The sequence below is a fragment of the Empedobacter stercoris genome (genome assembly GCF_025244765.1).
In the GTDB taxonomy this organism is placed as follows: Bacteria; Bacteroidota; Bacteroidia; order Flavobacteriales; family Weeksellaceae; genus Empedobacter; species Empedobacter stercoris.
The window spans coordinates 2,838,256-2,895,926 of record NZ_CP104209.1 but is presented as its reverse complement, the minus strand read 5'-3'; the positions used below and the strand labels follow the sequence as shown (position 1 = coordinate 2,895,926).

The window sequence follows — 57,671 nt, the reverse complement described above, 5'->3', positions numbered from 1 at the left end:
ACAGAAATCTCGCTAACAAAAGCTTTTCCATGAACTACAACATTGGCTTTCTCACCATCTAAAGGCATAAAAAAACCGTAATCTTTGAAACGAACAAATGATTGTTCTTCTCCTTTTCCAAGATCAACTTTCATCCAACAACCTTTCTTTTTACAAACAGATTCTATTGTTGATACGAACTGAACATTTTCTAAAGCATCTCCGTTTTTCATGTTATCGAATAACTTTGCAAATTCGTTTTTAGTCAATGTGTTCTTAATTTCGAATGATTCTCCATATACTTGATACGCATATAAATCATCTATTTTAGCTGTTCCATTTTCTAAAATTTTCGCTTGTGACTTTGAAGCTTTTTCTGTTTTAGCTTTACTTTCTTTTTTCGTTTGAGCATTTGTTGCTAATGCAAAACATGTTAAAGCACAAAAAGTTAAAATATATTTTCTCATTCTATCCTAATTTAATTCAAATTTAAATAATTATCCATTAACAACTTTATATTAGGATAAGAATTTTCTAATAACTGAGGAATTTCACTTTCTTTTCTCCATTCTACCGACTCTATTCCTTCTTCAGTTTGTGGCAAAGGTAATTCTACTCCATCGTAAAAAACTTCGAACCAAAATGTTTCTTTTATAATGTATTCTCTCAAAAAATAAATATGAAAAGTTGGCATCAAAAATCGTTTCAATTCCAGATTTGTAAGAATACATTCTTCCTCAATTTCACGAATTGCAGATTCTTCTCTCGACTCTCCTTCTTCCATTTTCCCTTTTGGTAGATCCCATTTTCCGAGTCTGAAAATAAACAAATAATCATCTTTTGGGTTGCGAACAATTCCGCCTGCAGCCTGTATATGTTTGTAGTATTTTAAGAATTTCGTCCAAACAGTTTCAATATCATCACTAAAAATATTCACTAAATTAGAAGCTTTTGAAGATAATAAATGAACCGATTCATCGAATTGAGCTTCATTTTGAAACAATATATTTTTTGCTTCTGGATTGGATTGGTTGCTGAAAGTTAACAAACTTTCATTAAAAAAAACTTTGTACATTTGAACGATTTGTTACAAATTTATAAAAAACTCACAAGGATATGAAGGTAAATACGAATAAAGTCCGTTTAGCAAAAAATCAGCAAGATGCGTACATTTTTTTGTTGGACATGAAAAATTATGAGCAATTGATGCCAAATGATACAAAATCTTTCGAAATTCACGAATCTGGAAAAGGTTTTACAGTTGGTGTTGGTGCTTTACCAAAGGTTGGTATGCGTTTGAAAGAAACAGTTGAGCCGTCAAAAATTATTTTTGAATCTCCTGCACCTGCTTTTGAATATACATTGATAATTTCGATTGAAGCGGTTGATGATCATTCATCTGATGTTACATTAGACTTTGACGGAAACTTCAATATGATGATCGAAATGATGGCAAAAAAACCATTGACTTCTTTTATTGAAACGATTGCAGAAAATTTAGGTAAAATAGGTTAATCTATTCCTATCAAAATTCTGTGGATAATTGGATAAATTTTCCGAAAAAGGAATTGATGCTCGAAATTTATTTAAGCGAGCAAAATATGGATGATGAAATTCTATTATTTTGGAATCAAATTAAAACATCTCCTGAGATTTGGTTATGCAAAGATGTTATAGAAGATAATTTTTGGGCAGTTGCGCATCATCAAAATTATGTGATTTGGTACAATGATATCGAAGAAGGTTTTAATCTTTCGAGGTTTAAAACGAAAGGTCAAATCTTAGAATATCGTGCTTTTAAAAACGAATTAAATGCTGCAATAATTGCACTCAAAAACAAAATCGAAATTATTTAAACAAAAAAACCAGAAGTAAACTTCTGGTTTTTTTTGTTTTATATTTCAAATGATTAAATCATTGATTTTTCGTAACGTTTACGATCATTTTCTTTTAAGTGAATTTTACGTAAACGGATAAAGTTTGGAGTAACCTCAATACATTCATCAGCTTGGATATATTCCATACATTCTTCTAAAGTCATTTCGATTTTAGGAGCGATAGAAGATGAATCATCTTTACCAGCTGCACGAATATTATTCAATTTTTTAGCTTCAACAACGTTTACAACTAAGTCATTGTTACGAGAATGCTCACCGATAATCATCCCTTCGTAAACCTCTTCACTTGGCTCGATAAAGAATTTTCCACGGTCTTGTAATTTATCGATAGAATAAGGAGTAGAAACACCTTGATCTTTAGAAATGATTACACCTGCAGAACGTCCGGCAATAGCTCCTTTGAAAGGTTTGTATGCTAAGAAATTGTGCGCCATTACAGCTTCACCAGCAGTAGAAGTTAACATCAACGAACGTAAACCGATTAATCCACGAGATGGAATTTCGAATTCTAAATGTTGCATTCCTTCTTTCGCTTCCATTACTAATAAATCTCCTTTACGTTGTGTAACTAAATCGATAGCTTTAGATGAAAAATCGTCTGGAACATCAATTACTAATGTTTCGTAAGGCTCACATTTAACACCATCAATTTCCTTGAAGATAACTTGTGGTTGACCAACTGTTAACTCATACCCTTCGCGGCGCATAGTTTCGATTAATACAGATAAGTGCATGATACCACGTCCATATACTAATTGTGTATTCGAATCGTCTGTTGGCTCTACACGTAAAGCTAAGTTACGCTCTAATTCGTCTGTTAAACGGTCTACTAAGTGACGAGAAGTAACAAATTTACCATCTTTACCAAAGAATGGAGAGTTGTTAATACCGAATGACATATTCATTGTAGGTTCGTCGATATGCATTACTGGTAATGGCTCTGGATTCTCTGGGTCTGCAATAGTATCTCCAATTTGGAAACCATCGATACCAACCACAGCACAAATATCTCCCGCTTTTACTTCAGTCGCTTTTACTTTACCTAAACCAGAGAAAGTGTACAATTCTTTGATTTTATGTTTTTTGAATGATCCGTCAGGTTTTGTTAATGCAATCCAATCACCTTCTTTTATCTCACCACGAGTTACTTTACCTACTGCAATACGTCCTAAGAATTTAGAATAATCTAACGATGTAATTTGCATTTGTAAATCTCCTTCGTGAGCTTCTGGAGCTGGAACGTGCTCTAAAATACCATCCATTAAAGGTGTAATATCTTCTACACGTACATTCTCAGTGTTGAACCATCCTTGTTTAGAAGAACCATAAAATGCAGGGAAGTCTAATTGCTCTTCTGTTGCATCAAGGTTAAAGAATAATTCGAATACTTTATCATAAACTTCGTCAGGACGACAGTTTTCTTTATCTACTTTGTTTATAACAACCAATGGTTTTAAACCTAACTCTAAAGCCTTACTCAAAACGAAACGTGTCTGAGGCATAGGGCCTTCAAAAGCATCGACTAATAAAATTACACCATCAGCCATTTTCAATACACGCTCTACTTCTCCACCGAAATCCGCGTGACCAGGAGTATCAATTACATTAATCTTAACACCTTTATAATCTACCGAAGCATTTTTTGAAAAGATCGTAATCCCTCTCTCGCGCTCGATATCATTGTTATCCATGATTAACTCACCTGACTCTTGGTTTTCTCTGAAAACGTGTCCACTGTGAAGAATTTTGTCAACCAATGTAGTTTTACCGTGGTCAACGTGTGCGATAATCGCAATATTTCTAATGTTTTGCATCCTTGAAAATTATGGGTGCAAATTTACGACAAATTTATTTTTTATTACTATACTTTTTATTTTATTTAATTTTAACTATAATATATTTAGAAAAATTTAATTTTAATAAATACTTTTTACTAAAACATTGATTTATTTGCAAATTGATTAATAAAAAATGGATTTAAAAAAGTTAATAATAAATCATTTTATTGGATATTTCTACTAAAATAGCTTTTTCTCCTAAAAATATAGCTTCTTATAAAAACAAAAAGTCAAGTTATATATAACTTGACTTTTGTGACTCGTCTGAGGTTCGAACTCAGGACCCCGAAATTAAGAGTTTCGTGCTCTACCAACTAAGCTAACGAGCCAAAATTAATAAACACAACAAACAAAATCATCTTGATTTGCTTTACAAATTTCATTCAGAAAGATGTTTTAATAAATATAAAACTATCTTTTTCATCAATTTAACCTATAAAAGAAAATAATAATCGCTGTATCCTATTTTTAGATTGCACTTTATCTAATTCCAGTATAACAAATCATTTCAATTTTAACATAAAAAAAACCTTCAGTAATGCTGAAGGTCTTAAAATTATTTTGTTTGTGTTATTGCTTGAGCAGCTTCTTGTTTTGCTTTTTCTTCTTCTAATACTTTTTGATAATCATCAAATTCATCATCCGACTCATCCAAATCTTCTTTGTGGTATTTTCCAACCTCAACCTCAAATGTATCAGCAGGACCAGTAATCTTGATTGGAATTCCGATAATTCCAAAAGGCGGCAAGCCAAGACGCATCCCAAGGTTCATATAACCATCTAAGGTTACTTGACCTTCTATTCGAGGACGGAAACCTGCAATTTTAAATTTTGTACGATTTATAGTGATGACATTATTTTCGATCTTTGTTTTTAAATTAACTTTTTTCAAATTCGCATCATGCAAAGCATCTGTGGAAGTCTTTTCTGCAACCGTATTAAATACTTTAAAACCTAAGAATTTAATATCCTCAAGCATAAAACTACCTTCGCCTTTAATCGTTTTCATTTTCGGAAACATATCTGCTCCCAAATCTCCTTGTAGCTGATAATCCATCGACACTTTTCCATGTGCATTTTCTGCCGCACTTGCCAATTCTCTAAATAACGTAATCTCATGATAAGCACGTTGAATATCAAAATTATTGGCTTTTATATTGAAATCAAATTTGGCTTTTCTTGCATTTGTTGGCACGTAATTACCGTTCATCGTAAATTCTGAACCAATCAAATTAAATTTCGTATTTTGAAGTGATAAATTCCCTTGTTTCAATCCTAAATCTCCACTAAAATCTTGGAGTATTATATCCTTAAACAATACTTCTTTCGCTTTTCCTTTTATCGATAATTCAACATTTTTTGGTAACAACACCACTCCTTCTTCTGCTGTTGCTGAATTAGAAGAAGTTTCACCAGAATTAAACGCCATAAAATCATCAATATTTACTCGATTAGTTTTAAAATTTATCGTTCCTTTTAACGTTTCATTCTCTTTTAATGCGTAATTAATATAATTAGAAACCTCTCCATCAAACACAAAAGAATTGCGTTTGTAGCGCGCTTTTACATCTTTAAAAGTTAACTGACTACCTTCGAATCGGAAATCTCCTTGCTTAACAATAAATTTACTTGGAAAGAACTTTGTATTGATTTTGATGTTCTCTATTTTCACATATCCTTTGTTCTGAAAACTTTCTAAAGGCGCTCCATTGTTTCCTTTTATTCCAAAATTTGTTTCAATCAAACCATCTACATCTATGCCTTCTACAGGAAATAATTTATATATATTCGCTAAATTCAATTCACCTTTCGAGTGAATACTATAATCCAAATTATTTAAGTTTTTCAGATTTGCATTGACCTTAAAAGGTTTCCCTGCCAATGTAAAAGAAATCGGTAAAACATCTATTGATAAATCGTTAAACGAACCTCTACCCGATTTTATATGCGTTTCTACTGTAAAATTTTCTAATGGTAAATTTGGATATTCGTTCAGTTTAATAAACCCATTTTTCAATTTTACTACTGTATTGGTAACGGGTACTTTTTTTCGTTTTGGTTCGTATGTTCCATTCGCTTTCATTTTCATATACAAATCACCACGCATCTCAATATTTTTCAACGGATAGATTTTATAGATATCTTCTAAATGAACTTTAGCCGCAAAATCAGCATTAATCGGAAAATTGGTTAGATTCTTTAATTCTAATCGTCCAATCATAAAATTATCCATTGCTTTAGCATCTATTTGATGAATTAAAACAGCCGTATTTTTATAATTTCCGTCCTTATTTTGCATGGACATTTTCATATTAATATGATCCAAAGCAGCAGGCATTTCATTCATTTTGAAATACCCATTTTCTAAGTTTGCTTTTAGATTAAATGTTGGTATTTTCTGTTTTGATTTTTTTACATTCTGAATAATTGAACCTTTCCAGTTTCCTTCTAAATTCAGCACACCTTTTGCATCAAATTGATTAAAACCTGTCGCATTTTTCAACGCTTCTAAATCTACATTTGCCTGAATAACACCTTCTGAAAACATTGTTTTTCCAGACGAATACGTAAAATTTGTTTTCGTTATACCATCCAATAATTTGAAATCAAGATTCTCTACTTTTACACGCATTTTTTCTGGATCTAACGCATATAAATCAATCGTAGAAATAAGATTAATATGTTGAATTGGCGAAGATGATTGTTTATAGTTTAATGAACCTTTATCAATTTTGGCTTCAATATGTATATCTGGATTTTCTTTAGTTTCGTTATTCATCGTTCCTTTCATGGTAAAAAGAATCGATGATTCTCCATCCATTTGGATATCTTTCGCCCATTCTTGGTACATCTCCGGAACAATTGCTGGAATATGTTTCATTTCATTTTTATCCGAAGAAATCGTCAAATCAAAAATAATTTTTTCAGCTGGCATCAACAAAGAACCTTTTAACGAAAACGGAAATTGACCTAATTGAAGTTTATTATCAATAAAATAAAAAGATAAATTATTCAGATCTATTTTCGAATTAATTGTTCCTTTCAAAGGCAAGTTTTTTACATACTTTTGCTCATCAAAACTAAAATTGACCTTATCAATTGCTGCATCAGCATTTAATCTTAATTCGTTTTGAGTTAGGTCAATTAAACCATCGTAATTCAATTGATCTAATTTTAGGTATGTTTTCGATGATTGATCATCAAACAAAAAGTTTGAATCAGAAATTTTGAAATTATTTAATGCTAAGCCAACACTTGTTTCATCTTCTTTTTCAACCTCATCCGAAGGAACAGTTATAGCATAATTATGACGCCCTAAACTATCTATTTTCAAATTAATTGTTGCTTGATGAATAAACAATTCATTGAAAATAATTTTATCCTCGAACAATGTTTTGATATCAACACCAAGCGCAATTTCTTTTGCTGAAATTAAATTTTCTGTCTGATATGGCGCCGAACCTTTGATTGAAGAATCGGTAAGTGTTACGGTAAGTTTTGGAAAATGACGAAAAAAAGACACATCTAAATCCTTAAAATCAACCGCTGTGTTGATGTAATTTTTAGCAACCTCTTTTATTCCATTATTAATTTGTTCCTTAAAAAAATAAGGCGACACATATAAAACCAATGCAATTCCTCCCAAAGAAATTCCTGTAATTTTCATTACTTTCATGACTTTTGAAAGAATCGTTTTTTTCTTCTTTATACTTCTAAAAATCGGTGGAACAAAGTAACTGAGAATCGAGTTGATTAGAAAATAATAAGAAACTTAATTACAGCGACTTTTATCATATAAATCTTAGAGTATTTTACTCTTCAATTCATATTTTAAAACGAACAAAAGTAAATAGAATCTATTCAAATTATGTCTTTTATTATATAAAGAAATTAATAAGGTATCTTTGGTTTTGGTTTTGCATATTGTTAAAACTAAATTTTATACAATGAATATTAAATATGTTTTAATGCCATTAATTGGAAGTGCTCTATTACTTCTTTCTTGTCAAAATGCGAAAACTGATTCTAATCAAGAAACAACAGATCTTGAAACTGTAAATAAAGATAGTGTCCAACATTATGATTTACTTATTGGTTCTTGGGAAGATTTATCAAGTAGTGCTTTACATTTTTCTATGTTTGAAGATAGTAGTGCACAATCTGATAATATGGCAACTTTGCTTTATAAATCTTGGCATGTAGAGAATAATGTACTCTCTTTAGTTGCTGAAAGTATTGGAAACAAACAGTCGTCTATAGATACAATATCCTATTCAATAGTTGAATTGAATAAAGATGCCATGAAATTAAAACAAGGAAATACGGTTTTAACTTTTAAGAAAGTTGCTGATAAAACACGTATTGACACTTCTAAATGAACTACACAAACTGTAGAAGGTGCTTTAACTTTTGGACATGAAACAAGAACTTTTAAACCTTGTGGTAGCCGTAACGTATATTGGGTTTCTGACGCTACAGGAAAATTAAAAGATATATACGCTCAACTTACAAAAGGAAAAGAGCCATATACGGCTGTATCAGCTCAACTTATTATCAAAGACAAAGGAAAGAGTACCGAAGGTTTTGCAGCTTCTTATCAAAGCGTATATGAAGTCATCGATATTGTAAGTATAACAGAAACCTCTTCTAAAGATTGTCGTAATTAATCTCACAATTAAGAAAATAAAAAAAACTGCATTGGGTAATATAAAAATATCACTAAATGCAGTTTTTATCTATTAGAATTCCATTAATTGTAGAAACTTCTAACAGTTAAATTATAGAATAAAAAAAGGGACAATTCTTAAAAGAAAGATTGTCCCTGTTTGTGACCTGGCTGGGGCTCGAACCCAGGACCCCAACATTAAAAGTGTTGTGCTCTACCAACTGAGCTACCAGGTCTCCGTTTTGGAGTGTTACTGTTTTTAGACTTCTCAATAACGCGAAGTTTGTGACCTGGCTGGGGCTCGAACCCAGGACCCCAACATTAAAAGTGTTGTGCTCTACCAACTGAGCTACCAGGTCTCCGTTTTGGAGTGTTATTGTTTTTAGACTTCTCAATAACGCGAAGTTTGTGACCTGGCTGGGGCTCGAACCCAGGACCCCAACATTAAAAGTGTTGTGCTCTACCAACTGAGCTACCAGGTCTCCGTTTTGGAGTGTTACTGTTTTTAGACTTCTCAATAACGCGAAGTTTGTGACCTGGCTGGGGCTCGAACCCAGGACCCCAACATTAAAAGTGTTGTGCTCTACCAACTGAGCTACCAGGTCTCCGTTTTTTCGGACTGCAAATATACGACTATATCTGAGTTTACAAAACGAAATGTATTTTTTATTTATTTCAGTAAAAAAAAAGAACATTTTGACTAAGTGACCTGGCTGGGGCTCGAACCCAGGACCCCAACATTAAAAGTGTTGTGCTCTACCAACTGAGCTACCAGGTCGGTCTCTTAAATCGAGTGCAAATATAGGACGATTAATACTAATTTAACAAACGTTTTATAAAGTTTTTTACAATTTATTAATTAAACATTTCGATTTTAAGAACTTAAAATTTAATATTATTTTAGATTTTTTAAAAAAATGAAATTTCCATCATAGAAAAAGTAAAAAATATGAGATAGAAACATCATTTTTCATCTTGATAAATGATTTAATATTATATTTGTCCACCAACAAATCAAGATCTATGTTAACTGAATTGTATTCGGAAAAGCAATTAAAGATTGAAATTTTAGAATGAAAAAAAATATTATCTACATTATTTTTGCTTTGTTTTCAGTAATCTCGTGCAAAAAATCTGATAATCCAGAAGCAGATGTACCCGATTCTGAATATGCAAACAATTGTAATCAAGAAACAAAAGATGCACATTTAAGTAATTTTTCTTTAAAAGACTTAAAAAATTTAATAAAAGAACAACCACAAATCATCCATCAAAAATTAAACGATCGTTGTTTTAAGGTTTCTAAACTTGGAAAAAATTTATACATCCAAAATGTAGAACGATTGGATTCTTTGAAAATTAAAAATAATCCACAAGGAACAATGTTTTTGAATAAAATCACGGCTATTCAAATTTCGCAAGAAATAGTTTATAAATTAACCTATTCTTTTCCGATCAAATTTTTGAATCAATATCGTGCAGAAATCAAAAAGGATGCTCCAAAATCAAAATATCATCATTCTAATTCGATTGTTACAAATGAAGATTACGAGGTTACGTTTAACGTAGAGCGCTATGATGCAAGAAAATTAAAGAACACCTATTCTTATCAAATTGATACTTTTGATGGTTTTGCAAGATTAACCATCTATTATTCGGAAGATTTACCTGTAGATTAAAAAATATAACAAATGATTATTTCATTAATTGGCTATATGGGGAGCGGAAAATCGACTACCGGAAAAGATTTAGCCAAAGCACTTGGTTTCGAATTCATCGATTTGGATGATTTTATCGAACAAAAATATCAAACAAAAATAAGTGATATTTTTAAAAAAGAAGGCGAATTAGGTTTTCGTAAAAAAGAACGAGAAGCTTTGAAGGAAATTTTAACAACCACTAACATTGTACTTTCTTTAGGCGGTGGAACTCCTGTTTATTATAATAATATGGAGGAGATTGTTAAAAATTCGATTTCGATATTTATGCGCGTTCAGTTGCCTCAATTGGTGAAACGACTTGAAAACAGAAAAGAAACTCGTCCATTAATTGCTCATCTTTCAAATGAAGAAATGACAGAATTTATTGCCAAACATTTATTTGAACGCAATCAATATTACGAAAAAGCAAAATATACGATTAGCATTACGACCCAAAGTACATTAGAAATTTTGGACGAAATTATGAGTCAACTTAAAAAAGGAGAAGATTTAGAATTAATCTAAATCTTCTCCTTTTATGATGAATTCCTCTGCTCCTTCTTCTAAATAATCGTCCAAATCGCGGCGATCTTTTTTCGTTGGTCTACCTTCTCCTTTTTCGCGATAATAATCTTGCGAAAGTTTACGAAGTTCTAACACTTCATACTCTTCTTTTGGTGTTGTATCAACAATATGTAACGTCAGCAATTTTGCTCCAATTCTATTTTTTGGGACTTGTAAAACTTTAAATGACAAATTTATTTGGTCTTTTCTAACCTCTATTGCATCTCCTGCGACAATCTCTCTTGACGCTTTTGCTACAACTCCATTTACTTTCACACGATTCTTTTTTACTGCATCAGCGGCTAAAGATCTTGTTTTATAATACCTAACACTCCAAAGAAATTTATCTAATCTCATTTAAAACTTAATATTTAATAGGATAAACTAATATTTTTTCTAAATTCGCAATATAAATCGAAATAACATGATAAAGAAATTCTTCGTTACTTTAATTGCTTGTTCTGCTGTTTTAGTAGGATGTAATAATGATGATGATAGTGGTGTAGATAAAGAAACAAAAATTCCTGTTGAAGAACGTAATGCTTTAGATGATGAAGCTATTCAACAATATTTAGAAGATTTTTACTTCAGCCCTAAGACTGGTAAACTTACAAAATTTGATACAATAAAAGGTAATGATGACGATGCATATCCAGCTTTAAAAACACTTGCAAAACAAGATAACTTAGGTATTTGGTATGCCGAAAACCCAAATCATAAAGGAACTGGAGAAACTATAATTTCTAATGACAGTACTTCTATTTATATTTCCTACGAAATAGGTACTTTTTTAGCAACTAACAGCACTGATTATAAAAGAAAATATGGTTCTGTTTCTACCTCTGGAACGCCTAATTCAGGAGACGGTTCTGCAATACAAGACCCTACTTTTTATTATTTCACACCAACTGAAATAGAAACTGAAAACGGAGTGAAAAGAGAACATTTAGAATTGAAAAATTTTGTAGAAGGTTTAAAACATTTCAAAACAACAGAACGTTCTGTGAACGATTTATATAACTTTCAAGGTGTAATTATTTTACCTTCAAGATTAGCGTATGCTCGAAACAAGTATTACATTTCAGGAACAGGATTATCTGAGTATTCTGGGAACAGAGATCGCTCTTTTATCTTCAATTTTGAATTACCAAAAATCGAAAAAAGAACAAAAAAATAATCTTCTATTAATAAGATATTCTTTCAAAAACCATCCTCATTGATGGTTTTTTTTTATCTTTAATTTTAAAAAAATTGTTAGAATTTAAACCTAAGAAATGAGTATAATAAAATCCATTATAGACAATGACTTCTATAAATTCACCATGCAATTTGGGGTTACAAAATTGTATCCAGATGTAATGGCTCGTTATAAATTTATCAACCGAGGTGAACATGAATTTCCAAATGGTTTTGCAGAAGAATTACAAAATGAAATCAATGCAATGGCTTCGTTAGCACTTACAAAAGATGAAAAAGAATTCTTTTCTACAAATTGTCCCTATCTAAGCCCTGCTTATTTAGACTTTTTACAAGGATATCGTTATGATCCTGCAGAAGTTAAAATCTCTCAAAACGGATCAGATGTTGAAGTTCTTGTTGAAGGATATTGGTACCGAACAATTTTATGGGAAGTTCCTATTCTTTGTCTAATTAGTGAAATTTTTTACAAATTAACCAACGCTCAACGCATCTCAAACGAAGAAATAACAAAACGAACAAGCGATAAAGTCGATTTATACAATCGTCTTGGTGTGACAGTTGCAGAGTTCGGAACACGTCGTCGTCACAGTTACGAAGTACACGATATTGTCATGAAAGAGCTTACTAATCACAAAGGAAAAAGTTTTGTTGGAACATCTAACGTTCACTTTGCACACAAATATGGCGTAAAACCAATTGGAACACATGCGCACGAATGGTTTATGTTTCATGGTGCTCGATACGGGTTCAAAATTGCCAATTCGATTAGTTTAGACCGCTGGGTGAAAGTATATTATGGTGATTTAGGAATTGCTTTAACTGACACCTATACTTCAGATATTTTCTTTGGACAATTTGACAAAAAATTATCGAAATTATTTGATGGTGTTCGTCACGACTCTGGAGATCCAATAGAATTTGGCGAAAAAACAATTGCTCACTATGAAAAAATGGGAATTAATCCATTATTCAAAACTATAATTTTCTCAGATGGATTAAATTCTGAAAAAGTAGAAGTAATTACAAAAGCATTTAAAGATCGTATTGGGTTATCGTTTGGTATTGGTACAAATTTAACAAATGACACCAATCTTCGTCCAATGAATATCGTAATGAAATTAACAGAAATTTCTTCGATTGATATTAAATGGACTGGTGTTGTTAAACTTTCTGACGAAAAAAATAAACATACAGGAACACCTCGAATGATCGCTTTGGCCAAAGAAATGTTGGATTTAGATGACATCCCCTCACATGAGGCACCAGAAAATGATTAAAAATTAATATTACAATAAAAAAAGGAACTCAATTGAGTTCCTTTTTTTTATCTATTGAATCAAATATTATTTATTCATTAAATCTTCGATTTCTTCTGCTTCTAATGGAATATTCTGCATCAAATTGAACGGATTTCCTTCTTTTTGAATAACGTAATCATCTTCTAAACGAATTCCAAAACCTTCGGCAGGAATATAGAATCCTGGTTCGTTTGTAAATACCATTCCAGCAACAAAATCATCAGTCAATAAACCATAATCATGCGTATCCAATCCCATGTGATGAGATGTACCGTGCATCATATATTTTTTGTAAGCTGGCCAATTTGGATCTTCGTTCTGAACATCAGCTTTATCTAATAAACCTAATCCTAACAATTCAGATGTATAAACTTTACCTAACTCTTCGTGATATTTGTACCAATTATTTCCTGCAACCAATAAGTTTTCTGCTTCTTTTTTACAACGTAAAACGGCATCATATACTTCTCTTTGGCGTTTTGTATATTTTCCATTAACTGGGATTGTACGCGACATATCAGATGAGTAATTTGCATATTCTGCTGCAACGTCAAACAAAATCAAATCACCATCTTTACATTCATGATTATTTTGAATATAATGCAAAACATTCGCATTATTACCAGACGCAATAATTGGTGTGTAAGCAAAACCTTTTGAACGATTACGAATAAATTCATGTACAAACTCTGCTTCTATTTCATATTCCCAAACACCTGGTTTTACAAAATTTAATACTCGACGAAATCCTTTTTCTGTAATATCACATGCATGTTGAATCAATTGAATTTCTTCTTGTTCTTTAACCGAACGCAAACGTTGCAAAATAGGATTAGAGCGCAAATAAGTGTGCCCAGGATAGTCTGCTTGTAATTGCTTCACAAAACGATCTTCACGAGTTTCTACTTGCGGAGCTTCTGTCACACGGTAATGTTCATTTTTATTAACATAAACATTCTCTGCTTCAACCATTAATTTGCGTAAAACATTTGGTAAATCTTGTAGCCAAAGTACTGTTTTCACACCAGATACTTCTGTAGCTTGAGCTTTTGATAATTTTTCTCCTTCCCAAACAGCAATATGGTCATTTGTTTCACGAACAAATAATACTTCTCTATATTTTGGATCATAAGCATCAGGAAAAATCAATAAAACAGATTCTTCTTGATCTACGCCCGACAAATAAAATATATCACGGTGCTGTGCAAATGGTAAAGTAGAATCGGATGAGATGGGATAAATATCATTTGAATTGAAAATAGCAAGAGAATGAGGTTTCATTGCTTTTACAAATTTCGCTCTATTCTTTATGAATAATTCATTTGGAATGGGATTGTATTTTGTTGTCATAAAATTTTACATTAAATATTATGACCAAATTTAAGAAGATGTTTTCAGAAAAAAAAGGAAAACCCTCGTAGAAACGAGGGTTTTAACCTTAACCAACCTAAACCTATGAAAAAGCCATTAGCCTTTTATGTTGACAAATGTAAGTCACTTTTTTTAATCTGCAAATTTTTTTTATTAAAAGTCAACATTTTTTTAACGCAAACATGATAATTGAATAATAATCAACAAATAAGAGGTTAATAAAAATTCGATAAATATTCATTAGTGATAATTAGAATATTATTTATATATTTGCACCTCGAATTTTAGTATAATAATAACTTAAAAGAAGTTAAAAATGACACATTACGAAACTGTTTTCATTTTGACTCCCGTTCTATCTGATTCTCAGGTAGAGGAAGCAGTTAATAAATTCAATGACTTTGTTACTGCTAACGGAGGAGAAATCGTAGCAAAAGAGAACTGGGGATTGAAAAAATTAGCATACCCAATTCAGAACAAAAGAAATGGATTCTACCACTTAGTAGAGTTTAAAACAGACAACAACGAATTAGTTTCTCAATTAGAAGTAGCTTACAAACGTGACGAACGTGTAATCCGTTTCTTAACTGTGAAATTAGACAAACACGGTGTTGAATGGGCTGAAAAACGTAGAACAAAATTAAAGTCTAACTCTAACAAGTAATTAAGCCATGGCAATTGACGATTTAGCAAAAAAAGCTGCAGGAGGTAACGAATCAGAAATCCGTTATTTATCTCCTTTAGATATCGAAACACAATCAAACAAGAAATATTGTCGTTTCAAAAAATTTGGAATCAAATACGTTGACTATAAAGACGCTGATTTCTTAATTCAATTCGTGAATGAGCAAGGTAAAATTTTACCTCGTCGTTACACAGGAACATCTTTAAAATACCAAAGAAAAGTTTCTAAAGCGATCAAAAGAGCTCGTCACTTAGCATTAATGCCATTCATTGGTGATCAATTAAAATAATAACCTAAATATTAAAATATCATGAACGTAATTTTAAGACAAGATGTAGAAGGTTTAGGTTTTGAATTTGAAGTTGTTTCAGTAAAACCTGGATACGCACGTAACTTCTTAATCCCTCGTGGATTAGCATCAGTTGCAACTCCAAAAAATGTACAAGCATTAAACGAAACTTTAGAAGCGCGTAAAGCAGAAGAAGCTTCATTAATTGCTTCAGCTAAAGAAAAAGCAGCTAAATTAGAAGGTTTAGTTGTTAAAATCGACGCTAAAGTTGGTTCTGGAGATAAATTATTTGGATCTATCAACAATGCTGACTTAGCAGAAGCTTTAGTAAAAGCTGGTGTTGAAATTGAAAAGAAAAATATCAAAATCCCAGGAAATACTATCAAACGTTTAGGAAAATACGAAGCAAAAGTTCGTTTCCATAGAGAGGTTGAAGTAGACTTTGGATTTGAAATTGTACCAGATGCTGCATCTATCAAAGCTGCTGAAGAAGCTGCTAAAACTAGAGCAGAATTAGCTAAATTAGATGCTCAAAAAGCAGCTAACGCTAATAAAGAAGAAGGTTCTTTCTTTAACTTCGATAACCCAATTTACGCTAACGATAAGAAAGCGAAAAAAGAGGAAGTGTCTGAAGAAGTTACTACAGAAGAAGCTCCATCTACAGAAGAATAATTATTATTCAACTATACAAATAAGAAACCTCGCAAATTGCGAGGTTTTTTTATTTTTAAAATCATCAATTATAGACTTTCTTTTTGATTGGAATAAAAAAAATCCGTTCTTCTTAGAACGGATTTTATAGTATTCTATATATTTCTTGTTCGTTGAAGCAACGTCATATCAGCCAAAACCATTGCTGTTAAACTTTCTACAATTGGTACAGCTCTTGGTACTACACATGGATCGTGACGACCTTTCCCGTGCATTTCGACCATTTCTCCATCTACATTTAGCGTAGTTTGTTCTTGCATTAATGTGGCAACAGGTTTGAAAGCAACTTTAAAATAAATATCCATTCCATTCGAAACTCCACCTTGTATTCCTCCAGAATAGTTCGTTTTAGTTGTACCGTCTTGGTTAAATTGATCATTCATATCAGAACCTTTCATTGAAGTTGAAGAAAAACCTTCTCCGTATTCAAAACCTTTTACAGCATTAATTGACATCATTGCTTGTCCTAATCGAGCATGTAATTTATCAAAAATTGGTTCTCCTAAACCAACTGGTACATTTTGAATCACACAAGTTACTTCTCCTCCAATAGTATCTCCTTCTTTGCGAATTTCTTTAATACGATCAATCATTTTTTCAGCCATTTCTAAATCAGGACAACGAACAGCTGTTTTCTCAATATTCGAAAAATCTAAAACGGAATAATCATTATCTAATTTCAATTCACCAACTCCACTTACATACGCCGTAATATTAATTGCAGGAATAATGTGTTTTGCAACAGCACCACCTACAACCCAATTTGCCGTTTCACGTGCAGAGGTTCTTCCTCCTCCTCTATGATCACGAACACCATATTTGGTTTCGTAGGTATAATCGGCATGAGATGGTCTAAAAACTCCTTTGATATGATCGTAATCGTGAGATTTCTGGTTATCATTCGGAATAATAAAACCAATTGAAGCTCCGGTTGTTTTTCCTTCAAATATTCCTGAAAGAAATTGAACTGTATCAGGTTCTTTTCGTTGCGTTACAATAGCAGATTGTCCTGGTTTACGACGATCTAATTGCGCTTGAATCCAATCAAAATCTAATTCGATTCCACTCGGTACGCCATCAATAACACCTCCAATTGCTACACCATGACTTTCGCCAAAAGTTGATATTTTAAATAATCTTCCGAATGTATTCACGATAGTTACAGTATTTTTATATTAATTTTCGAATTGATAAATCAATGCATTAATATTCATCGTAGCACCAACTGAGGCTAAAATAATTTTATCATTTGCATGAAATTGATGTGGAGCTAAATCACCTTTTTTGATTAAATCAAACATTGTTGGAACTGTTGCTACAGATGTGTTTCCTAAAAACTGAACCGTCATAGGATCTATATTTTCAGGAGCTGTTTTTCCAAAACTTTTATATAAACGTTCAATCATCGCATGATCCATTTTTGCATTTGCTTGGTGCAATAATATTTTATTGATATCATCAATATCAAGATTGGTATCAGCTAATAATTCTTTGATTGCTGGTGGAACATTTTTCAACACAAACTCATAAACTTTACGACCTTTCATGTTTATATTTTTTACAGAACCTTTAAAGTTTGGATTTACCGAAACACTATTAGTAAGAAAAGCTAATTCGTCACCTGTATAACTTAATGTTTCGTGATTAAGAATTCCATATTTATGATCAGCTTCTTTTGCTTCTAAAACCACTGCTCCTGCACCATCTGCAAAAATCATTGCCGAACGATCATGTGGATCCACCGCACGAGATAAAGTATCAGAACCAATCACCAATACTTTTTTCGCAATATTTGCTTGTATAAATTGATGACCTAAAATCAATGATTCTATCCAACCTGGGCAACCAAATGTCATGTCATAAGGCTTACACTTTAAATTATTAATCCCTAAGTTATGTTTTACTTTTGCCGAAATAGATGGCATTATATCGATTTGATGTCCTACAGGATCTATATCTCCAAAATTATGTCCAACGATAATATAGTCTAATTCTTCTGGATTAATCCCAGCATCTTCTATTGCTTGTTTAGCAGCAAATGTTGCGATATCAGAATTTAACAAATCGTCTTCAACATATCTTCTTTCTCTAATTTCTGTAATTTCCTCAAATTTACGTGTAATTTCTTCTCCCGTTTTATCTAAACGATTACCATTATCATCAAAAAATTCGTAATTAATAAAATGTTCGTTTGTAACAATTCTGTTTGGTAGGTAATGTCCAGAACCTGTAATTACAGAGTTTATCATATTAATATTGTTCAATTAAAATAAAAAAATAATACCGGCAAAGTTACACATTTCATTAAAATAGTAGATAAAAATATGTAATAACTCATAGCTAATTTAATAAAGTATAATTAATTTAGCAGCATGAAAAAAAATCCATCATTAGTTGGTCTATTAATAGTCTGTGCATTAGCAGGTTTGATTGTGATTGTCTACAATCTCTTTTTGAATAAAAAAGATGGTTATGTAATTGATAATCCATCGAACAAAACATTGACAATTAAAATTAACGATAAAGATTTCACTATTGCTCCACAACAAAATGCGCGTGTAGAACTAAAAAAAGGAAAAGCCCATATCGTTTATACTTTTGACAATAAGAACGTAGACACAGTTGTTGATATTACACGTGCAAATGGATTTATAAATCCAGCGCGTCAAGATTATTATACATTTACACGCCCTTATGGTGTTCGAAAAAATAAAGATTCAATCTTTTTATCAAACAATATTGCGATAGACGATAAAGTTTATCACGGAATTATCGAAAAATCTTCTCAATTATACATCGAAAACTTTTATTACAACATTGATCAAGATTATCCTAAAATGTTCATTAAAAGTGCGAGTAGCGAAAAAGCAACCGATTTATCGAAAATATTTAACAAAGAAGATTTTAAACAATTTTATTTCGAGAATTACGAATAAAATTTAGATTTTATAACTTTACACAATGGCAAATCATCAACACGATAGCGTAACTCCTTACGATTCATCAGATTTAAATAAAAAGAAACAAGTCGAACAAATGTTCGATAACATTTCTCCTAAATATGACTTATTAAACCGCGTTTTATCAATGGGAATTGATATTCAGTGGAGAAAAGATGTCATCAAAATGATAAAAGCTTCTCAACCACAAACGATTTTAGATATCGCAACAGGAACTGGAGATTTAGCGATAATGATGGGTAAAAATACCAACGCTAAAATTACGGGGTTAGACCTATCTAACGGAATGTTGGAAGTTGGTCGCAAAAAAGTAAAAGAAGCAGGTTTGGAAGAACGTATCGACATGGTACAAGGAGATTCTGAAAATTTACCTTTCTCTGACAACACTTTTGATTGTGTAACGGTTTCTTTTGGCGTACGTAACTTCGAGAATTTAGAAAAAGGTTTAGCCGAAATTAATCGTGTATTAAAACCAGGTGGAACATTTATTATTTTAGAATTTTCGTACCCTACAGCTTTCCCAATGAAACAATTGTATACATTTTATTCTAAAAATATTTTACCTGCTATTGGAAAAATGGTTTCGAAAGATCAAAGCGCATATACCTATTTACCAGATTCTGTTCGTGCTTTTCCTCATGGAGAAGAAATGAAAAATATTTTGAAAAGTGTAAAATTCACACAACCTATTGATAAAAAACTTACATTTGGTATTGCAAGCATTTATAAAAGTATAAAATAAAATTGCTTGTTATTCGTTGAAAGTCTATGAGAAAAAATCTAATCATCGCATTATCGTTAACTGCTGCAAGTATTGCAAATGCGCAGTTTCGCCCAAACAATGACAGAAGTGAAAACCGAACTGAAACTGATCAAAAAAAATTTAGTTTCGGATATTTTTTGGGTACAAATATGATGAATTACAAGATTGTTCCAAAAGCACAAAAGAATCCTTTACCAGGAACTCCTCAGATCCCAGAAGATGACGGAGTAAACGAACACGGCTTAGTGTATTTGGACCAAGAAAGTAAAGCAGGTTTTTCTGTTGGATTAATCGCAAAAATGCGTATAAATGATTACATCGACCTTAAGTCTGAACCAGGTTTACATTTCGCACAACGTATTTTACATTTCAATAACTATTTAGATCCAGTAACCGGTGAAACTATTGATGATCCATCTAAAGTGATGCGTGAAGTAAAATCTACTTATGTCGAAATACCTTTATTACTTAATTTTCATGGAGATCGTTGGTACAACACACGTCCTTATATACAAGGCGGCTTGGGCTATTTAATGAATCTGCAATCCAACGAAAAGAAAGAAGATGATAATGCTACTGGAGTTTTCAGAACAACAACGAATAACTTTAACTGGCAAGCTGAAATTGGAGTTGAAATCTATTTCAAACGATTTAAACTAACACCAGCTCTAAAAGGAATGTTCTTCTTTAATAACGAAATAGTACCTGATAAAGTTGGCACTGATCCATACTGGACAGGAAGTTTAAACTCAATCTCAACAAGAGCCTTCTTTTTTTCTCTAAAATTTGAATAAAAAATTATAAATAATAAAAACCATAAATAAATAATCACATGAATTTTCAATTATCGGAAGAACAATTAATGATTCAACAAGCTGCTCGCGATTTTGCAAAAGCTGAATTATTACCTGGAGTAATCGAACGCGACGAAACATCTACTTTTCCAACCGATGCTGTAAAAACAATGGGAGAACTTGGATTCTTAGGAATGATGGTTGACCCAAAATACGGAGGATCAGGTTTAGATAGCGTTTCTTACGTAATTGCAATGGAAGAAATCGCAAAAGTTGACGCTTCTGCAGCTGTTGTAATGTCAGTTAACAACTCGTTGGTTTGTGCTGGAATGGAGAAATATTGTTCTGAAGAACAAAAACAAAAATATTTAGTTCCATTAGCTTCTGGTCAAGTAATCGGAGCATTTTGTTTATCTGAGCCAGACGCTGGCTCTGATGCTACTTCTCAAAAAACTACTGCAGTAGATATGGGAGATTACTACTTGTTAAATGGAACAAAAAACTGGATTACAAATGGAGGAACTGCTTCTACATATTTAGTAATTGCACAAACTGATCCTGAAAAAGGTCATAAAGGAATCAATGCTTTCATTGTAGAAAAAGGATGGGAAGGTTTCGAAATTGGACCAAAAGAACAAAAAATGGGTATCCGAGGATCTGATACACATTCATTATTCTTTAATGATGTAAAAGTTCCGAAAGAAAACAGAATTGGTGAAGATGGATTTGGTTTTGCATTCGCAATGAATGTATTGAATGGTGGTCGTATTGGTATCGCTTCTCAAGCATTAGGAATTGCACAAGGTGCTTACGAATTAGCATTAGATTATGCCAAAATCCGTAAAGCATTTAAAACAGAAATCATTAATCATCAAGCTGTAGCGTTCAAATTAGCTGATATGGCAACTAATATTACGGCTGCTCGTATGTTATGTTACAAAGCTGCTGCTGAAAAAGATGCTGGTCAAGATATATCAATTTCTGGTGCAATGGCAAAATTATTTGCTTCAAAAACGGCAAACGAAGTTGCTTCGGAAGCTGTACAAATTCACGGAGGAAATGGATATGTTCGCGAATACCATGTAGAACGTATGATGCGTGATGCGAAAATTACGCAGATTTACGAAGGAACATCAGAAATTCAAAAAATTGTAATTTCAAGAGGTATCGCTAAATAATTTAGACAAATAGACGTACTTTTATCCATACAAGACATCTGTTACTGACAGATGTCTTTTTTTAATTTAATCGAGCAAAATCTAATCGTTGTATCTTTGCAGCGGAAAAAATAGTAACAATAATGAAAATTTTTAGATTTGGACCAAAAGGTCAAGAAAAATCAGGTATTATCATCGATGATAAAAAGTTTGATGTTTCAGCATCTGGAATTATCTATGATGAAGACTTTTTTGGAAATATAGATAAACAAAAAACGTTAGAAAAATATATCGAGCTTAACATTAATAGCTTACCACTTGTTGAAGACGATGTTCGCATTGGTACTCCTTTGACTCGTCCTGGTAAAATTGTTTGTGTTGGACTTAATTTTGAAGATCACGTGAAAGAAACTGGTTTGCAACAACAAGCAGAACCGATTATGTTTATCAAAGCAAATCAATCTTTTAACGGACCAGAAGACGGAATTATGCAACCTAATGGCTCTACTAAAATGGACTGGGAAACGGAATTATGTCTAATTATTGGTAAAAAAGCTAACAATGTTTCAGAAGAAGAAGCTATGGATTATGTTTATGGCTATGCTTTGATCAACGATATTTCTGAACGCGCTTTCCAAACCGAACGTGGTGGAACTTGGGACAAAGGAAAAGGATGTGATACATTTGCGCCAGTTGGACCTTTTATTGCGACTAAAGATGAGATTGAAGATGTAAATAATTTACGTGTTTGGTTAAAATTGAATGGTGAAATCATGCAAGATGGAAATACAAGCGATTTTATTTACCGCATTCCCAAATTAATTTCTTACTTATCTCAATTTATGTCATTTATGCCTGGAGATATTATTTCTACTGGATCTCCTGCAGGATCTGGAATGGGAAAAACACCACAAATCTGGTTAAAACCAGGTGATGTCATCGAATATGGGATAGATGGTTTAGGCTCTACAACACAAAGTATTTTACCTTTTTCGAGAGATTAAAACGATTTAAACTAATCATATAAAACGTCTAAAACGAATTTGTTTTGGACGTTTTTATTTAATTCTTAATAATCTTAGTTTGTGAAATAATGTTGTCAACATCTTTAATATTTACCACATAATTTCCTTTTAATAAATCAGAAACATCAACTTCCTTTTTACTATTTAAATTTTCTTGTTTCACTAACCTTCCTTGCATATCATAAATTTCAATTGATAATTTTTTATAAGCTGTTGCATTCTTTACATAAAAAAAACGCTTAACAGGATTAGGCGACACCGTCACTGTATTTGCTTTCATCTCCTTTATATTCAATTTCTCAGAAAAATAAATCGCTTTATCACCTTTAGAATTTATAATTGTTAATTTATAACCATTATTGTTCTCGTAAATTTGATAAGTATATGAAACGGTATTGGAATTAAAGTTTTCGCTAAAAAATCCAAAAAAATAATGATTTTCAAACTTATTATAGTGATTTTCCGTAATAGGATTACATTGAATCAAAGTTACAGAACCTTCATTAAAAAGAATCGTATCTTCGTCTTTAAAACTAATCTGAGAAACATACGTATTACAAATTTTACTATTAAATTCAGATTTAGAAAAAGAAGTCTCTCCTGTTTTAAAAGAATCTGTAGGTAATAAGTATTCTTCATTGTTAAGAACTACTTTCTCTAAAACCCAATTATATTCTAAAATTTCTGCTTTCTGTGCCTTTACATGAAAAGCAACAAAGAGAAAAATAAATATGGCTATTCTTTTCATTACATATTATTGTTAATTGAATTAAATTTATAAATAATTTTCAGTAATTCAAGCATTTACTTTATAAAAAAAATGGATTAATTGCAAAATTATTGTATCATTTAAAATAAAAAATATTGAAAATCCAATTAATTAACGTAATTTTGCAAACGTTTTGACAACCGTCTTAATGGTACAAATCAATCAAAGTGATGAATAAATCCTGATTTTTATTTGGGAAAACAGAATCATTTTGTACATTTGCACCCCGATCGGATTGTCGGTAATTTATAAAATATTAAAAATCAAGATAGTGGACACGTTAAGTTACAAAACTTCATCAGCCAACAAAGAAACTGCTCAAAAGGAATGGGTAGTTGTGGACGCTACTGACTTATCATTAGGTCGTTTAGCGTCAGGTGTTGCGAAGCTTATCAGAGGTAAGCACAAAACAAACTTCACTCCTCATGCAGATTGTGGAGATTATGTTATTGTTTTAAACGCTGACAAAATTCAATTAACAGGTAACAAATGGGATGAGAAATTATACATCCGTCACACAGGTTACCCAGGTGGACAAAGATCTTTAACTGCAAAAGAAGTATTTGCAAAAGATCCTGTACGCTTAATCGAAAAGTCAGTAAAAGGTATGTTACCTAAAAACAAATTAGGTAGTAAATTATTGACTAATTTACATGTATTTGTTGGTACAGAGCACAATCACGAAGCTCAACAACCAAAACAAATCGATATTAACGAATATTTATAATCTAATTCAATGGCAATAGTTCATAAAATCGGACGTAGAAAAACATCTGTTGCTCGTGTATATTTACAAGAAGGAAATGGAGAGATCTTCATTAACGGACGCGAGTTAGCAAACTACTTCCCTACAGCAGTATTACAATACAAAGTAGAGCAACCATTTTTAATCACTGGTACAACTGATAAATACAATGTAGATATCAAAGTTTTTGGTGGTGGAATCACTGGTCAAGCTGAATCAATTCGTTTAGCAATCTCTAGAGCTTTATGTGAAATTGACGCAGATTTTCGTTTACAATTAAAACCAGAAGGGTTATTAACACGTGACCCACGTATGGTTGAACGTAAAAAATTCGGTCAAAAGAAAGCGCGTAAGAAATTCCAATTCTCTAAACGTTAATTTATTCAATTCATTAAAAAATCCATTTTCCGTTGGTTTAGCATCTAAACAAATAAGGCGAGAAATTTTCGACCACTTATTTGTTGCTTGTTGAGATAACGGAACGTAAACTAAAAAAAAGAAAATGGCAAAAGTAAATGTAAAGGACTTATTAGGTGCTGGTGTGCACTTTGGTCACTTAACAAGAAAATGGAATCCGGCTATGGCTCCTTATATTTTTATGGAGAAAAACGGAATCCACATCATCGACCTTCACAAAACTGCAGTGAAATTAGATGAAGCATCTGAAGCGTTAGGAAAAATTGCAGCATCTGGACGTAAAGTTCTTTTTGTTGCAACTAAAAAACAAGCAAAAGATGTTGTAGCTAAGCATGCTGAAGAAATCAACATGCCTTATATTACAGAACGTTGGCCTGGTGGGATGTTAACTAACTTTGTTACTATCCGTAAAGCAGTTAAAAAAATGAATTCAATCGATCGTATGAAAAAAGACGGTACGTTTGAAACACTATCTAAAAAAGAAAGATTACAAGTTGATCGTCAAAGAGCATCTTTAGAAAAGAACTTAGGTTCTATTGCTGATATGACACGTTTACCATCTGCAGTTTTTGTTGTAGATATCGTACGTGAGCACATCGCAATCGCTGAAGCTCAAAAATTAGGTATTCCAATCTTTGCAATGGTTGATACAAATACTGACCCTCGTCAAGTAGATTTCCCAATCCCTGCAAATGATGATGCTTCTAAATCTATCGATATCATCTTAACTACAGTAGCTGATTCTATCAAAGCTGGTTTATCAACACGTAAAGCAGAAAAAGAAAAAGCAAAAGAAGGTAAAGAAGAAGGAGCTGAAACTAAAGAAGCTTAACATTAACTTGATGATCATTTCATCGATATAATATACCTTGTAGCTCCTATACCACTTTGTGGTGTATGAGCTACTTTTATTTAAAATATTAAGAAAACAAAATAAAAATATTACTATGAGCTACAAAGCAACAGCCGCAGAGGTAAGTAAATTAAGAAACGCAACTGGTGCGGGAATGATGGACTCTAAAAAAGCTTTAGAAGAAGCTGGTGGAGATTTTGATAAAGCTGTAGAAGTTTTACGTAAACAAGGACAAAAAGTAGCTGCTAAAAGAGCTGACCGCGATTCTTCAGAAGGTGCAGTTATTGCTAAAATTAACGCTGACCAAACTAAAGGTATTGTTATCGCATTAAACTGTGAGACTGACTTCGTTGCTAAAAATGATGCTTTCGTTGCTATGGCTAACGAAATCGCTGATTTAGCTTTAACAGTTAACTCTAAAGAAGAATTATTAGCTTTACCATACGCTGGAATTACAGTTGCTGAAAAATTAACTGAGCAAACAGGTGTTATTGGAGAGAAAATCGAAATCGGTACTTTCCAAGCAATCGAAGGTGCTATCGTTAATTCTTACATCCACGCTGGTAACAAAATTGGTGCTGTAGTTTCTTTATCTGCTAACGTAGATGGAGCTTCTGACGTTGCACGTGACGTTGCTATGCAAGTTGCAGCAATGAACCCAGTTGCTTTAGATGAAACACAAGTTGCTCAATCTGTAATCGATACTGAATTAGCTATCGCTAAAGAAACTTTGATTGCTGAAGGTAAACCAGAAAACATGATTGAAAATATTGCTCAAGGTAAATTACAAAAATTCTTCAAAGAGAATACTTTAGTTCACCAACCATCAATCAAAGACGGAAAAACTTCTGTTAAAGATGTTGTTAAAGCGGTTAACCCAGAATTAAAAGTAACAGGATACATCCGTTACAGCTTATAATAAATTTATAATTTTTTATTATATCTCTTAAAGTGATGCTAAATTTAGCATCACTTTTTTTATTTGGTATAAGTTTTGAAATGTTTGTTTTATAATAATTTATTTTTATATTTGTTAGGATTACAAGCATATGAAACACTTTATACTATTTATATCAATTTTATTATTCACTTTAGGAACAGCAACTGCGCAGTCTAAACTTGATCAAGATAAAAGCTCGATTAGCATTTATCCTAATCCTGCTATTTCTACTGTAACAATAAAATTTGATCATCCGTCAAAGGCAAGCTCAGTGTCTATTTATTCAATCATTGGAAATGAAGTGATGAGTAAAAAATTAGATGGTAGCCAAAAAACAAACTTTAATGTACAAGGTTTGAAAAAAGGGAAATACATTGTTCGTGTTTTTAATCAAGATGGTTCAACAGAAACACAATCTTTAATTAAAAACTAATTCAATCAATTAAGAAAAAATCATCAAATATAATACTCCAAAAGCTATAGGCTTCTTGGAGTATTTTTTTTAACAAAAAGATTTAAAAAAAAAGTAAATTTAAATAAGGTAAACGAGAGAAATTATCAAGCTTATTTTCATACGAATAAAAGTTAATCAAACTTAAATTTAAAAACAATGAAAAATATACTTTTTATACTTGCTTTAATAGTTGGAATTACTACACAAGCACAAGTTTCGACAACGAGAATCAATGATATTAAACTTGGAATGAAATTGTCTGAATTAGAGAAATTAACTGGACAAAAATTTAAGCTAAAATTAAATGAATATGGTTATCCTGATGGTGATTTAACAATTGTCTCTAAAGGGATAACGTACAAAGTTGGTTTAACTCAAAACGGTGAAAGCAATAGAGCTGATAATTTGACAATTTATATGATTAAATCATCTGATTCAAGCTTAAAAACCTTATCAGGAATAAAGATTGGTTCTACTTTGGATGAATTACTTTCCAAATATAAAAACCTAAACATCGAAATTTTTGATGGATACGATGAAAAAACAGAAAAAAGAACAAAGGCTTTTCGTTATTTTAATATAGAAGATTATGATAATGCCTCAATTTTACAATTCTATTTAGTGAATGATAAAGTTGTTTCTTTTGATGTAATGTACAATGAAGGTTGCTAAGATAATTTTCAAAAAAATAATCGTTATTATGGAAGAAAGAAACAATTATGTCAAACGCACTCAGCGCGATTACAGTATGTCTTTTAAGTTGAACGTTGTAAAAGAAATCGAGTCTGGAGAACTCTCTACCACTGTTGCTTGTCGTAAATATGGCATCCAAGCCCGAAGCACAGTTGTAAGTTGGCTCAGAAAATTTGGTACCTTTGACTAGGAGAACCAATCCCCATCGAATATGCCAAAGCCACCACAACAAAAGATTATGGAGCTTGAAGCTCAAGTAAAACTTTTGCAAAAACAGAAGACCTTTCTTGAAAAACAGGCTTATGTAGCGGATAAAAAAGCTATTATTTTTGACATGATGATTAACCTTGCCGAAGAGGAATATCAAATTGATATACGAAAAAACTCACCCCCCGAACTATCCACTCTTTACGAAAGGAACAAAAAGAAACCATAAGTTTCTCCTATGAATTGTTCGGGGTGGACCGACAGGTTTATTATCGTCATTTAAAGCGAAGAGCAAAGCGGAAACCAAAGTGCAGAATTAGAAAAATGGATTGGTAATAAGCTGAAAATTTTTGCAAAGGAAAGCGGAAAGATAGTTGAAGTAAAAAAAGCTTTAACTAACAATCAAATTGATAGCGGAGATTGGACAGATACGAAAATAGATACCAAAATCCGATATACATATGATAATGGTCGCATCCAAGTAAAAGCATTTGGAATAAGAAATAATATACAAGTAGTTGATAATAAGGCAACCAAACAGCAATTACAACAGTTATCACAACATATAAAGGCACAAACCAATAAGTTTTTAGCAGAAAATAGTGTAAATAGATATGATCTAAAAGGAAACTTTAGTAGCGATGAACCCTTTGCCGATGGAAAAAAGATAGAGATAAAAGGCAAATACATAAAAATTATATCTGAAGGAATAGGTCTTACAACTTATCTATTAAAAACAGGAGAGATAGAAAAACCTACTTATTCAGATTCCTCTAATGCTACTATTAAGGCACCCGGACTTGTTACAGGAAGTTTTGAGGTTATTGCACAAAAAGTAACCGATAGTAGCAGTGCCTATTTTATAACCTATTTTATAACCATAACAACAGTAGAATTGTATAGATAAAGTCACGGATTGCAAATCCGCGACATCGGGGTAATCAAATTCTATCTAAAAAACAAATTAGAAAAAAACGTATAATTGGTAAAATACAATATGTTTACCAATCAGAAGATATTTTTATCATAACCAGCAATATTACTACATCGATATTTTCACAGGGAAAGAATACAAAGAGTAAAAATAAATCATATTTTGAAGGAAAAATTATTACAAATAGCCAAACAAAAAATAGAAGAACATTACCAAGACAAATTCACTTATGCTTTACCAGACTGGGCGATGCTTACAGCCGATCCCGAAATTTTGGCAATAGTCACGGTTCATGGCAAAGAAGGTATTTTGGCAACTAAAGAAAGAGTAAATTTTGAGGTGGATTTTAAACATAAGGAATCCATACAATTCTACGTAGCTTATTTGAATCGTAAAATGAATACTTCTTTGACTATCATGGGTTATATTGTTTTTTTTGATAAAAAAGTATATTTACAAAAAGACACTAATTATCCTAAAGAACTAACTGCAAATGAACTTGATGAGATTAAAAAATACAATCATGAAAATAAGGAGCTGGAAATCTTCATCTTAAAATTCAATACGGCATTCGAAACAGTGGAACCCGATCGCGCGGATTTGTAATCCGTACCAGCAGGTTTGATGGGGGTTGATGGCGGAGAAAAATTGTACAATGGCGTTTGGTTTAATAAATATGGTTTTCCTGATTTTGAAAAAATGGGACAAACCTTAGGTGAAAAATATAACTTTAAAGACGCTAAAGGAAATTATACAGATGATTTTACAAATGCAAGAGATTGGTTAAAAAAACAAGATGGAATAGAAGAAATAAAAGATTTAGCAAAAGGTTCCCCATTATTAGTAAAAATTAATGGAAAATGGGAAAAGATAACTTGGCATCATCATGAAGATGGAAAAACCCGATCGCGAGGATTTGCAATCCGTGCTACATAAAAGAAAGTTCATTGAAATAAAATAGTATCATGTCAACAAAATACATAGCAACCGATAGTAGCAGTGCCTATTTTATAACCATAACAACAGTAGGTTGGGTAGATATTTTTACACGGCTAAATCAAAAAAATGTAATTATAGATGCCTTAAGATATTGTCAAAAGCATAAAGGTTTAGAAATCTATGCTTATGTTTTAATGCACAGTCATTTGCATTTGCTTTGTAAAAGTGTAGAATCGTTAACATTAGCAGAAATAATGCGAGATTTTAAAAAGTACACAAGTAAAAAAATAATAGAAACCATAATAAATGAACCTGAAAGCAGACGATAATGGATGTTAAAATATTTTACCGGAGCTTGTGCACATTTAAAACGCCAGCAACAATATAAGGTTTGGCAAGATGGTTACCATGCAGAATCTGTTTATTCTAATTCATTTATAAAGGAGAAGATAAATTACATTCATCAAAATCCTGTAAAAGAGAAAGTGGTTGTAAATGCAGAAGATTATTATTTCAGTTCGGCACTTAATTATGCAGGTTTGGATAATGATTTGGAAGTTAAGGTAGTGTTTATGGGGTAGATATAGATGTATAGATAAGGTCACGGATTGCAAATCCGCGACATCGGGGATTTTTCTAATTAAACTATCGAAGGAAATAAATAAATTGACGTTTTTCTTTTGATTGAAGGTTGGAATAAAACCAAAAATCAATTTTAAATTTGCCATTATGACAACTCTAATACATACAAATTCGCCAACTCAACTAACCTTTGATAATTTTGGACACACTTTGCATCATTTCCAAATCGAATCATTCGATGGTAAATATTTGGTTTATGATACTCGTAATGATGACACAAAAATTGGAGAAACTTCTTCTATTTTTTTATTCAATACCAAAACGTTAGAAAATCAGTTAATTTATAAAACCCAAAATCAAACACAGTTTGGACCTGGAGTTGGAGCGGTGTCATTTTCTCAAATCGAAAATAAAGTCATTTTCATCCATGGAATTCGCAATGCGAATCAAACAAATCCATATTCAGCTACAAGAAGAACTGCGGTAGCAATTGATTTAGAATATCCGAATCAACCCATTTTTATGGATGCTCGCAACATTCAGCCCCCATTTACCAACGGAGCTTTGAGAGGTGGAACACATTCGCATTCGTGGAAAAAAGAAACGAATTGGATAAGTTTCACGTACAACGATTTTATTTTAGAACAAGAGTCAAAGCACAATCCTACCGTTAAAGATCAGCGCGTAGTTGGAATGATGTTTCCCCAAAAAGTAGAAGTTAATTTTGATGAAAATTTAGAGAATAATTCGGGCGAAATGTTTTCAATCATCGTTTCTAAAGTTGTTCCGTTTCCTACAAATGGAAGTGATGAAATTGAAAAAGCTTTTGATGAATGTTGGATAAATTCTTCTCATAACATTGCTTTTCAAGGACATGTAAGAGATAAAAATGGTGATTTGAAAACTGAAATTTTTGTCGCAACTATTCCTGATAAAATTATTATTGACGAAACCGATAATTTATTAGGAACGACAACAACATTACCAGATGTTCCGAAGTGTATTTCGCAGAAAAGAATCACATTTACCAAAAAAGGAATTAGTAACTTTCGTCATTGGTTACGTTCTTCTCAAGACGGAAAAGTCATCTACTTTTTAATGGAAGATGAACATCAAATTACACAATTATTTGGCGTAAACTTGATTTCTAACGAGATTATTCAATATTCATTTTTAGAACAATCAATTGATTCTCCTTTCAATCTATCTGTTGATGGAAAATTAGCTGTTTTTTTTAGTGATCAAAAAATTATCATTTTAGATCTAACTGAAAAAAAATCGAGCGTACTTTATCAAAACAACACATTCAATCATCAGTTAACAGGAATCCCTCATTTTTCAAATAACCGAAAAAAAATCTATTTTAATCAATTTGCACCGAATAAATTCAATAAAAAATATATTCAAATCTTCGAAATAGAATTAAATTATGATTATGATTAATGTTAAAATTCGAATTGTGATATTAAATGTTTTGTTTTTATAAAAATTTAGTTCTACATTTAGAATAGATTTTCAACCGAACCTAAAATCTATATCGTTAATTATTGTTCTTATTCAAGAGATAGTCACAAGAATAAGAACTAAAACAAAACCTCCATTTTGGAGGTTTTGTTTAGGTTATTTTATCAATTGCACTTGGTACAAATCTTTTCGTCTATCCTTCATTGTTTTTACTGTTCCATATTCATGCAACTCTTTCAAAAGGTACAAATCGACGTCAGCAACAAGAACCATTTCGGCATTTGGTGTCGCTTCTGCCTTCACTCCATTATTTGGAAATGAGAAATCTGAAGGCGTAAAAACAGCCGATTGAGAATACTGAATATCCATATTGTTAACGCGTGGTAAATTCCCTACAGAACCTGCAATTGCAACATAACATTCATTTTCTATGGCACGAGCTTGCGCACAACTACGGACACGAGTATATCCATTTTGCGTATCTGTCATGAAAGGAACAAATAAAATTTCCATTCCTTGATCTGCCAAAATTCTGCTTAATTCAGGAAACTCGACATCGTAACAAATTAGTAATCCAACTTTACCACAATCCGTATCAAAAACTTTGATTTCATCACCACCATTTAACGCATAATACTTGAATTCGTTTGGTGTAATATGAATTTTACTGTACGAATCTAATTTACCCGAACGATGACAAAGAAAAGACGTATTGTATAGTTTACCATCTTTTAGATGTGGCATCGAACCAGAAATAATATTGACATTATAGGTGATGGCAAATTCTTGAATTTTCTTTACAATATCATCTGTCATCGTTGCCAATTGATGCATCGCTTCAATTTCCTTCAAGTGATTGTAAGGACTCATCAACGGTGTATTGAAAAACTCTGGAAACATGATAAAATCCGAACCATAATCACTAACTGCATTTACAAAGAATTCGATTTGATCATAAAAATCCTGTAACCCATTAAACAAACGCATTTGCCATTGCACCAATCCAAGACGAATATTACGTTTGGTAGGTGAATTTGATGTTAATTCTGATTCATAATAGATATTATTCCATTCTAATAGCGTCGCATATTCTAACGATTCTTTATCGTCTTTCAGATAATTTTTCAAGATTTTTTTGACATTAAAATCATTGGAAATTTGGAAAGCCAACGTAGAATCATATATTTCTTTGCTTTTTACTTTCTCAATATATTGACGAGGTGTTAATTCTTTCGAATATTTATAATAATTTGGAATACGACCACCTGCGACAATCGACTTCAGGTTCATCTCTTCACACAATGCTTTTCGCTCATCATATAAGCGTCTACCTAAGCGAAGTTGACGATAATTTGGATGCACAAAAACCTCTATTCCATACAAAATATCACCTTCAGAATCGTGTTTCAAGAATTTCCCATTAGAAGTAATCGTATCGTAATCTGACTCAAGATTTGTTTTCTTAGAATTTACAATAATACTTAATGCAGAAGCTACAACTTTACCATCAACTTCAACACACAATTGTCCTTGTGGAAAAATAGCTAACAATTCTTTTATTTCTTCAACTGTCCATGTTCCAAGTTGATTGTGATAAGCTTCTTTTGTTGAAATAGTCAAATCACTATAATCTTCAAGTGTCAAATTTCTGACTTGAATATTCATTTTATTAAGATTTTTATTTGGTCTTAAATTAACAAATAATAATCCAATTTACAATTATAAAAAAATAAATTTAGACCTATCTTCGTATAGAGTAATAAGCATGAAATGAAAGATGTAAAAATAGAGTTTAGAAAGCCTATTTATCCTGTGAGTGACGAATTAAATCATTATTTAGAGAAATATCATCGCACAACTAAAGCGAGTATAGAATATGATGATTTGATGCGTTTTTCGGGCTGTGTTGCTTTGGAAGATAAAGAAGGAAATGACACCCATTGGTTGGGTGTTTATTATACCGATTCGGAGCATCAAGAAATACAAGATAGTTTGAATAGAATTTACACCTACTTGCACTCGGATGGTGATGAAGAGTCGTTACCTTATCTCGTTGTTGATTCTATTGATTATTGTACATTCGGAAATTCGAAACCATTCCGAATTCGTGTGAGAAATATTCTGAATGATAATTATACCAATTTCTATATTAAACAAGCAGATGCTTCGCGTATTTATGGTTTAGAATTAGAAGATATTTTGTCTCCGCACCGAATTAATTTTTTGGTGTATAAAAACACGCTTATTGAGGAACATATTTTAGGAATACCAGGCGATGTTTTCATTAAAAATGATTTGGATAAATGTAACGATTTAGAAAAAAATCAGATTGCGAAGGAATTTGTAAAATTTAATGAACGTTGTTTTATTGGTCTTTTGGGCGATATGCGTTCGTATAATTATGTGGTAATTCCGATCCATGATTTTGATCAAGTGATTTACAGAATTCGACCAATAGATTTTGATCAACAATGTTATGAAGGAAATCTAAAAATATATCGTCCACAATATTTTAAAGAGAATCGAATAATGGTTGATTTAGTCAATGATCGTTTAAAACCTAATTCTATCGATCAATATCGAAAAGAAGTAAAATCATTGATCACGAAAAGAATTTCAAACAGCTCAAAGCGTTTTCGAGATTTAATGAAAATCATAAAAAAAGACACGATTTCTAAAGATGAAAATATAGAACAATTACGAAAAGGTTTCGCGAAGTTTTACAAAGACCAATCGTATGAAGATTGTAAGACTATGGGCGAAATTTTGCATAAAGCTATCATTAACAGTTTGGAATAAAAACAATAAAAGCTTCTCAAAATTGAGAAGCTTTCTTTTTTATAGAAATTAGTTTTTTAATAACTGCTTTCTGAAACGTAAAGCAACCAATCCTGCCCCTATTACCAATAATGGTAAATAATCATCGATTGGTGTTGGATCTTGATCTGCAGTAGGATAATTTGGATCATCTGTATCATCAGCTTTTTGAGTAGTGTTATTCCTTTCAAAAAAACGAATTCCACCTTTTTCAGTGTTTGCAAAAGTCACAGTAGACATCAAACAAAATAATAAGGTTATTTTTTTTATATTTTTCATACGTTAATTATTTTAAAATTACTTTTCTAGATTCAGTTGTACCATTTGTATTCTCTACAACAACTACAACAACTTGAGGATTTAGATTCAAATTGATTACATAATTTTTTATATTTATGTTTTGAATATTTTGTAATTGTCTTCCTGAAATATCAACTAATTTTATTGATTTTATTGATTCTTTAGATGAAATTGTAATCTGTTTATTTTGAGCATAAACTACCAATCCTTTTTTAGATAAATCATTTGTAGATAATGTTTTATTTTGATAATTTATTGAGAAACGATAATTAATTTCTCCTACTTCTGTATCAAAAGAATAAGATTTTAATTCGCTTAAATTAAATACTTTATCTAATTTTCTGTCTACCAAATAGATATTTTGATTTTCGAAAACACCTTCAAACTTTTCTAAATTGATTTGGTAAGTTCCTGCTTTTTTAACATTGAAAGTTAAATCAAAAGAATCTTCGTTATTGAAATCTCCACGTCCTTGAATTACAAATAAATCATTGTTCAAAACAGAATATAATCCTTCATTATTATTGTCAAATGGGTGAGCATCAAAATTTTGATCATATTCAGTTGTTGATTCACTTACATATCCTATTAAAGAAGAATTTATTTTACCTTGATCATTTGATAAGCTTAACCAATATCTATCTTTTTGTTCTTTGTAATAAACTGGACCATTAGCTGAGGTACGCATCGCATTGTTAAGTACTAAGTTTCCTGCATTTGCTACTTTTACTATAAATCCTTGTGCAATATCAATATTTTGAGAAGTTACGCTATTATCATTCCATCCTGTTCCATTGTAAATAACCCAGTTAGAACCTTGATATGCTCCATTTACAATTGGTTTAGAATGCGTCCAAACATAAACAGAGTTTACTCCTACTGATGTATTAGCAGCAATTAAAGCATCTAAACTAAGTGGTGACGCGTAAGGATTTCCTACTGCATTATTTCCTTTAGATGTTTTAGTTACAGGAATTGTTACTTCTCCATTAAATAATTGACCTCTGAATGAACTTTCAAATACCTGAGCATCACCTTCTCCGTAATTGTTGTAATCATTTGGCGCTCTAAATGCGATTAACTCACCTGCTTGGAAAGTATCTGTAGAGGTTACATTCGCATCCCAGTCATTTGTAGATTCGTTGAATCTTGTAAAACGATTAGTTAAAGTTTTTGGAGAAATCTCAAAAATATTTTGCCCAATAACTGGCGATGACCATGTCATGTTTTCTAAACGATAAATAGGTGTTGACTTTCTATTAAAAATAGCAGTACCTACATTCGTTGCATTGTCATTATTTTGAATTAAGTAAGCTCCATGATCAAAACTTAAAGTTGCATTATTAACAACTTCATTCTCTACAGTAATTGTAATTCCTGCAGGAATAATCATATCTCTCTCAATAGTTAATTTCTTCGCAGAAAAACTTTCTGTTGGAGTTGCATGTAAAATAACTTCTTTTGTTAGATCTGGTGCTCCGTTAGACCATGCAGTTCCGTCCCAAGTTGTAGAATTATTACTAGAAGAACATTGGATTCTTACATTATCAATAAATGCTCTTTTTGCTGATGTTTCTAATTTTAAAGTAGAACCTGCTGCAACATTTTCAAAACTTACAGTTACATTCTCAAAAGCATCAGCCATTTTAGCTGTATAAATAACATTTTTAGTTTCTGAACCCAATGTAATATTCATACTACCTTCTACGGAAGACCATCCTTTTACATCAAAACTTACAGTAACATTACCTGATATCTGATCTAACGCTTTTGACGTAATTGAACCATTTAATTTACTTGTACCTAACTTCACAGCATCCCCTGCTTGATAAGCGCTAGAAACTGTAGGAAAATTATCATTTCCACTCCAAGCTGTACCAGATCCATTTGAACTTGTATTATCACCTTCTAGTCCATCAAATTTTTCTTCAAAACAATAAGTGGCATTAGGATCATTTGATTTTACATTAAAAGTTGTTGTATATTCATTAAAGTTATCTGTACTTAATGCTGTAGCAGTAATTGTTGTAGATCCAATACCATCAAAAGACAAAACGTTTCCATTTGCAGAAACAATAGAGTTATCCGCAGATGTATACACAATATTTACCCCTTGTTCTGTTTGGGTTGGTAACCCAGCAAAGGTAGTTCCTTGGTTTTGAGTTAAATTTTCAAATGTATAATTTACGGTTTGATCTGCTTTAGCTATTTCAAATGTTACTGCAGCTGCTGTAGATGTACCTATTTCATTTGTAGCTGTAACTTGTGTAGTAAAAGTACCTGCTTGTGTTGGTGTACCAAAGAACAAACCTTCATTTGTATTAAATTCTATTCCTGATGGTAATACCCCTGTTTGTGTCCATGATGTAGGGTTATTTGTAGCTGTTACTTGTCCATCAGTTAATAATACTCCATAAGTTCCTGTAATTGTTTTAGAAGAAACTATTGGAGGCTGATTCGTTGTGACTTCATATCCTGTCCACGATATATTATCTAAAGTGATTTGTGATCCTGCATTTCTAAATGTAATAACAGCTGCCTCTGACTTATTTATTTCTACTTCAAATGAATGAATAGTAGCATCCGTTTGTGCTTTTCCAAATGTTGGTGAAGTAAAAACAACTACATTATCTACTAAAACTTCAATCTTTCTATTATTTGAACCTCCAGTAAAAGCTTTTCTAACATCAAAAGATAATTTTCCGATTCCATTAGAAATTGTAGTTTCTAATGTATGATCTTTATCTCTTAGCATTATTCCTTTAGATGTAATAGGATAATCTCCCTCGTCACGAGCGCTGACATAATTCCAAATAATTCCATTTGTTTCTCCAGAAAATGAACCATTTGAATATGAGGGTGTTAATTTTGTTTGAGTTTCAAAAGTTTCAGAACCTTGCCCAAAAGCAAATCCTGTCAACAAACAGGTTAGCAGAGATGATTTAAAAAAGTAAAGTTTTTTCATACAATAAATTGTTTTTTTTTAGTTGTTCAAAAATAATGTTAATTTTTATAATCAATATTAATATAATATTAACAAATATAAAACAATTAATTTATTTAGCTGTTTTTAAACGAATAGGTTACAAAAAAAATCCACTAACCTATAAGGAAAGTGGATTAATTTTAAATAAAGGGAAAAAATACTATTAATAGTATGTATATCTTCTAACACCCGCAATATGCTTCGCTAAACGCATTACTTGGTGGCTATATCCATATTCGTTATCGTACCAAACGTACATCACAACATTTTTACCATCTGCAGAAACTATTGTTGCATTACTATCAAAGATAGATGGAGCAGTAGTTCCTACAATATCAGAAGAAACCAATTCATTGTTCAACGAATATTTAATTTGTTCTACTAATTCTCCGTTCAACGCAGCGTCTTTCATCAAGTTGTTTACCGCTTCTACAGAAGTATCTTTACTAACTTCTAAATTCAATACGACCAAAGATCCATTTGGAACAGGAACACGAATTGCATTCGAAGTTAATTTACCTGCTAAACTTGGTAAAGCTTTTGCAACTGCGCTACCAGCACCAGTTTCAGTAATTACCATATTCAAAGCAGCAGCACGTCCACGACGATATTTTTTGTGCATATTATCAACCAAATTTTGGTCGTTTGTATACGCATGTATTGTTTCTAAATGTCCTTTTACAACTCCTAAGTTATCTTCAACAACTTTTAAAATTGGTGTAATCGCATTTGTTGTACAAGAAGCCGCAGAGAAAATATTTACATTTTCTGGGCTATATTCTTCATGATTAACACCATAAACAATATTCGGAACACCTTTTCCTGGCGCTGTTAATAAAACTTTATCAGCACCAACAGATTTTAAATGACGAGATAACGCTTCTTCATCTTTAAAAACACCTGTGTTATCAATAATTAAAGCATTATTAATACCATAAGCAGTATAATCAATATCTTCTGGTTGAGCTGCAGAAATCATGTGCACAGTAACACCATTCACAATCAATGCATTGTTTTCGTGGTCTGCTACTACATTTCCATCAAAATCACCATGAACAGAATCATGACGCAATAAAGATGCTCTTTTTTCTAATAAAACCGGATCGTGCTTATCGCGTGTCACAACAGCACGTAATCTCAACTGTTGACCTTTTCCCATTTGAGAAGCCAATTCACGCGCTAATAAACGTCCAATTCTACCAAAACCATAAAGCACAACATCTTTTGGCTCTACACTTTTTACATTTCTACTATCACCTAATTTTTCTTCAACAAAAGCTTCTGCTGAAGTATAATTTCCTGAAGTATATTCTTTTGCTAATTTTCCAACATCAAGTCGAGAAGCTGGTAAATTTGCTTGAAAAATTGCTTTTGCAATCGCTAAAGTATCATCAATAGCAATTTTGTTTTCAACAAATTCTTCTGCATATTGGTGTAAATTTACGATATCACTAACGTTTTTATCAACTAATTGATTACGGAAGATTACCAATTCAACAGATTGATCGTACCATAAATCTGAAACAATTTTAATGAATTCTACAACCTTTTTGCTCATTTCATTGAAAGATGCAAGTTGCTGATCATAAGAAGAGTGGTTCATTTTAGAAAATGTTTAAATGTGTTTATTTACTTAATTATTGGCAAAAGTAATCAATTATAACGATTTCGTATATTTTTTTTACAAAAACTAATGATTGTCATTAAAAACAGATCATTTCCAGCAAAATTTTAATGAAGAATAAATTTTTACACTAAAAAATAACATTCTCAAAATAGGATTAAAAGCATATTAATAAACAAGTTAAAGCAATAGCTATATTTCACGAAAACGTTTTCGTGAAATTAAAGTTTGAAATTTTAATTTGGTAATTCGAAAAAGCATTCTATATTTGCACTCGCAATACGCAATAAACAGCGTTTTTGGAGAGTTGGCAGAGTGGTCGAATGCGGCAGTCTTGAAAACTGTTGAGGGTCACACCTCCGGGGGTTCGAATCCCTCACTCTCCGCTGCTAAAGCCCAATAGAGTAATCTGTTGGGTTTTTTGTTTTCATCAACTCCTAAAAACAAAAAATTATAGTTGCGAAGCATGTAAGTTTTTCTTAGAATCTATTTTCCTTTTCTTAGGAATATGAAACACCTTCACTCTCTGCACATCGAGTTAAAATCACAAATTGCAAATCTGCGACATCGGGCTATAATATACTGGTTGTAATTCTTGTGGTTACAAATAGTGTTGTAGTTTTAGAAGTAAATAATAATAAAATATGAATGTTTAGTTTATTATTTCAAAGAAACTTAAATGATGAATGAAAATGAACATTAAAATTTCTTAAAGAATCTTTCTGTCACTTTTTTATTCATTGAATATATATAATACCCGTTGTGCATTATGAATTAAAAAGATAAAAGTTGTTCATTTGATTGAAAATCAGTAAATTGAATTAACTGCAAAACATTTATAATGAACAACTTGAATGCAAATTACGAAAGAATTTTGGAAGTTTTGCGAAAAATATCAAAATGAAAACCTATTGGCCTATCAAAGACGACCTCCAAAATTGAAGGATTTGGAATTGATAAGTCTTGCGTTAACTGCTGAATTTATGGGTATTGACAGCGAAATTCATCTTTTTCGACAAATTCCTCAAGCGATAAAATGCAAAATAGAACGTAGTGTTTATAATCGTCGCAAACGTAGATTGGGCAGTAAAATAAATGATCTACGAATGAAAATTGCCCGAAGTTTTAATGAGTTTGAGAAGTTTTTCATTATTGACAGTATGCCCGTAGAAGTATGTAAACTCTCGAGGAGAATACTTCAAAAATCTGTAAAGATAACGACTATTGCTATCCAAACAGAGGCTTTTGTGCTTCTCAGAAAATGCATTTTTATGGCTACAAACTTCATGCAGTTTGTTCGATAAATGGAGTTTTTCAAAGTGTGGATTTAAGTCCTGCTTCCGTTTACGACATCCATTATTTAAAAGATATCAGAGAACAATTATCCGATTGTACCTTGCTTGGAGACAAAGGCTACTTGTCGTCTGAGATTCAGATTGATTTATTTAAATATGCCAATATAGAACTCGAAACTCCGAAAAGAGTTAATCAAAAGGACTACAAGCCACAGTTTTATTTATTCAAAAAACAGCGAAAAAGGATTGAAACACTTTTCTTACAACTCTGTGACCAGTTTATGATTAGACGCAATTATGCAAAAACTTTTGAAGGCTTCTAAACAAGATTATTGGCTAAAATAACTACTTTAACCGTTGTACAGTTCATTAACAAAGAATATTTTAACCGAAATATCAATAATCTAAAAGTCAGTATTGTTTAAAATGCACAACGGGTTAAATTAATTCGTTCTAAATCATTAAGATTTTTATTTTTTGTAAGGATATTACAAAGATCGTTAATTAGCAAATCTCTCTTATCATCTATATTTTGAGAAAAAGAAATTGAACAAATTATAAATAGAATATAAGTTAGGTAATATTTCATCTTTGGTTTTTATAAAATTAATAAAAAATATGATATAGTAATTTTTTAAAATTAGATGACTTTAACAGAAAATTAAAAGTAAAGAATTTTATATTCAATCAAAATCTGTTATTTTAGTGGAAATATTAATATTATAAGTAAACTACATAAAATTAAAAGATGAAAAAGGGTGTATTTTTGATGTCAGTTTTGGGTGTTCTTTTCTTTGTTCAATCATGTGAAACGAAGAAGGAAAATGCTGACACAACAAAAGATGAGGTTGTACAAAATGATACAATTCAAGTAAAAGAAACTGTTGGTAATCCTACAGATGTAAAAGCTGACCCAGGGACATTTCAAATAAAACCTTTGAAATACGGTTACGATGAGTTAAAAGAATACATTGATGCAAAAACAATGGAAGTTCATTACTCTAAACATTATTTAGGATACATCAACAAGATGAACACTGCATTAAAAGAAGCCAATATCAAATCAAATGATATCGTAGATATTTTGAAAAAAATGGATATGAACAATGGTGCTTTACGCAATAATGCTGGTGGATATTACAATCACATGCTATATTTTGATATTATGTCTCCAACGCCTCAAAAAGAGCCTAAAGGAGATCTTAAAGCAAAGATTGATGCAACATTTGGTTCTACAGAAGAATTGTTAAAACAATTGGATGAAGCGGGTGCAAAACGTTTTGGTTCTGGTTGGGCTTGGTTAGTTGTAAAAGAAGATGGTTCTTTAGCAGTTACAAGTACAGCAAATCAAGACAATCCGTTGATGCCTGGTGCAGAAGTTGCAGGAACACCAATTTTAGGAATTGATGTTTGGGAACATGCATATTACTTGAAATACCAAAACAAACGCGATGAATATTTGAAAGCGTTCAATAATGTTTTGGATTGGAAACAAGTTGAAGATAATTACAAGAAGGCGAAATAAACTTCTTAAAACACAATGCTCCAATTAGTAATATATTTCTTTGGAGCATTTTTTATAAAAGAATGTAAAATGAAAACTTAACCATTCATTCTAATTTTACAAAATCAATATTTCTTTTTAATCCATTAAACTTAGTTCGTTTGACAGGTGATTTTTTAAAAATTACTCGGAAAACATCTTCGGTAATTTCTTCCCAGTCTTTTTTCGAAAATTGATTGATACTTTCGTGCCTTATAAAACGCGTTTCCTTTGTAGGAAGCGAAAAACGATTCCAAGGACAAACTTCTTGACATACATCACAACCAAAAATCCAATCATCAAACTTTCCTTTCATTTCAGCAGGAATCTGATCTTTCAATTCGATTGTAAAATACGAAATACATTGACTTCCATTAACTGTTTTGTTTGGTAAAATAGCATCTGTTGGACAAGCATCAATACAACGCGTACAATTTCCACAATGATCTGTTGCAATTGGAGAATCATAAGCCAACTCCAAATCAATAATTAATTCAGATAAAAAGAAGAACGATCCTTTTTGTTTGGATAACGTCAACGAATTTTTTCCAACCCACCCAATTCCTGCTTTTTTTGCCCAAGCATGTTCTAATATTGGTGCAGAATCTGTAAAAGCTCGACCACTCACCTCTCCTATTTCATCTTGAATAAAATCTAACAATTCGCGCACTTTTTCCTTCACAACAAAATGATAATCTTCACCTTGTGCATACATGGCAACTTTGTACGAATTAGGATTTCGATCTAAATCTTGGTAATAATTATACGTCAACGAAATCACAGATTTTGCTCCTTCAACCAACAAACGTGGATCTAATCGCATATCAAAATGATTTTCCATATATTTCATTTCTCCATGAAAATCATTTTTTAACCAAGCTTCTAAATGAGGTGCTTCGTCTTCTAAAAAGTCAGCCTTTGCTATTCCACACGAAATAAATCCTAACAATTCAGCTTTTTCTTTAATTCGTTGGGACCATTTTATTTTAATATGTTCTTCTGTTTGAAGGAGCATTTCAATGCGTAATTGTGATTTATTAATTATGAATATTTTTAATCAAACCTTTTAATTCTAACTCATTTCTATAGCTCATCAATAATAAAAATTCTTCTACAAACTCAGAATGACAAAACTTAGAACTTAGAACAAATTCACAAATCAAATAAATCGGTTTGAGGAGAATTTTCACCTCTATATTTCACACCAATATGTTTATAGGCTTTTTCTGTTGCTACACGACCACGCGCCGTACGCATCAAATAACCTTCTTGAATGAGATAAGGTTCATAAACTTCTTCCAATGTCCCGCCATTTTCACCAACTGCTGTAGCTAAAGTTGTAATTCCGACAGGTCCTCCTTTAAATTTTTCGATAATGGTTGATAAAATACGATTATCCATTTCGTCTAAACCATTGTCATCAACTTTAAGAGCTTTTAAAGAAAATTCTGCGATTGATAAATCAATCTTTCCGTTTCCTTTTATCTGTGCAAAATCTCGCGTTCTACGTAACAAAGCATTTGCAATACGAGGTGTTCCACGACTACGACCAGCGATTTCTATCGCAGCTCTTTCGTCAATTGGTGTATCTAAAATACGAGAAGAACGCTCTACAATCGAACTTAAAAGTTCTACATTGTAATATTCGAATCTAAAATTAATTCCGAAACGAGCGCGTAAAGGAGCAGTTAATAAACCAGAACGTGTTGTTGCGCCTATTAAGGTAAAAGGATTCAAGCCAATTTGCACTGAACGTGCATTAGGTCCTGACTCAATCATAATATCGATCTTAAAATCCTCCATTGCCGAATATAAATATTCTTCGATAACAGGTGACATTCGGTGGATTTCATCAATAAAAAGCACATCATTTTCTTCTAAATTTGTCAATAAACCTGCTAAATCACTCGGTTTATCGAGAACTGGTCCAGAAGTAATTTTTATTCCAACGCCTAATTCATTCGCAATAATATTTGCCAATGTCGTTTTTCCTAAACCTGGAGGTCCGTGTAATAAAACATGATCCAAGGCTTCTCCACGAAGTTTAGACGCTTTTACGAATACTTCTAAATTTTCGAGAATATGAGCTTGTCCTGCAAAATCATCAAAACTTTGCGGACGCACGGTATTTTCGTGATTAAGATCGTCGTCTGGATAAAATTCTTTATCAGGATTTAATAAATCTGACATAAAATGATGATATAAATTATAATGATAATATTACGAAGAACAATTTAAATTATCCGCCGTACTTTTACACCTACAAAGAACGCAATATTTTTTTAGATAAAAAGAATTATGAGCAAAGGAATATTATTAGTGAATTTAGGATCGCCCGATTCTACCGAAGTTGAAGATGTAAGAACATATTTACGTGAATTTTTAATGGATGGGAAAGTGATTGACTCACCTTGGTTGATTCGTAAAATGATCGTAGAACTTTTTATTTTACCTAAAAGACCGATACAATCAGCTGAAGCGTATAAAAAGATTTGGACAAAGGATGGTTCTCCATTAATTATTTATTCAAAAATTTTACAACAAAAAGTTCAAGAGCAATTAGATTTTCCAGTGGGATTAGCTATGCGTTATAAAAATCCTTCGATTGAATTTGGACTACAAGAGCTTTATGATAAAGGCGTTCGCGATATATTAGTTGTTCCACTTTATCCTCAGTATACGATGTCAACAACAGAAACTGTTGCAGATAAGGTATTAGAAGTTCAGAAGAAAAAATTCAAAGATGTGAAAGTAAATTTCTTAAAAGCTTTTTACAAGCATCCTGATTATATTAAAATTTTAGGAGATTCTATCAAAGAGAATTTACCCGAGAATTACGATAAATTATTATTTTCTTATCATGGAATTCCAGAACGTCACGATAAAAAAGCACTAAGAGCAGCAAAAGTTAGCAAATTACCAATTGAAACGTATCGCAATCAATGTTTAGAGACAACAGAGTTAGTGGCAGAATACTTGCAATTACCAAAAGATAAATACTACACTTCCTTTCAATCTCGTTTAGGAAAAGATCCTTGGATCAAACCTTATACAGACGAAACGTTAGAACATTTTCCAGAAGAAGGTGTGAAGAATTTGGCTGTTTGTACTCCTGCTTTTGTAGCTGATTGTTTAGAAACCTTAGAAGAAATTTCGATGGAGGGTAAAGAAGAGTTTTTAAAAGCTGGTGGTGAACAATTTACATACATACCATGTTTAAATGATCGTCAAGATTGGATTGATACTTTAGTTAAATGGTTTCAAGGTTGGGAAAATAATTAAAAAGCATTTTAACCTTACAAAATAAATTAGATATCTTTGTTTAGAATTTTTCAATTTTAAACAAAGATATTTTTTTAGTACATGAGACTATTTATCTCAATCCTATTTTTAGTCCTATCCGTTTTTAGCTCTGCTCAGTTTTTAGATACAAGTGGAAATCTAATTATTGATGGGCGAAAATATCTAAAGTCTAAAGTAGACACAACAGGTCGTGCATCAGGTTGGGAAATTTATGGATCAAATACGTTAACTGTCAATCAAAATACATTTTCTAATTGGATGGCCGGAGGAGAAAATTCGGTTTCTCTCAATGCAAAAGCTGATTATGAATTCAATTTCCGAAAAAAGAAACATTTTTGGGACAATCGTTTTATTTTAGAATATGGATTCTTAGATAATAAAACCAATGGAACACGTAAAACTGCAGATAACATCAATCTTACAACTTCTTATGGATATTTGATTAAAGAAAAATGGTATCTAACTACATCGCTTAATATTCGTTCTCAGTTTTCTGCTGGTTATGATTATGGAGCAACTCCCAAAAAGAAACTATCAAATTTATTTGCTCCTGCGTATATTACAATAGGGGTCGGTGCAAATTATACACCTAATTCTAATTTTTCTGTAACATTTCAACCATTAACTTCTCGTACCACAATTGTTGCAGATAAAGATTTACAGACAAAAGGAACTTATGGTTTGCGCAACGATGGAGATGCTTTACTTTTCGAAGTTGGAGCCTATTTAGGTGGTCGTTATAAAGTTAAAATTTTTGAAAATGTAACCTACGATAACAATATTGGTATATTCTCTAATTATTCGAATAAGTTTTACAATTTAGATATTGTTTACGCAGGATTATTAGACATGAAAATCAATCACTTTATGTCTACTCAATTGGCTTTAAATCTAATTTATGATGAAGACCAAGTGAAAGAAACACAATTTAAGCAAACCTTAGGTATTGGGTTAACTTATAAAATAGACAGCACGAAAAAGAAACCGAAAAAAAAATCAAGAAAAAAAGAGATTCTTCCCTACTTCGATACAACTGGCATTGCTCCTATTCATCTGCCAAAAGTCAAATTGGATAAACGTAATTATGATCAAGTATTCGAAAAAAATACCATTGACGAAAAAGCTACTTATATCAAATCTGAATCAATATTTTGGGAATAATTAAACGAAAACAACTTTAACTATTTATGAAAAAACATTTAGTCACTTTAGCCTTATTTGCTTCTATGATGTCTTTTGCTCAAACTATAAAAGATGGGATAGTTGCAACTGATAGTAAACGCTATTTAAAAGATCAAAAATTTGACGGTCGCCAACATGGTTGGTTTGTATCAGGTAACAATTCACTTTTATTCTCTCAAAGTGCTTTTTCCAATTGGGTTGCAGGAGGTGTAAATTCATTTGCTTTAAATGCGAATGTTGATTACGAATTCAATTTAACCCGTGAAAAACATATTTGGGACAATCGTATCGTTTTAGGTTATGGAATTCAAACCAATAAAGGAGAAAGTTCTCGAAAAACAAATGATGTGATCGATTTAACTTCATCTTACGGTTATAACATCGGAAATAATTGGTATTTGGCTGCAGCGATGAATTTCCGAACGCAATTTACAGAAGGATATGATTATTCGTTAGATCCAAAAGAAAAAATTTCAAATCTAATGGCGCCAGGTTATTTAAGTTTAGGATTGGGTGTTGATTATAAACCGAACGAAAATTTTCAAGTAAACATTCATCCTTTTACACCAAGAGTTACATTTGTTTTGGATAAAGATTTACAACAAAAAGGAAATTTTGGACTTAAGAATGATGGTGACAATACCTTATTTGAATTTGGTGCTTATTTAGGCGCACGATACAAATTACAAATAATGGATGGTATTAGCTATGACAGCCGTTTAGGAATCTATGCTGATTACTTAAAAAAAATCGGAAATATGGATGTTGCCTATCAAGGAATTTTAGACCTTAAAGTCAATCAATTTGTTTCGGCTCAAGTTGCTGTCAACTTATTGTATGACGAAGATCAAATTAAAAAAACTCAAGTAAAACAAACGCTTGGAATCGGGTTTAATTATAAATTTGATAACACGCCTCCAAAAGTTGAAGAGGCATCAACAACAGCCTTCATACAAGAAGCACCAATCTTCGAAGAAAAAGAAAACACCATAGAAGTCGCAACTAATATTCTGAAGAATGAACCAATTCTTAATGAAACAAAATTAGTCACTCAATAATATTTTCAACCTGCTTTTGATAAGCAGGTTTTTTATTTTTTTTATCTTTACAATTCAATAGAAGAATAAAATGACAAAAAATATTTTTGGTGCGCTTTTACCACAAGTTTTAATTATAATTTGGGCTGCTTACGAGCTTAACATTGGGTTAGTTAATGATCAAAATAGTCGTGTTATCGTAAATAGTATTGTTATTTTAATTTTTGTTTTCATCTCTATCGTAACGTTGGTTAAAGTAATCAAATACCCTAACGACCCTACTTATTTGAAGAAAAAATAAACTTCGAAGTTCGTTAAACGAGTTTCAAAATTCGAATACAATCTCCGTTAAATTTCGTAAACTTGTGTTATAAAACAACAAAATGAAGTTAATTGGTCCTTTCAGACAAATTATAACACTTGCCAATTTACCTTTAAAAGGCGCAATTCACGAAAATCAAGTCGATATTCTTGAAAATGGCGGGATTATTACTGACAATGAAACAATTGTAGAAATTGGTCATTTCGAAACGCTTTCTCAACAACATCCAAACATCGAAATTGAACGAATTGAAACAGAACAGGTTTTACTTCCTGGATTTGTCGATTCGCATACACACGTTTGTTTTGGAGGAAATCGCGCCAAAGATTTTGCAATGCGTTTGGACGGAAAAACCTATTTAGAAATTGCAGAAAGTGGTGGTGGAATTTGGTCTACCGTGACAGAAACACGTAAAAAAACGGTTGATGAACTGAAAGATATTACACTAAAACATATTGCGCAATTAGCCAAACAAGGAATTACAACTGCAGAAGTAAAATCGGGTTATGCACTTTCTGTTGAAGGTGAAATCAAGATGTTGGAAGCTATAAATATGGCGAATCAAGAAAGTGAAATTGATTTGATTCCGACTTTTTTAGGCGCGCATATGAAACCAAAAGATTTTGAAGGTTTGAACAAAGAATATTTAGAATTATTGGTAAAAGAAGTTTTTCCTAAATTAAAATCTGAAGAATTAGCAAACCGCATAGATATTTTTGTGGAACAATCTGCTTTTTCTGTTGAAGAAGGTGATTATTTCTTGAACGAAGCCAAAAAACAAGGATTTGACATTACCATTCACGCCGATCAATTTACGGCTGGAGGAAGTTATTTAGCCACTAAACACCATGCATTGAGCGCAGATCATTTGGAATTTTCTGGAAAAGAAGAAGTGAAAAATCTAGCCAATTCTGATGTTGTAGCAACAGTTTTACCTGGTGCTTCTATTGGTTTGGGAATGCAATATGCGCCTGCCCGAAAATTGTTAGATGCTGGTTGTTGTGTTTCGATTGCTTCAGATTGGAATCCTGGTTCAGCTCCAATGGGAAGTCTATTGACACAAGCTTCTGTATTAGCTACTTTTGAGAAATTATCAATGGCTGAAGTTTTAGCTGCAATTACTTTTCGTGCTGCAAAGGCTTTAAATTTAACTGATCGTGGAACAATAGAAAAAGATAAAAAAGCCGATTTTATCAGCTTCTCTACCTTCGATTATCGTAATATTATTTATTATCAAGGACAATTACAACCAACAAATGTTTGGAAAAATGGTTCTTTGATTAATCAATAGTATAAATATTATCAGGAGTGATGGTGTTTGCGTATATATAAATTTCAACTAAATGTAAAACTTTAAAGTCATTAAAAGCGATATTAAGTTCACATTACGTTAATTTATTGTAATTTTGCTCGCATAATTTTACAATTATGATAGCATCTATGACAGGTTACGGTAAAGCCGTATTGGAATTACCTGAAAAAAAAGTAACGATAGAAATCCGTTCTTTGAACAGTAAAACATTGGATTTGAACACAAGAATCCCTTCTTTTTACCGCGAGAAAGAATTAGAAATCAGAAATCTTATTTCAGAAAAAGTTCAACGTGGGAAAATTGATTTTTCGATGTTGGTTGAATTAAATCCAGCTGCAAGAAATCAATCTATAAATGCTGAATTAATCAAAAGTTATATGGAAGAATTCAAGTCGATCACTCCAAATGTGACTGACGGCGAATTGTTACCAGTTATCATGCGTTTGCCTGATGTTATTTCGTATACGCAAGATGATTTGAACGAAGAAGAATGGAATCAAATTCGTGCAACAATCATCGAAGCAATCAATGCTTTGAATCAATTTAGATTAGATGAAGGAAAAGTATTAGAAAAATATTTAACATTAAACTTAAATAATATTCTTGAACTTTTAACTCAAGTTATACCATTTGAACAAGAACGTATTGAAACAATTAAAGAACGTTTCAACAAACGTTTAGAAGAATTAAAAGTTGATGTTGATCAAAATCGTTTTGAGCAAGAAATGATTTTCTATTTGGAAAAATTAGACATCACAGAAGAAAAAGTTCGTTTGAAAAATCATTGCGAATATTTCTTAAAAGAATTAGCGGGAATAGCATCTAATGGTAAAAAATTAGGTTTTATTTCTCAAGAAATTGGACGAGAAATCAATACTTTAGGCTCAAAATCTAATCATTCTGAAATGCAAAAAATTGTCGTTCAAATGAAAGATGAATTGGAAAAAATTAAAGAACAATCGTTAAACATTTTATAATGAAAAAAGGAAAGTTAATTGTCTTTTCAGCACCATCAGGCGCAGGAAAAACAACTTTGGTTCGCTATGCTTTAGAACAATTAGATCACATCAAATTTTCTATTTCTTGTACAACAAGAGATAAACGCGAAGGTGAAGTTCACGGAAAAGACTATTATTTCTTAACTCCAGAAGAATTTAAAACAAAAATTGCAAAAGACGAATTCGTAGAACACGAAGAAGTGTATCGTAATAATTTTTATGGAACATTAAAATCGGAAGTTGATCGTATTACTTCTGAAGGTAATTCTGTTATTTTTGATATTGATGTAATTGGTGCATTGAATATCAAAAAATTATACGGAGAAGAATGTTTAACCGTATTTGTTAATCCACCTTCATTAGATATTTTAAAAGAACGATTGATTTCACGTAATACCGAAAGCAAGGATAAGTTGAAACAGCGTATTGATAAAGCGGGAATCGAAATGGAAAAAGCAAAAGAGTTTGATACTATTCTTTTGAATGATGATTTAGAAACTGCAAAAGCAAAAACGTTAGATATTATTACTGATTTTATCAACTAATAATTTATCCTAATCCTATACAAATGCCTCGATTTTATTTATTCGAGGCATTTTTGTTATCTTTAATTCTGAAAATCAAAATAAAAAATGGAAAGCCAAACTTGTTTAGAAATCAACGATGCTAAAATTCATTACATTCACCACGAAATTAATCCAGAAAGACCTACACTTATATTCTTACACGATTCCTTAGGGTGTACACAACTTTGGAGGGATTTCCCAAAAGAAGTTGCCGAAAAAAGTAATTGTAATCTGTTTATTTATGATCGAAAAGGTTATGGAAAATCATCTCCATTTACAATTGATCGACGCGAGTTAACTTATATGCACGATGAAGCGGACTTTTTAAATCAACTTGTCAACCATTTCAACTTTAAAGAAATTATTCTTTTTGGACATAGTGATGGTGGTACAATTGCATTACTGTATGCAGCTAAGTACCATAAAAATCTAAAAGGAATTGTCGTTGTTGGTTCTCATGTCATCGTAGAAGAAGTAACCCTGAATGGAATTAGAGCTGCTAAAATTGCTTACGCAGAAACAAACCTAAAAGAACGTTTAAGAAAATATCACGGAGATAATACGCAAAAAGTATTTGAAATGTGGACCGAAACATGGCTAAGACCCGATTTTGTAAACTTTGATATTCGCGAAGAATTAAAAAATATAAAATGTCCTACTTTGGTTATTCAAGGAATTGATGACGAATTTGGAACAATGGAACAAGTGATTGGAATTATCGACAATGTAAATGGACGAAAAGAAAATTATATCGTTCCTGACGCTAAACATACGCCTTTTAAAGAAAATAAAGTACCTACTTTTGAAAAAACAATCGAGTTTATTGATACATTATAATCTCAATAAACTCGATGATTATTCATTAAATCATTTTTATTTTTTACGTTTTATCCATTTATAAATTTCGAACCATAAAACCGAAACTACAGCAACTATCATTGCTAAACTTAGCTCATTTACATTTAATGATGTTACTTTAAAAAACTTCGAAATTGGTTGTATATATAAAATCGAAAACAAAATACACAAGGTTAAAATAATCACAGCCAACATTAAGTAGTTTTTATTTTTAAAACTTGACCATAAACTATCATAAAATGAACGATTCGTTAAACTCAACCAAATATTCGAAAAAATAAGTGTTGTAAAGACCATTGCACGTGTTTTATCTTCATCTCCACCAGATTGATAGGTAAATTGATAAATAAAAAGCAAACCTAATGTAATGGCTAATCCTTGAATTATACTTGTCGAAAGCTCTTTCCAATTCAGAAAAGTTTCCGTCATAGGACGAGGTTTTTCGTTCATAGAATTCTTTTCCAAAGGTTCGTTTTCATAGACAATCGAACATGTAGGTCCCATAACCAACTCTAAGAAAATAACGTGAACAGGTGTGAAAATTTGAGGAAATGCCCAACCCAAAAATAATGGCAAGGAAACGATTAATATAATCGGAATATGAATTGAAATTATGTATTGAACTGCTTTTTTTAGGTTGGTATAAATTCTTCTTCCAGCTTCAATTCCAATCACTAATTTACCAAAATCATCATTTGTTAAAATCAATTGTGCAGCTTGCTTCGCAATCTCTGTTCCTTTCTCTCCCATTGCAACCCCAATATGCGCTGCTTTTAAAGCTGGTCCGTCGTTTACACCATCGCCTAACATGGCAACAATTTCTCCGTTATCTTTTAATGCATTTACAACTGCTAATTTCGCTTCAGGAAACATACGTGCGAACAAAACTTTTTCATCTGCAGTTTTCGCCAATTCTTCTTTCGAAAGATGAGCAATTTCAGCTCCAGTTATATGATCTTCGGCATGAATAATTCCTGCTTGATTAGCTATACTCATTGTTGTTTCGGCATTATCACCTGTGATTACTTTAACTTTTATTCCAGCATCATATATTTTTTGAAACACTTCATTTATACCTTTCTTTGGTGGATCATAAAACACCACAAAACCTAACAATTCAAAGGGCAATTCTTGTTGTTGTTTTGGAAAATCAGTCGAACCAAAAGTCGATTTTGCAACACCCAAAAGTCGATATCCTTGTGTTCCTAAATCGCGAATCACCTTTCGCAACTGGATTATTTGTTCTTCAGAAAGATGAGCAACTTGTAAAATAGCTTCAGGAGCTCCTTTCGCAGCGATAATTAGATGATCTTCAGCATTTCGAAAACAATGCGTCATCATTGGAGGTTTTCCTGACAATGGATATTCGTGAAACATCTGATAGTTTGCTCTAACATCTTTTTGTGTCGCCTCGTAAACACGATGCAATGTTTTTTCCATCGGATCAAAAGGAACAGGTTCACTACTCCACATTGCATACTCAATTAACTCCGCAATTGCTTTATTCTGAAACTTATCTTCTTCATAAATTGCATTGGTTTTAAAGTCATAAACAGCTTTTAATTGCATCGAGTTTTCGGTAATTGTTCCTGTTTTGTCGCTACAAATTACTGTTGTACTCCCTAAGGTTTCTACAACGCTACTTTTTTTAACAATAATTCCTTGACGTAGTAACTTCCACGATCCTAAAGCCATAAAAGTAGTAAAAGCAACAGGAATTTCTTCTGGTAAAATAGACATTGCTAATGTTAATCCACTCAATAAACTATTGATTAAATCTTTCGTTTGAATATAATTTACAACGCAAACTAATAAGAAAACTATGATTCCGATAATCGCCATTCCTTTTACAAACTTTTCAATTTGTATCTGCAAAGGTGATTTTTCGTCTTTAATTGATAAAAGTGAAGTTCCTATTTTTCCTAATTTTGTTTCAGCACCAATACTTGTTACTTCAAAAAAAGCTAATCCCGAAACGGTTAAGGTTCCACTATAAATTTCTGGATGTTCGGTATCTTTAAAAACTGACATACTCTCACCTGTCAGTGCCGATTCGTTTACAGAAAAATCATTGCTATGAACAATTTTACCATCTGCATTAATCATTTTTCCTTCTTCTGTAACACATAAATCTCCAACCGTAATTTCGTGTGTAGGGATTTCGATTAATTCGCCGTTACGAACAACCGAGCTCAACGGTTCGTTCAATTTTTCGAGTTCTTCTAACGCTTTTTGATTACGACTATCTTGATAAAAAGAAATCCCTGTTAAAGCAAGAATCGCAACAAACATAAACGCTGCTTCGCCTAAATCACCTACAAGTAAATAAATAACTGAAACCACAATTAAAATAATTGTCATGGGCTCTTTCAAGATATCAAACAACATACTGTACCATGTACTTTTATGTTCATCCTTTATAGCATTATAGCCATATTTTTGTTGTGATTCTTTTACTTCGGTGGTAGATAATCCTTTTAAATGACTCGGAATTTTGATACTCATTGAACTGATTTATATAAGCTTAAAAATACAATTAATTCAAATGAAAAAACGAGTTTGTACATCGTCTAATTAATATTTAGATTCAAACCAAAAAAGACTATTGAAATTCAATAGTCTTTTTTGGTTTATATAAGTTTGCGAATGCATCTTAATTTATGCGAATATTTTTGGGAGTCGGTATTAAAAATACCATTGGTATCAATAGGATCAATACGAACTTTACCATGTGCATGTAAAACTTTTCCGTTACCACACATAATTCCTACATGTATTATACGACCTTCTGCATTATCAAAAAATGCTAAATCACCAGGTTCTGCTTCTTCTACAAAACTTAACACTTCGCCCATTTCTGCTTGTTGATAAGCATCTCGTGGTATTTTATATCCGCCAATTTTGTACACTTGTTGTGTTAATCCAGAACAATCTATTCCAAAAGATGATTTACCACCCCACAAATAAGGTACATTTAAGTAAGCTTTTGCTATTTCAACCAACTGATCTTTTGATTTTTTACCAGAAGTATATACGCCAAAATATTCGAAACATTTTGTTCCAATTCGAATCTTACTTTCGTTCAAAGATCGAACTTCAGCTCCAATAGTCAACGTCATAGGCAATCCATTTTCCATCGCATGATTGTACGGATTGATTGCAAATTTCTCCATGAAATCTTTGTTGTATTCTTCTTCAGAAATAGTAATAATTTGTTTCGGATCTAACCAACCTTCGTATCCATCAAAAGTCAACTGAACTTTTGTCCATTTTTCTAATTCTTCTAAAATAATTAACTTTTCTCCAAACAAAACTTGACTCACCATTTCTGATGAATCTCTTGCTTCGGAGCGCAAGGGCGCAACACTTACTTGACAAATAGCGTATTTCATTATTTTTTTCGGATTAATGTAATTCCGTCACGAATTGGTAAAATTATTGACTCTACTCGTTTGTCTTTCGTTACCATTTCATTAAATTCTTTCAAAATTTTTGTCGAAGGATCTTTTTTATCTTCCTCTTCCATCATTACTTTTCCGTACCACAAAACATTGTCAACTAACATGGTTCCTCCTGGACGTAAAAGTTCTAAAACTTTTTCAAAATAATAAGGATAACTCTCTTTATCAGCATCAATAAAAGCTAAATCTACAGAATTTTTCTCGATTGTTTCTAATTCTTCGCGTGCATCATTGATTCTAAAATCAATTTTTGAAGCAAATTCAGATTCATCAAAATATTTTCTGCACAAATATTCCAATTCATCATTTTTATCCATCGTAATGATTTTTCCATCAGATGTCAAACCTTCTGCCAAACACAATGTTGCGTAACCTGTAAAAGTTCCTAATTCAACAATAGTTTTTGGTGCTAAAATTTTTGACAAAACACTTAACAAGCGACCTTGGTATTCGCCCGAAATCATGTGCGGTTGTGTTGTACATTGATAGGTTTCAACACGTAAACGACTCAAGATTTCTGGTTCTTGGTCTGTGTGATGATCTAAATACGATTCTAAAATTGGTGAAATTTTTATCATGCCATTAAAAAGTGTACAAAAATACAAAAAAGTGGTAAACTTTGGCTATATAAAAGGCGTTTCGATGAGAAAATTATTCCGAAAAACAACTAATATTTATCTTCTAAATACTTCATAACCTCTTCATCTGTTATATTCATTGGTGGTTTTTCCCATCCATTCATAGGTTCTTTTATAGAATCGTCAATAATATACGGGACAAGATATTTAATATGTGTATCAGGATTATAAACAACTAATACTTTTTCTCCAACCGAAAACTTACTAATATCTTTAGGAGCCTTTCCTTCATAAGAATGTCCATTATATGAATAAATATACTTAACAAATTCCATTGATCTTGTTTTCGAGAATCCAGAAATAATTCCAACAGTATATAATCTTTTCTCTTTAATTTCATTTAATGAGTTTCTTTGATTAAAAAAAATAATTCCTGATAAAAAAATTAGAATTAATATAATTCCAAGCCATTTTAAAAATTCTGTCTTCTTATCTTCTTTCTCATTTTTCAAAGAGGGTAAAAATTTATTCATACTTAACTAATCTATTTTAATCACTAAACTACAAAATAATCAAACCAAAAAAGCATTACTTTTTGGGTAATGCTTTTTGTTTTGAAAATTATTTTGTTAAATTTAGTCTTAACCTCAACCTGAGTTTAAATTTTTCCTTTTTGAATTATTGTAACAATATCTGGATCTAACAACGTTGAAGTGTCTCCAAAATCAGTTTCATCACTGGCGATTTTTCTCAAAATACGACGCATAATTTTTCCGCTTCGTGTTTTTGGTAAACCTGATACAAACTGAATTTTATCTGGTTTTGCAATTGGTCCAATGAGATGTGCCACTTCATTTTTAATTTCTGCATCTAATTCTTTCGAAACTTCTACACCATCTTGTAAAATCACAAATGCATACAACGCATTTCCTTTAATATCATGTGGAAAACCTACAACTGCACTCTCTGCAACTGCTTCATTTTGGTTGATTGCATTTTCAACAGGTGCTGTACCAAGATTATGTCCAGAAACAATCACGACATCATCTACTCTACCTGTAATTCTATAATTGTCCATCGCATCTCGGTAAGCGCCATCGCCTGTAAAATAATATCCCGGAAAAGTAGAAAAATAGGTTTCGACGTAACGTTTATGATCTCCATAAATAGTTCTTGCCATAGAAGGCCAAGGAAACTTAATCGCCAAACGACCTTCTGCTTTTTCGTTGATTGTTTCTACTTCATGTCCATTATCATCCATTAAAACGGGCTGAATTCCTGGTAATGGCAACGTTGCAAATGTAGGTCGTAATGGTGTAATTCCTGCCAAAGGCGAAATCATAATTGATCCTGTTTCGGTTTGCCACCATGTATCGACAATCGGACAATTTCCTTTCCCTACATAATCATTTAACCAATGCCATGCTTCTTCGTTGATTGGTTCTCCAACTGACCCTAAAACTTTTAGACTTGATAAATCATATTTTTCTACATAGTCTAATGATTCACGAGCTAATGAACGAACTGCTGTTGGAGCAGTATAAAAATGGGTAACTTTTAATTTTTCGACAATTTCCCAAAAACGTCCAAAATC

55 protein-coding genes, 7 tRNA genes and 3 pseudogenes (2 of these 65 only partly in view) are annotated in these 57,671 nt (G+C 31.8%); 39 read left to right on the top strand and 26 right to left on the bottom strand.

Annotated features, from left to right (window positions below; genetic code table 11):
* Both NZD85_RS13800 and NZD85_RS13795 read right to left on the bottom strand, forming a co-directional pair.
* Positions 1-446, bottom strand: the 5' portion of a protein-coding gene (locus NZD85_RS13800; RefSeq protein ID WP_260542422.1) for a DUF4920 domain-containing protein. Its footprint begins 121 nt before the window's first position; 446 of the gene's 567 nt are visible here — the first part of the coding sequence; its start codon is at positions 444-446; its stop codon lies off the left edge, out of view.
* Positions 447-457: 11 nt separating this feature from the next.
* Positions 458-1,054 (bottom strand): NUDIX hydrolase, encoded by a 597-nt coding sequence (locus NZD85_RS13795; protein WP_260542420.1) that lies wholly within the window; start codon positions 1,052-1,054, stop codon positions 458-460.
* A gap of 41 nt (positions 1,055-1,095) precedes the next feature.
* Between NZD85_RS13795 and NZD85_RS13790 the strand changes: the two genes are divergently transcribed.
* Positions 1,096-1,494 (top strand): hypothetical protein, encoded by a 399-nt coding sequence (locus NZD85_RS13790; RefSeq protein WP_260542418.1) that lies wholly within the window; start codon positions 1,096-1,098, stop codon positions 1,492-1,494.
* 20 nt (positions 1,495-1,514) lie between these two features.
* Positions 1,515-1,835, top strand: a complete 321-nt coding sequence (locus tag NZD85_RS13785) for a hypothetical protein (protein WP_260542416.1) — start codon at positions 1,515-1,517, stop codon at positions 1,833-1,835.
* Between the two features lie 53 nt (positions 1,836-1,888).
* On the opposite strand, the gene typA is transcribed toward NZD85_RS13785, so the two are convergent.
* The 3 genes from typA to NZD85_RS13770 all read right to left on the bottom strand — a co-directional run bounded on the left by typA (position 1,889) and on the right by NZD85_RS13770 (position 7,391).
* Positions 1,889-3,691, bottom strand: coding sequence for a translational GTPase TypA (typA, locus tag NZD85_RS13780; RefSeq protein ID WP_171623701.1), 1,803 nt, complete (start codon positions 3,689-3,691; stop codon positions 1,889-1,891).
* Between the two features lie 280 nt (positions 3,692-3,971).
* A tRNA-Lys gene (locus tag NZD85_RS13775) sits at positions 3,972-4,044 on the bottom strand.
* A 227-nt stretch (positions 4,045-4,271) separates the two neighbouring features.
* Positions 4,272-7,391 carry an AsmA-like C-terminal region-containing protein gene (locus tag NZD85_RS13770; RefSeq protein WP_260542415.1) on the bottom strand — a complete coding sequence of 1,040 codons (3,120 nt, stop codon included), beginning with the start codon at positions 7,389-7,391 and terminating at the stop codon, positions 4,272-4,274.
* Positions 7,392-7,683: 292 nt separating this feature from the next.
* Between NZD85_RS13770 and NZD85_RS13765 the strand changes: the two genes are divergently transcribed.
* The gene (locus NZD85_RS13765) at positions 7,684-8,094 is read left to right on the top strand and encodes a lipocalin family protein (protein ID WP_260542414.1); all 411 of its coding nucleotides are present in this window, start codon (positions 7,684-7,686) and stop codon (positions 8,092-8,094) included.
* 450 nt (positions 8,095-8,544) lie between these two features.
* Here the strand turns inward: NZD85_RS13765 and NZD85_RS13760 are convergent.
* The 5 genes from NZD85_RS13760 to NZD85_RS13740 form a co-directional block, all read right to left on the bottom strand.
* Positions 8,545-8,617: transfer RNA gene (locus NZD85_RS13760), tRNA-Lys, on the bottom strand.
* Between the two features lie 50 nt (positions 8,618-8,667).
* Positions 8,668-8,740: transfer RNA gene (locus NZD85_RS13755), tRNA-Lys, on the bottom strand.
* 50 nt (positions 8,741-8,790) lie between these two features.
* Positions 8,791-8,863, bottom strand: a tRNA-Lys gene (locus NZD85_RS13750).
* 50 nt (positions 8,864-8,913) lie between these two features.
* A tRNA-Lys gene (locus NZD85_RS13745) sits at positions 8,914-8,986 on the bottom strand.
* 100 nt (positions 8,987-9,086) lie between these two features.
* A tRNA-Lys gene (locus tag NZD85_RS13740) sits at positions 9,087-9,159 on the bottom strand.
* Positions 9,160-9,454: 295 nt separating this feature from the next.
* Here NZD85_RS13740 and NZD85_RS13735 point away from each other — a divergent pair.
* A complete protein-coding gene (locus NZD85_RS13735; protein WP_260542413.1) occupies positions 9,455-10,060 on the top strand; it encodes a hypothetical protein in 606 nt (201 codons plus the stop codon).
* A 12-nt stretch (positions 10,061-10,072) separates the two neighbouring features.
* Positions 10,073-10,606 carry a shikimate kinase gene (locus tag NZD85_RS13730; protein WP_260542411.1) on the top strand — a complete coding sequence of 178 codons (534 nt, stop codon included), beginning with the start codon at positions 10,073-10,075 and terminating at the stop codon, positions 10,604-10,606.
* Here NZD85_RS13730 and NZD85_RS13725 read toward each other — a convergent pair.
* Complete coding sequence (locus NZD85_RS13725; protein ID WP_171622456.1) at positions 10,598-11,002, bottom strand: RNA-binding S4 domain-containing protein; 405 nt, start codon at positions 11,000-11,002, stop codon at positions 10,598-10,600. The genes NZD85_RS13730 and NZD85_RS13725 overlap by 9 nt on opposite strands.
* Before the next feature lie 67 nt (positions 11,003-11,069).
* On the opposite strand from NZD85_RS13725, the gene NZD85_RS13720 reads away from it, so the two are divergent.
* Both NZD85_RS13720 and pncB read left to right on the top strand, forming a co-directional pair.
* Positions 11,070-11,822 (top strand): hypothetical protein, encoded by a 753-nt coding sequence (locus NZD85_RS13720; RefSeq protein ID WP_260542409.1) that lies wholly within the window; start codon positions 11,070-11,072, stop codon positions 11,820-11,822.
* Between the two features lie 97 nt (positions 11,823-11,919).
* The gene (pncB, locus tag NZD85_RS13715; RefSeq protein WP_260542407.1) at positions 11,920-13,122 is read left to right on the top strand and encodes a nicotinate phosphoribosyltransferase; all 1,203 of its coding nucleotides are present in this window, start codon (positions 11,920-11,922) and stop codon (positions 13,120-13,122) included.
* A 66-nt stretch (positions 13,123-13,188) separates the two neighbouring features.
* Here pncB and NZD85_RS13710 read toward each other — a convergent pair whose 3' ends face one another.
* Complete coding sequence (locus NZD85_RS13710) at positions 13,189-14,493, bottom strand: aminopeptidase P family protein (protein WP_171622453.1); 1,305 nt, start codon at positions 14,491-14,493, stop codon at positions 13,189-13,191.
* Between the two features lie 337 nt (positions 14,494-14,830).
* Here NZD85_RS13710 and rpsF point away from each other — a divergent pair, with 337 nt between their 5' ends.
* The 3 genes and pseudogenes from rpsF to rplI all read left to right on the top strand — a co-directional run.
* Positions 14,831-15,178 carry a 30S ribosomal protein S6 gene (gene rpsF / locus NZD85_RS13705; protein ID WP_171622452.1) on the top strand — a complete coding sequence of 116 codons (348 nt, stop codon included), beginning with the start codon at positions 14,831-14,833 and terminating at the stop codon, positions 15,176-15,178.
* A gap of 7 nt (positions 15,179-15,185) precedes the next feature.
* Positions 15,186-15,488 carry a 30S ribosomal protein S18 gene (gene rpsR, locus NZD85_RS13700; protein WP_171622451.1) on the top strand — a complete coding sequence of 101 codons (303 nt, stop codon included), beginning with the start codon at positions 15,186-15,188 and terminating at the stop codon, positions 15,486-15,488.
* A gap of 21 nt (positions 15,489-15,509) precedes the next feature.
* A pseudogene (rplI, locus tag NZD85_RS13695) lies at positions 15,510-16,007 on the top strand (50S ribosomal protein L9); the annotation flags it as partial.
* A gap of 287 nt (positions 16,008-16,294) precedes the next feature.
* On the opposite strand, the gene aroC reads toward rplI, so the two are convergent.
* Together aroC and NZD85_RS13685 are read right to left on the bottom strand one after the other, a co-directional pair.
* Positions 16,295-17,353, bottom strand: coding sequence for a chorismate synthase (aroC, locus tag NZD85_RS13690; protein WP_260542402.1), 1,059 nt, complete (start codon positions 17,351-17,353; stop codon positions 16,295-16,297).
* Positions 17,354-17,374: 21 nt separating this feature from the next.
* Positions 17,375-18,448, bottom strand: a complete 1,074-nt coding sequence (locus tag NZD85_RS13685; protein WP_260542400.1) for a 3-oxoacyl-ACP synthase III family protein — start codon at positions 18,446-18,448, stop codon at positions 17,375-17,377.
* Positions 18,449-18,571: 123 nt separating this feature from the next.
* Here NZD85_RS13685 and NZD85_RS13680 point away from each other — a divergent pair, with 123 nt between their 5' ends.
* The 5 genes from NZD85_RS13680 to NZD85_RS13660 all read left to right on the top strand — a co-directional run bounded on the left by NZD85_RS13680 (position 18,572) and on the right by NZD85_RS13660 (position 22,877).
* Complete coding sequence (locus NZD85_RS13680; protein WP_171622447.1) at positions 18,572-19,135, top strand: hypothetical protein; 564 nt, start codon at positions 18,572-18,574, stop codon at positions 19,133-19,135.
* Between the two features lie 25 nt (positions 19,136-19,160).
* The gene (gene ubiE, locus NZD85_RS13675) at positions 19,161-19,901 is read left to right on the top strand and encodes a bifunctional demethylmenaquinone methyltransferase/2-methoxy-6-polyprenyl-1,4-benzoquinol methylase UbiE (protein WP_260542399.1); all 741 of its coding nucleotides are present in this window, start codon (positions 19,161-19,163) and stop codon (positions 19,899-19,901) included.
* A 26-nt stretch (positions 19,902-19,927) separates the two neighbouring features.
* On the top strand, positions 19,928-20,716 hold the full coding sequence (gene porT / locus NZD85_RS13670) for a type IX secretion/gliding motility protein PorT/SprT (RefSeq protein WP_260542398.1): 789 nt from the start codon (positions 19,928-19,930) through the stop codon (positions 20,714-20,716).
* 38 nt (positions 20,717-20,754) lie between these two features.
* Entirely contained in the window at positions 20,755-21,894 is a 1,140-nt protein-coding gene (locus tag NZD85_RS13665; protein ID WP_225542750.1) for an acyl-CoA dehydrogenase family protein, read from the top strand.
* Between the two features lie 122 nt (positions 21,895-22,016).
* On the top strand, positions 22,017-22,877 hold the full coding sequence (locus NZD85_RS13660) for a fumarylacetoacetate hydrolase family protein (protein WP_171622443.1): 861 nt from the start codon (positions 22,017-22,019) through the stop codon (positions 22,875-22,877).
* Positions 22,878-22,935: 58 nt separating this feature from the next.
* Here NZD85_RS13660 and NZD85_RS13655 read toward each other — a convergent pair whose 3' ends face one another.
* Positions 22,936-23,646, bottom strand: a complete 711-nt coding sequence (locus tag NZD85_RS13655) for a T9SS type A sorting domain-containing protein (RefSeq protein ID WP_225540339.1) — start codon at positions 23,644-23,646, stop codon at positions 22,936-22,938.
* Between the two features lie 292 nt (positions 23,647-23,938).
* Here NZD85_RS13655 and rplM point away from each other — a divergent pair, with 292 nt between their 5' ends.
* From rplM to NZD85_RS13595, 12 genes and pseudogenes are all read left to right on the top strand, one after another.
* Positions 23,939-24,394: a 50S ribosomal protein L13 gene (rplM, locus tag NZD85_RS13650; RefSeq protein ID WP_171622441.1), complete on the top strand. Its 456-nt coding sequence runs from the start codon at positions 23,939-23,941 to the stop codon at positions 24,392-24,394.
* Positions 24,395-24,403: 9 nt separating this feature from the next.
* Positions 24,404-24,790, top strand: coding sequence for a 30S ribosomal protein S9 (rpsI, locus tag NZD85_RS13645; RefSeq protein ID WP_171622440.1), 387 nt, complete (start codon positions 24,404-24,406; stop codon positions 24,788-24,790).
* Positions 24,791-24,914: 124 nt separating this feature from the next.
* Entirely contained in the window at positions 24,915-25,661 is a 747-nt protein-coding gene (gene rpsB / locus NZD85_RS13640; RefSeq protein ID WP_171622439.1) for a 30S ribosomal protein S2, read from the top strand.
* A gap of 115 nt (positions 25,662-25,776) precedes the next feature.
* Positions 25,777-26,601, top strand: a complete 825-nt coding sequence (gene tsf, locus NZD85_RS13635) for a translation elongation factor Ts (RefSeq protein ID WP_171622438.1) — start codon at positions 25,777-25,779, stop codon at positions 26,599-26,601.
* Between the two features lie 130 nt (positions 26,602-26,731).
* The gene (locus tag NZD85_RS13630; protein WP_188319051.1) at positions 26,732-27,055 is read left to right on the top strand and encodes a T9SS type A sorting domain-containing protein; all 324 of its coding nucleotides are present in this window, start codon (positions 26,732-26,734) and stop codon (positions 27,053-27,055) included.
* Between the two features lie 177 nt (positions 27,056-27,232).
* Positions 27,233-27,748, top strand: a complete 516-nt coding sequence (locus tag NZD85_RS13625) for a hypothetical protein (RefSeq protein ID WP_260542389.1) — start codon at positions 27,233-27,235, stop codon at positions 27,746-27,748.
* Positions 27,735-27,959, top strand: a complete 225-nt coding sequence (locus tag NZD85_RS13620) for a transposase (protein WP_396127068.1) — start codon at positions 27,735-27,737, stop codon at positions 27,957-27,959. Before NZD85_RS13625 ends, NZD85_RS13620 begins: the two co-directional genes overlap by 14 nt.
* 21 nt (positions 27,960-27,980) lie before the next feature.
* A complete protein-coding gene (locus tag NZD85_RS13615) occupies positions 27,981-28,205 on the top strand; it encodes a hypothetical protein (RefSeq protein ID WP_260542387.1) in 225 nt (74 codons plus the stop codon).
* A gap of 867 nt (positions 28,206-29,072) precedes the next feature.
* Positions 29,073-29,516 carry a hypothetical protein gene (locus NZD85_RS13610; RefSeq protein ID WP_260542385.1) on the top strand — a complete coding sequence of 148 codons (444 nt, stop codon included), beginning with the start codon at positions 29,073-29,075 and terminating at the stop codon, positions 29,514-29,516.
* 18 nt (positions 29,517-29,534) lie between these two features.
* Positions 29,535-29,846 (top strand): HNH endonuclease, encoded by a 312-nt coding sequence (locus NZD85_RS13605; RefSeq protein WP_260542383.1) that lies wholly within the window; start codon positions 29,535-29,537, stop codon positions 29,844-29,846.
* A gap of 29 nt (positions 29,847-29,875) precedes the next feature.
* Positions 29,876-30,430 (top strand): annotated as a pseudogene (locus tag NZD85_RS13600) (REP-associated tyrosine transposase).
* Positions 30,431-30,578: 148 nt separating this feature from the next.
* A complete protein-coding gene (locus tag NZD85_RS13595) occupies positions 30,579-31,874 on the top strand; it encodes a DUF3748 domain-containing protein (RefSeq protein WP_260542381.1) in 1,296 nt (431 codons plus the stop codon).
* A 177-nt stretch (positions 31,875-32,051) separates the two neighbouring features.
* Here NZD85_RS13595 and NZD85_RS13590 read toward each other — a convergent pair whose 3' ends face one another.
* Positions 32,052-33,560, bottom strand: coding sequence for a carbon-nitrogen hydrolase family protein (locus tag NZD85_RS13590; RefSeq protein ID WP_171623741.1), 1,509 nt, complete (start codon positions 33,558-33,560; stop codon positions 32,052-32,054).
* Between the two features lie 105 nt (positions 33,561-33,665).
* Here NZD85_RS13590 and NZD85_RS13585 point away from each other — a divergent pair, with 105 nt between their 5' ends.
* Positions 33,666-34,694, top strand: a complete 1,029-nt coding sequence (locus NZD85_RS13585; RefSeq protein ID WP_260542379.1) for a hypothetical protein — start codon at positions 33,666-33,668, stop codon at positions 34,692-34,694.
* Between the two features lie 48 nt (positions 34,695-34,742).
* Here NZD85_RS13585 and NZD85_RS13580 read toward each other — a convergent pair whose 3' ends face one another.
* The 3 genes from NZD85_RS13580 to NZD85_RS13570 form a co-directional block, all read right to left on the bottom strand.
* The gene (locus tag NZD85_RS13580) at positions 34,743-34,991 is read right to left on the bottom strand and encodes a hypothetical protein (RefSeq protein ID WP_260542377.1); all 249 of its coding nucleotides are present in this window, start codon (positions 34,989-34,991) and stop codon (positions 34,743-34,745) included.
* Between the two features lie 7 nt (positions 34,992-34,998).
* Positions 34,999-37,977, bottom strand: coding sequence for an Ig domain-containing protein (locus NZD85_RS13575; RefSeq protein ID WP_260542375.1), 2,979 nt, complete (start codon positions 37,975-37,977; stop codon positions 34,999-35,001).
* 184 nt (positions 37,978-38,161) lie between these two features.
* Positions 38,162-39,601 (bottom strand): glyceraldehyde-3-phosphate dehydrogenase, encoded by a 1,440-nt coding sequence (locus tag NZD85_RS13570; protein ID WP_260542372.1) that lies wholly within the window; start codon positions 39,599-39,601, stop codon positions 38,162-38,164.
* Positions 39,602-39,923: 322 nt separating this feature from the next.
* On the opposite strand from NZD85_RS13570, the gene NZD85_RS13565 reads away from it, so the two are divergent.
* The 3 genes and pseudogenes from NZD85_RS13565 to NZD85_RS13555 all read left to right on the top strand — a co-directional run bounded on the left by NZD85_RS13565 (position 39,924) and on the right by NZD85_RS13555 (position 42,442).
* Positions 39,924-40,008: transfer RNA gene (locus NZD85_RS13565), tRNA-Ser, on the top strand.
* Between the two features lie 455 nt (positions 40,009-40,463).
* Positions 40,464-41,342, top strand: a pseudogene (locus NZD85_RS13560) (IS982 family transposase).
* Positions 41,343-41,665: 323 nt separating this feature from the next.
* A complete protein-coding gene (locus NZD85_RS13555; protein ID WP_260542370.1) occupies positions 41,666-42,442 on the top strand; it encodes a superoxide dismutase in 777 nt (258 codons plus the stop codon).
* 85 nt (positions 42,443-42,527) lie between these two features.
* Here the strand turns inward: NZD85_RS13555 and queG are convergent, their stop codons facing one another.
* Together queG and ruvB are read right to left on the bottom strand one after the other, a co-directional pair.
* Complete coding sequence (queG, locus tag NZD85_RS13550; protein ID WP_260542368.1) at positions 42,528-43,475, bottom strand: tRNA epoxyqueuosine(34) reductase QueG; 948 nt, start codon at positions 43,473-43,475, stop codon at positions 42,528-42,530.
* A 137-nt stretch (positions 43,476-43,612) separates the two neighbouring features.
* On the bottom strand, positions 43,613-44,650 hold the full coding sequence (gene ruvB, locus NZD85_RS13545) for a Holliday junction branch migration DNA helicase RuvB (protein WP_171622427.1): 1,038 nt from the start codon (positions 44,648-44,650) through the stop codon (positions 43,613-43,615).
* A 108-nt stretch (positions 44,651-44,758) separates the two neighbouring features.
* Here ruvB and hemH point away from each other — a divergent pair, with 108 nt between their 5' ends.
* The 8 genes from hemH (at position 44,759) to NZD85_RS13505 (ending at position 52,017) form a co-directional block, all read left to right on the top strand.
* A complete protein-coding gene (gene hemH, locus NZD85_RS13540) occupies positions 44,759-45,742 on the top strand; it encodes a ferrochelatase (protein WP_260542366.1) in 984 nt (327 codons plus the stop codon).
* A gap of 81 nt (positions 45,743-45,823) precedes the next feature.
* Positions 45,824-46,924 (top strand): DUF3078 domain-containing protein, encoded by a 1,101-nt coding sequence (locus NZD85_RS13535; protein WP_260542364.1) that lies wholly within the window; start codon positions 45,824-45,826, stop codon positions 46,922-46,924.
* Positions 46,925-46,950: 26 nt separating this feature from the next.
* On the top strand, positions 46,951-48,003 hold the full coding sequence (locus NZD85_RS13530) for a DUF3078 domain-containing protein (protein WP_260542362.1): 1,053 nt from the start codon (positions 46,951-46,953) through the stop codon (positions 48,001-48,003).
* Positions 48,004-48,073: 70 nt separating this feature from the next.
* Positions 48,074-48,283, top strand: a complete 210-nt coding sequence (locus NZD85_RS13525) for a hypothetical protein (protein WP_171622423.1) — start codon at positions 48,074-48,076, stop codon at positions 48,281-48,283.
* Positions 48,284-48,365: 82 nt separating this feature from the next.
* Positions 48,366-49,595, top strand: a complete 1,230-nt coding sequence (gene hutI, locus NZD85_RS13520) for an imidazolonepropionase (protein ID WP_260542360.1) — start codon at positions 48,366-48,368, stop codon at positions 49,593-49,595.
* Positions 49,596-49,732: 137 nt separating this feature from the next.
* Positions 49,733-50,593, top strand: a complete 861-nt coding sequence (locus NZD85_RS13515; protein WP_225532446.1) for a YicC/YloC family endoribonuclease — start codon at positions 49,733-49,735, stop codon at positions 50,591-50,593.
* A complete protein-coding gene (gene gmk, locus NZD85_RS13510) occupies positions 50,593-51,159 on the top strand; it encodes a guanylate kinase (protein ID WP_260542358.1) in 567 nt (188 codons plus the stop codon). The genes NZD85_RS13515 and gmk overlap by 1 nt, the downstream gene beginning before the upstream one ends.
* 87 nt (positions 51,160-51,246) lie before the next feature.
* A complete protein-coding gene (locus NZD85_RS13505; RefSeq protein WP_260542356.1) occupies positions 51,247-52,017 on the top strand; it encodes an alpha/beta fold hydrolase in 771 nt (256 codons plus the stop codon).
* A 36-nt stretch (positions 52,018-52,053) separates the two neighbouring features.
* On the opposite strand, the gene NZD85_RS13500 is transcribed toward NZD85_RS13505, so the two are convergent.
* From NZD85_RS13500 to acs, 5 genes are all read right to left on the bottom strand, one after another.
* Positions 52,054-54,543, bottom strand: coding sequence for a cation-translocating P-type ATPase (locus NZD85_RS13500; protein WP_260542354.1), 2,490 nt, complete (start codon positions 54,541-54,543; stop codon positions 52,054-52,056).
* A 125-nt stretch (positions 54,544-54,668) separates the two neighbouring features.
* Positions 54,669-55,430 (bottom strand): C40 family peptidase, encoded by a 762-nt coding sequence (locus NZD85_RS13495; RefSeq protein WP_171622418.1) that lies wholly within the window; start codon positions 55,428-55,430, stop codon positions 54,669-54,671.
* The gene (locus tag NZD85_RS13490; protein ID WP_171622417.1) at positions 55,430-56,077 is read right to left on the bottom strand and encodes an O-methyltransferase; all 648 of its coding nucleotides are present in this window, start codon (positions 56,075-56,077) and stop codon (positions 55,430-55,432) included. Before NZD85_RS13490 ends, NZD85_RS13495 begins: the two co-directional genes overlap by 1 nt.
* An 89-nt stretch (positions 56,078-56,166) precedes the next feature.
* Positions 56,167-56,610, bottom strand: coding sequence for a hypothetical protein (locus NZD85_RS13485; RefSeq protein ID WP_171622416.1), 444 nt, complete (start codon positions 56,608-56,610; stop codon positions 56,167-56,169).
* A gap of 125 nt (positions 56,611-56,735) precedes the next feature.
* On the bottom strand, positions 56,736-57,671 hold the end of the coding sequence (gene acs / locus NZD85_RS13480; protein ID WP_260542345.1) for an acetate--CoA ligase. Its footprint extends 969 nt past the window's final position; only the last 936 of its 1,905 coding nucleotides appear in the window; the start codon falls outside the window, past its right edge — the gene reads right to left on this strand; it ends in the stop codon at positions 56,736-56,738.

Coding starts and splice junctions, on each gene's coding strand:
- NZD85_RS13795 (WP_260542420.1), bottom strand. CDS start 1,054: ATGTACAAAGTTTTTTTTAATGAAAGTTTGTTAACTTTCAGCAACCAA.
- NZD85_RS13790 (WP_260542418.1), top strand. CDS start 1,096: ATGAAGGTAAATACGAATAAAGTCCGTTTAGCAAAAAATCAGCAAGAT.
- typA (WP_171623701.1), bottom strand. CDS start 3,691: ATGCAAAACATTAGAAATATTGCGATTATCGCACACGTTGACCACGGT.
- NZD85_RS13770 (WP_260542415.1), bottom strand. CDS start 7,391: ATGAAAGTAATGAAAATTACAGGAATTTCTTTGGGAGGAATTGCATTG.
- NZD85_RS13765 (WP_260542414.1), top strand. CDS start 7,684: ATGCCATTAATTGGAAGTGCTCTATTACTTCTTTCTTGTCAAAATGCG.
- NZD85_RS13735 (WP_260542413.1), top strand. CDS start 9,455: ATGAAAAAAAATATTATCTACATTATTTTTGCTTTGTTTTCAGTAATC.
- NZD85_RS13730 (WP_260542411.1), top strand. CDS start 10,073: ATGATTATTTCATTAATTGGCTATATGGGGAGCGGAAAATCGACTACC.
- NZD85_RS13725 (WP_171622456.1), bottom strand. CDS start 11,002: ATGAGATTAGATAAATTTCTTTGGAGTGTTAGGTATTATAAAACAAGA.
- NZD85_RS13720 (WP_260542409.1), top strand. CDS start 11,070: ATGATAAAGAAATTCTTCGTTACTTTAATTGCTTGTTCTGCTGTTTTA.
- pncB (WP_260542407.1), top strand. CDS start 11,920: ATGAGTATAATAAAATCCATTATAGACAATGACTTCTATAAATTCACC.
- NZD85_RS13710 (WP_171622453.1), bottom strand. CDS start 14,493: ATGACAACAAAATACAATCCCATTCCAAATGAATTATTCATAAAGAAT.
- rpsF (WP_171622452.1), top strand. CDS start 14,831: ATGACACATTACGAAACTGTTTTCATTTTGACTCCCGTTCTATCTGAT.
- rpsR (WP_171622451.1), top strand. CDS start 15,186: ATGGCAATTGACGATTTAGCAAAAAAAGCTGCAGGAGGTAACGAATCA.
- NZD85_RS13685 (WP_260542400.1), bottom strand. CDS start 18,448: ATGATAAACTCTGTAATTACAGGTTCTGGACATTACCTACCAAACAGA.
- NZD85_RS13680 (WP_171622447.1), top strand. CDS start 18,572: ATGAAAAAAAATCCATCATTAGTTGGTCTATTAATAGTCTGTGCATTA.
- ubiE (WP_260542399.1), top strand. CDS start 19,161: ATGGCAAATCATCAACACGATAGCGTAACTCCTTACGATTCATCAGAT.
- porT (WP_260542398.1), top strand. CDS start 19,928: ATGAGAAAAAATCTAATCATCGCATTATCGTTAACTGCTGCAAGTATT.
- NZD85_RS13665 (WP_225542750.1), top strand. CDS start 20,755: ATGAATTTTCAATTATCGGAAGAACAATTAATGATTCAACAAGCTGCT.
- NZD85_RS13660 (WP_171622443.1), top strand. CDS start 22,017: ATGAAAATTTTTAGATTTGGACCAAAAGGTCAAGAAAAATCAGGTATT.
- NZD85_RS13655 (WP_225540339.1), bottom strand. CDS start 23,646: ATGAAAAGAATAGCCATATTTATTTTTCTCTTTGTTGCTTTTCATGTA.
- rpsI (WP_171622440.1), top strand. CDS start 24,404: ATGGCAATAGTTCATAAAATCGGACGTAGAAAAACATCTGTTGCTCGT.
- rpsB (WP_171622439.1), top strand. CDS start 24,915: ATGGCAAAAGTAAATGTAAAGGACTTATTAGGTGCTGGTGTGCACTTT.
- tsf (WP_171622438.1), top strand. CDS start 25,777: ATGAGCTACAAAGCAACAGCCGCAGAGGTAAGTAAATTAAGAAACGCA.
- NZD85_RS13630 (WP_188319051.1), top strand. CDS start 26,732: ATGAAACACTTTATACTATTTATATCAATTTTATTATTCACTTTAGGA.
- NZD85_RS13625 (WP_260542389.1), top strand. CDS start 27,233: ATGAAAAATATACTTTTTATACTTGCTTTAATAGTTGGAATTACTACA.
- NZD85_RS13620 (WP_396127068.1), top strand. CDS start 27,735: ATGAAGGTTGCTAAGATAATTTTCAAAAAAATAATCGTTATTATGGAA.
- NZD85_RS13615 (WP_260542387.1), top strand. CDS start 27,981: ATGCCAAAGCCACCACAACAAAAGATTATGGAGCTTGAAGCTCAAGTA.
- NZD85_RS13605 (WP_260542383.1), top strand. CDS start 29,535: ATGGGGGTTGATGGCGGAGAAAAATTGTACAATGGCGTTTGGTTTAAT.
- NZD85_RS13595 (WP_260542381.1), top strand. CDS start 30,579: ATGACAACTCTAATACATACAAATTCGCCAACTCAACTAACCTTTGAT.
- NZD85_RS13590 (WP_171623741.1), bottom strand. CDS start 33,560: ATGAATATTCAAGTCAGAAATTTGACACTTGAAGATTATAGTGATTTG.
- NZD85_RS13585 (WP_260542379.1), top strand. CDS start 33,666: ATGAAAGATGTAAAAATAGAGTTTAGAAAGCCTATTTATCCTGTGAGT.
- NZD85_RS13580 (WP_260542377.1), bottom strand. CDS start 34,991: ATGAAAAATATAAAAAAAATAACCTTATTATTTTGTTTGATGTCTACT.
- NZD85_RS13575 (WP_260542375.1), bottom strand. CDS start 37,977: ATGAAAAAACTTTACTTTTTTAAATCATCTCTGCTAACCTGTTTGTTG.
- NZD85_RS13570 (WP_260542372.1), bottom strand. CDS start 39,601: ATGAACCACTCTTCTTATGATCAGCAACTTGCATCTTTCAATGAAATG.
- NZD85_RS13555 (WP_260542370.1), top strand. CDS start 41,666: ATGAAAAAGGGTGTATTTTTGATGTCAGTTTTGGGTGTTCTTTTCTTT.
- queG (WP_260542368.1), bottom strand. CDS start 43,475: ATGCTCCTTCAAACAGAAGAACATATTAAAATAAAATGGTCCCAACGA.
- ruvB (WP_171622427.1), bottom strand. CDS start 44,650: ATGTCAGATTTATTAAATCCTGATAAAGAATTTTATCCAGACGACGAT.
- hemH (WP_260542366.1), top strand. CDS start 44,759: ATGAGCAAAGGAATATTATTAGTGAATTTAGGATCGCCCGATTCTACC.
- NZD85_RS13535 (WP_260542364.1), top strand. CDS start 45,824: ATGAGACTATTTATCTCAATCCTATTTTTAGTCCTATCCGTTTTTAGC.
- NZD85_RS13530 (WP_260542362.1), top strand. CDS start 46,951: ATGAAAAAACATTTAGTCACTTTAGCCTTATTTGCTTCTATGATGTCT.
- NZD85_RS13525 (WP_171622423.1), top strand. CDS start 48,074: ATGACAAAAAATATTTTTGGTGCGCTTTTACCACAAGTTTTAATTATA.
- hutI (WP_260542360.1), top strand. CDS start 48,366: ATGAAGTTAATTGGTCCTTTCAGACAAATTATAACACTTGCCAATTTA.
- NZD85_RS13515 (WP_225532446.1), top strand. CDS start 49,733: ATGATAGCATCTATGACAGGTTACGGTAAAGCCGTATTGGAATTACCT.
- gmk (WP_260542358.1), top strand. CDS start 50,593: ATGAAAAAAGGAAAGTTAATTGTCTTTTCAGCACCATCAGGCGCAGGA.
- NZD85_RS13505 (WP_260542356.1), top strand. CDS start 51,247: ATGGAAAGCCAAACTTGTTTAGAAATCAACGATGCTAAAATTCATTAC.
- NZD85_RS13500 (WP_260542354.1), bottom strand. CDS start 54,543: ATGAGTATCAAAATTCCGAGTCATTTAAAAGGATTATCTACCACCGAA.
- NZD85_RS13495 (WP_171622418.1), bottom strand. CDS start 55,430: ATGAAATACGCTATTTGTCAAGTAAGTGTTGCGCCCTTGCGCTCCGAA.
- NZD85_RS13490 (WP_171622417.1), bottom strand. CDS start 56,077: ATGATAAAAATTTCACCAATTTTAGAATCGTATTTAGATCATCACACA.
- NZD85_RS13485 (WP_171622416.1), bottom strand. CDS start 56,610: ATGAATAAATTTTTACCCTCTTTGAAAAATGAGAAAGAAGATAAGAAG.